52 protein-coding genes and 2 pseudogenes (1 of these 54 only partly in view) are annotated in these 57671 nt (G+C 37.4%); 10 read left to right on the plus strand and 44 right to left on the minus strand.

Going from position 1 to position 57671, the window contains the following annotated elements; translation table 11 throughout:
- Positions 1-46 precede the first annotated feature (46 nt).
- Complete coding sequence (locus tag LDX58_RS16275) at positions 47-889, minus strand: Cof-type HAD-IIB family hydrolase (protein ID WP_227937875.1); 843 nt, start codon at positions 887-889, stop codon at positions 47-49.
- A gap of 161 nt (positions 890-1050) precedes the next feature.
- Here LDX58_RS16275 and LDX58_RS16280 point away from each other — a divergent pair, with 161 nt between their 5' ends.
- A complete protein-coding gene (locus LDX58_RS16280) occupies positions 1051-1236 on the plus strand; it encodes a hypothetical protein (RefSeq protein ID WP_227937876.1) in 186 nt (61 codons plus the stop codon).
- 171 nt (positions 1237-1407) lie between these two features.
- Here LDX58_RS16280 and LDX58_RS16285 read toward each other — a convergent pair whose 3' ends face one another.
- The gene (locus LDX58_RS16285; protein WP_227937877.1) at positions 1408-1761 is read right to left on the minus strand and encodes a YlbF family regulator; all 354 of its coding nucleotides are present in this window, start codon (positions 1759-1761) and stop codon (positions 1408-1410) included.
- Between the two features lie 196 nt (positions 1762-1957).
- Entirely contained in the window at positions 1958-3100 is a 1143-nt protein-coding gene (locus LDX58_RS16290) for a DUF445 domain-containing protein (RefSeq protein ID WP_227937878.1), read from the minus strand.
- 162 nt (positions 3101-3262) lie between these two features.
- Between LDX58_RS16290 and LDX58_RS16295 the strand changes: the two genes are divergently transcribed.
- The 3 genes from LDX58_RS16295 to LDX58_RS16305 all read left to right on the plus strand — a co-directional run bounded on the left by LDX58_RS16295 (position 3263) and on the right by LDX58_RS16305 (position 4235).
- On the plus strand, positions 3263-3730 hold the full coding sequence (locus LDX58_RS16295; RefSeq protein WP_227937879.1) for a hypothetical protein: 468 nt from the start codon (positions 3263-3265) through the stop codon (positions 3728-3730).
- 63 nt (positions 3731-3793) lie between these two features.
- Positions 3794-4009, plus strand: a complete 216-nt coding sequence (locus tag LDX58_RS16300) for a YheE family protein (RefSeq protein WP_227937880.1) — start codon at positions 3794-3796, stop codon at positions 4007-4009.
- A 55-nt stretch (positions 4010-4064) separates the two neighbouring features.
- Positions 4065-4235: a hypothetical protein gene (locus LDX58_RS16305; RefSeq protein ID WP_227937881.1), complete on the plus strand. Its 171-nt coding sequence runs from the start codon at positions 4065-4067 to the stop codon at positions 4233-4235.
- Positions 4236-4407: 172 nt separating this feature from the next.
- On the opposite strand, the gene LDX58_RS16310 is transcribed toward LDX58_RS16305, so the two are convergent.
- The 10 genes and pseudogenes from LDX58_RS16310 to LDX58_RS16355 all read right to left on the minus strand — a co-directional run.
- Positions 4408-4653, minus strand: a complete 246-nt coding sequence (locus LDX58_RS16310; protein ID WP_227937882.1) for a hypothetical protein — start codon at positions 4651-4653, stop codon at positions 4408-4410.
- Between the two features lie 124 nt (positions 4654-4777).
- Positions 4778-4984 carry an alpha/beta-type small acid-soluble spore protein gene (locus LDX58_RS16315; RefSeq protein ID WP_227937883.1) on the minus strand — a complete coding sequence of 69 codons (207 nt, stop codon included), beginning with the start codon at positions 4982-4984 and terminating at the stop codon, positions 4778-4780.
- A 141-nt stretch (positions 4985-5125) separates the two neighbouring features.
- On the minus strand, positions 5126-7063 hold the full coding sequence (locus tag LDX58_RS16320) for an AMP-binding protein (protein WP_227937884.1): 1938 nt from the start codon (positions 7061-7063) through the stop codon (positions 5126-5128).
- A gap of 22 nt (positions 7064-7085) precedes the next feature.
- Complete coding sequence (locus tag LDX58_RS16325; protein WP_227937885.1) at positions 7086-8615, minus strand: acyl-CoA carboxylase subunit beta; 1530 nt, start codon at positions 8613-8615, stop codon at positions 7086-7088.
- Between the two features lie 13 nt (positions 8616-8628).
- Positions 8629-9408: an enoyl-CoA hydratase gene (locus LDX58_RS16330; protein WP_227937886.1), complete on the minus strand. Its 780-nt coding sequence runs from the start codon at positions 9406-9408 to the stop codon at positions 8629-8631.
- Positions 9389-9952, minus strand: a complete 564-nt coding sequence (locus tag LDX58_RS16335; protein WP_227937887.1) for a hydroxymethylglutaryl-CoA lyase-like TIM-barrel protein — start codon at positions 9950-9952, stop codon at positions 9389-9391. The genes LDX58_RS16330 and LDX58_RS16335 overlap by 20 nt, the downstream gene beginning before the upstream one ends.
- 16 nt (positions 9953-9968) lie before the next feature.
- Positions 9969-10184 (minus strand): acetyl-CoA carboxylase biotin carboxyl carrier protein subunit, encoded by a 216-nt coding sequence (locus LDX58_RS16340; RefSeq protein WP_227937888.1) that lies wholly within the window; start codon positions 10182-10184, stop codon positions 9969-9971.
- Positions 10185-10189: 5 nt separating this feature from the next.
- Positions 10190-11533 (minus strand): acetyl-CoA carboxylase biotin carboxylase subunit, encoded by a 1344-nt coding sequence (locus LDX58_RS16345; RefSeq protein WP_227937889.1) that lies wholly within the window; start codon positions 11531-11533, stop codon positions 10190-10192.
- 16 nt (positions 11534-11549) lie between these two features.
- Positions 11550-12692: an acyl-CoA dehydrogenase family protein gene (locus LDX58_RS16350; protein ID WP_227937890.1), complete on the minus strand. Its 1143-nt coding sequence runs from the start codon at positions 12690-12692 to the stop codon at positions 11550-11552.
- Between the two features lie 117 nt (positions 12693-12809).
- Positions 12810-13058, minus strand: a pseudogene (locus LDX58_RS16355) (beta-aspartyl-peptidase); the annotation flags it as partial.
- Positions 13059-13531: 473 nt separating this feature from the next.
- On the opposite strand from LDX58_RS16355, the gene LDX58_RS16360 reads away from it, so the two are divergent.
- Complete coding sequence (locus LDX58_RS16360; protein WP_372459219.1) at positions 13532-14884, plus strand: sodium-dependent transporter; 1353 nt, start codon at positions 13532-13534, stop codon at positions 14882-14884.
- Between the two features lie 232 nt (positions 14885-15116).
- On the opposite strand, the gene LDX58_RS16365 is transcribed toward LDX58_RS16360, so the two are convergent.
- From LDX58_RS16365 to LDX58_RS16480, 24 genes and pseudogenes are all read right to left on the minus strand, one after another.
- A complete protein-coding gene (locus LDX58_RS16365; RefSeq protein WP_227937891.1) occupies positions 15117-16325 on the minus strand; it encodes an aminotransferase-like domain-containing protein in 1209 nt (402 codons plus the stop codon).
- Between the two features lie 985 nt (positions 16326-17310).
- Positions 17311-18720 carry a SpoVR family protein gene (locus LDX58_RS16370; protein WP_227937892.1) on the minus strand — a complete coding sequence of 470 codons (1410 nt, stop codon included), beginning with the start codon at positions 18718-18720 and terminating at the stop codon, positions 17311-17313.
- Positions 18721-19070: 350 nt separating this feature from the next.
- Positions 19071-19296 (minus strand): annotated as a pseudogene (gene tnpA, locus LDX58_RS16375) (IS200/IS605 family transposase); the annotation flags it as partial.
- Between the two features lie 379 nt (positions 19297-19675).
- Complete coding sequence (locus LDX58_RS16380) at positions 19676-19927, minus strand: ferredoxin (protein ID WP_227937893.1); 252 nt, start codon at positions 19925-19927, stop codon at positions 19676-19678.
- Between the two features lie 668 nt (positions 19928-20595).
- Positions 20596-22095, minus strand: coding sequence for a tripartite tricarboxylate transporter permease (locus tag LDX58_RS16385; RefSeq protein ID WP_227937894.1), 1500 nt, complete (start codon positions 22093-22095; stop codon positions 20596-20598).
- Between the two features lie 17 nt (positions 22096-22112).
- Positions 22113-22565: a tripartite tricarboxylate transporter TctB family protein gene (locus LDX58_RS16390; protein WP_227937895.1), complete on the minus strand. Its 453-nt coding sequence runs from the start codon at positions 22563-22565 to the stop codon at positions 22113-22115.
- Between the two features lie 75 nt (positions 22566-22640).
- On the minus strand, positions 22641-23630 hold the full coding sequence (locus LDX58_RS16395; protein WP_227937896.1) for a Bug family tripartite tricarboxylate transporter substrate binding protein: 990 nt from the start codon (positions 23628-23630) through the stop codon (positions 22641-22643).
- Between the two features lie 99 nt (positions 23631-23729).
- Positions 23730-24734: a tripartite tricarboxylate transporter substrate binding protein gene (locus LDX58_RS16400; RefSeq protein WP_227937897.1), complete on the minus strand. Its 1005-nt coding sequence runs from the start codon at positions 24732-24734 to the stop codon at positions 23730-23732.
- Between the two features lie 175 nt (positions 24735-24909).
- Positions 24910-25566 carry an RraA family protein gene (locus LDX58_RS16405; protein WP_227937898.1) on the minus strand — a complete coding sequence of 219 codons (657 nt, stop codon included), beginning with the start codon at positions 25564-25566 and terminating at the stop codon, positions 24910-24912.
- A 101-nt stretch (positions 25567-25667) separates the two neighbouring features.
- Positions 25668-26051 (minus strand): RidA family protein, encoded by a 384-nt coding sequence (locus LDX58_RS16410; protein ID WP_227937899.1) that lies wholly within the window; start codon positions 26049-26051, stop codon positions 25668-25670.
- Positions 26052-26080: 29 nt separating this feature from the next.
- Positions 26081-27307, minus strand: coding sequence for a Rieske 2Fe-2S domain-containing protein (locus LDX58_RS16415; RefSeq protein ID WP_227937900.1), 1227 nt, complete (start codon positions 27305-27307; stop codon positions 26081-26083).
- 65 nt (positions 27308-27372) lie between these two features.
- Positions 27373-28335: a DODA-type extradiol aromatic ring-opening family dioxygenase gene (locus LDX58_RS16420; protein WP_227937901.1), complete on the minus strand. Its 963-nt coding sequence runs from the start codon at positions 28333-28335 to the stop codon at positions 27373-27375.
- A gap of 14 nt (positions 28336-28349) precedes the next feature.
- Positions 28350-29363 carry an amidohydrolase family protein gene (locus tag LDX58_RS16425; protein ID WP_227937902.1) on the minus strand — a complete coding sequence of 338 codons (1014 nt, stop codon included), beginning with the start codon at positions 29361-29363 and terminating at the stop codon, positions 28350-28352.
- A 60-nt stretch (positions 29364-29423) separates the two neighbouring features.
- Positions 29424-30209, minus strand: a complete 786-nt coding sequence (locus LDX58_RS16430; protein ID WP_227937903.1) for an enoyl-CoA hydratase-related protein — start codon at positions 30207-30209, stop codon at positions 29424-29426.
- A gap of 38 nt (positions 30210-30247) precedes the next feature.
- Positions 30248-31432 (minus strand): CaiB/BaiF CoA transferase family protein, encoded by a 1185-nt coding sequence (locus LDX58_RS16435; RefSeq protein ID WP_227937904.1) that lies wholly within the window; start codon positions 31430-31432, stop codon positions 30248-30250.
- A gap of 319 nt (positions 31433-31751) precedes the next feature.
- Complete coding sequence (locus tag LDX58_RS16440) at positions 31752-32402, minus strand: 4-carboxy-4-hydroxy-2-oxoadipate aldolase/oxaloacetate decarboxylase (protein ID WP_227937905.1); 651 nt, start codon at positions 32400-32402, stop codon at positions 31752-31754.
- Between the two features lie 18 nt (positions 32403-32420).
- Complete coding sequence (locus LDX58_RS16445) at positions 32421-33071, minus strand: RraA family protein (protein WP_227937906.1); 651 nt, start codon at positions 33069-33071, stop codon at positions 32421-32423.
- Between the two features lie 32 nt (positions 33072-33103).
- Positions 33104-34684, minus strand: coding sequence for a class I adenylate-forming enzyme family protein (locus LDX58_RS16450; protein WP_227937907.1), 1581 nt, complete (start codon positions 34682-34684; stop codon positions 33104-33106).
- Positions 34685-34735: 51 nt separating this feature from the next.
- Positions 34736-35137 carry a Zn-ribbon domain-containing OB-fold protein gene (locus LDX58_RS16455; protein WP_227937908.1) on the minus strand — a complete coding sequence of 134 codons (402 nt, stop codon included), beginning with the start codon at positions 35135-35137 and terminating at the stop codon, positions 34736-34738.
- 1 nt (position 35138) lies between these two features.
- Entirely contained in the window at positions 35139-36275 is a 1137-nt protein-coding gene (locus LDX58_RS16460; RefSeq protein ID WP_227937909.1) for an acetyl-CoA acetyltransferase, read from the minus strand.
- 236 nt (positions 36276-36511) lie between these two features.
- On the minus strand, positions 36512-36922 hold the full coding sequence (locus LDX58_RS16465) for a MaoC/PaaZ C-terminal domain-containing protein (RefSeq protein WP_227937910.1): 411 nt from the start codon (positions 36920-36922) through the stop codon (positions 36512-36514).
- Between the two features lie 17 nt (positions 36923-36939).
- Entirely contained in the window at positions 36940-37368 is a 429-nt protein-coding gene (locus LDX58_RS16470; RefSeq protein ID WP_227937911.1) for a MaoC family dehydratase N-terminal domain-containing protein, read from the minus strand.
- A 54-nt stretch (positions 37369-37422) separates the two neighbouring features.
- Positions 37423-38181, minus strand: a complete 759-nt coding sequence (locus LDX58_RS16475) for a beta-ketoacyl-ACP reductase (RefSeq protein ID WP_227937912.1) — start codon at positions 38179-38181, stop codon at positions 37423-37425.
- 148 nt (positions 38182-38329) lie between these two features.
- Entirely contained in the window at positions 38330-40123 is a 1794-nt protein-coding gene (locus tag LDX58_RS16480; protein WP_227937913.1) for an acyl-CoA dehydrogenase FadE, read from the minus strand.
- 420 nt (positions 40124-40543) lie between these two features.
- Between LDX58_RS16480 and LDX58_RS16485 the strand changes: the two genes are divergently transcribed.
- Complete coding sequence (locus LDX58_RS16485) at positions 40544-42424, plus strand: sigma 54-interacting transcriptional regulator (RefSeq protein ID WP_227937914.1); 1881 nt, start codon at positions 40544-40546, stop codon at positions 42422-42424.
- Positions 42425-42793: 369 nt separating this feature from the next.
- Here the strand turns inward: LDX58_RS16485 and LDX58_RS16490 are convergent, their stop codons facing one another.
- From LDX58_RS16490 to LDX58_RS16510, 5 genes are all read right to left on the minus strand, one after another.
- A complete protein-coding gene (locus LDX58_RS16490; protein WP_227937915.1) occupies positions 42794-44533 on the minus strand; it encodes a phospho-sugar mutase in 1740 nt (579 codons plus the stop codon).
- Between the two features lie 771 nt (positions 44534-45304).
- Positions 45305-45826 (minus strand): FixH family protein, encoded by a 522-nt coding sequence (locus LDX58_RS16495; protein WP_227937916.1) that lies wholly within the window; start codon positions 45824-45826, stop codon positions 45305-45307.
- 71 nt (positions 45827-45897) lie between these two features.
- Positions 45898-47439: a bifunctional GNAT family N-acetyltransferase/carbon-nitrogen hydrolase family protein gene (locus LDX58_RS16500; protein WP_227937917.1), complete on the minus strand. Its 1542-nt coding sequence runs from the start codon at positions 47437-47439 to the stop codon at positions 45898-45900.
- Between the two features lie 186 nt (positions 47440-47625).
- Positions 47626-48084, minus strand: a complete 459-nt coding sequence (locus tag LDX58_RS16505) for a chemotaxis protein CheX (RefSeq protein WP_227937918.1) — start codon at positions 48082-48084, stop codon at positions 47626-47628.
- A 98-nt stretch (positions 48085-48182) separates the two neighbouring features.
- Entirely contained in the window at positions 48183-48881 is a 699-nt protein-coding gene (locus tag LDX58_RS16510; RefSeq protein ID WP_227937919.1) for a DUF2225 domain-containing protein, read from the minus strand.
- Positions 48882-49176: 295 nt separating this feature from the next.
- On the opposite strand from LDX58_RS16510, the gene LDX58_RS16515 reads away from it, so the two are divergent.
- Genes LDX58_RS16515 through LDX58_RS16530 form a run of 4 tightly spaced genes read left to right on the plus strand, consistent with a single transcriptional unit; the run spans position 49177 to position 55368 of the window.
- Complete coding sequence (locus LDX58_RS16515) at positions 49177-50331, plus strand: glucose-1-phosphate adenylyltransferase (protein WP_227937920.1); 1155 nt, start codon at positions 49177-49179, stop codon at positions 50329-50331.
- Positions 50332-50360: 29 nt separating this feature from the next.
- Positions 50361-51467 carry a glucose-1-phosphate adenylyltransferase subunit GlgD gene (gene glgD / locus LDX58_RS16520; protein WP_227937921.1) on the plus strand — a complete coding sequence of 369 codons (1107 nt, stop codon included), beginning with the start codon at positions 50361-50363 and terminating at the stop codon, positions 51465-51467.
- A gap of 24 nt (positions 51468-51491) precedes the next feature.
- Positions 51492-52988 (plus strand): glycogen synthase GlgA, encoded by a 1497-nt coding sequence (gene glgA, locus LDX58_RS16525; RefSeq protein WP_227937922.1) that lies wholly within the window; start codon positions 51492-51494, stop codon positions 52986-52988.
- Positions 52924-55368 (plus strand): glycogen/starch/alpha-glucan phosphorylase, encoded by a 2445-nt coding sequence (locus tag LDX58_RS16530; RefSeq protein ID WP_227937923.1) that lies wholly within the window; start codon positions 52924-52926, stop codon positions 55366-55368. The genes glgA and LDX58_RS16530 overlap by 65 nt, the downstream gene beginning before the upstream one ends.
- Before the next feature lie 417 nt (positions 55369-55785).
- Here LDX58_RS16530 and LDX58_RS16535 read toward each other — a convergent pair whose 3' ends face one another.
- Together LDX58_RS16535 and LDX58_RS16540 are read right to left on the minus strand one after the other, a co-directional pair.
- Entirely contained in the window at positions 55786-56538 is a 753-nt protein-coding gene (locus LDX58_RS16535) for a glycerophosphodiester phosphodiesterase (protein ID WP_227937924.1), read from the minus strand.
- A gap of 625 nt (positions 56539-57163) precedes the next feature.
- A protein-coding gene (locus tag LDX58_RS16540) for a pyridoxal phosphate-dependent aminotransferase (protein WP_227937925.1) crosses the window boundary here: on the minus strand, positions 57164-57671 show its end. 665 nt of this gene lie beyond the right edge of the window; the window shows 508 of its 1173 coding nt (coding positions 666-1173); its start codon lies off the right edge, out of view; its stop codon occupies positions 57164-57166.

Raw genomic sequence — 57671 nt, forward strand, 5'->3', positions numbered from 1 at the left:
CCTCTAAATAAGGGTGATGCTTTTCTAGGCTACAGCTACAACAAGATTATATTTTTATACGTAATTGTTTTCTGAATACCTCTCGAATCATATAGGAAACCCCATTAAGTTCATTTGAGCGTGTTAACCAATCGGCAACTTCTTTTACCGAATCGGTTGCATTTCCCATCGCAACACCTAGGCCTACTTGATTAATCATCTCAACGTCTGTATCTTGAGACCCGATAGCAACCATCTCATCTGCTGAAATCGCCAAGTATTCTCCTAACGTTTGTAAGCCTCTCGCCTTAGAAACACCCGCGCTTACGATATCAATGCGTCCTGGTGCAGATTCGAATACCTTAACGCCCGCAACCACTGATTCTAACTGCTCAGTCGCTCTTCTTGCTTCTTCTTTATTGAAAAATTGAACCTGAATTTTTGGAGGAGCAATCGGTTCTTGCATAAGTTGATCACAAACAGAGTCTACAAAGGTAATCGGATAAAACAATGGATCTCCTACTCCAATTGTCATTTTCGCAATCAAATGATTTCTCTGTCTAACTTTATTTCCAATAGAATACGAATCATGCATGACACGAATATGACATTCGTATCTTTCAAGAATGTCAACAATTTGAAGTGCTTTTTCTTCTTTTATTCTCCTTACAAATATTGGTTCATCTGTAGATGAAGCGATAAAAGCACCGTCACTTGTAATCAAGCAATTATCTACTTTTAGGGCTTTAGCTAATTTTTTCGCAGCCGGAAACGGTCTTGATGTTGCAAGAGTTACGTACACCCCTTTATTCTTCACATATTCAATTGCATCCTTGGTTTGCTTGGTAATTCGCGCATTCGATTTAAGAATGGTTCCATCGATGTTTAGGGCTAGCAATCTGTAAGTCATTATCGTAAGTCCCCCTTCTCATGTTGTCCATACTTGAGTATTCATGATAAGCTTGCTCTTTATACATAAGACTATGAGAATGAAAGACTCATTAGAACCTAGACGAATGCACAAATCTTTTCTATACTATTTTAAATGATATTTTTGTTAAGGGGATCATTATGAAACGAGTCTTGTCCTATTATTATCTGCCAGTTGTTTTTTTCTTATTATTATCTTTTTCACAATTAACTGAACGAGATAGCCGAACTATTTTATTAACCATTGTTGCCTCAATTGCTATTGGTCTTTTTACTGGTTTTGTTTTACATTTAGTTACGTTAGTTATGAATAAGGTTTCAAAATAAAAAAAAACGGCATTAGCCGTTTTTTTTTGAATAGAATTTCATACTCATTAAATTCCAGCCTTAATTCACTCAATTTTTATGTTTTCCTATTTTTAAAAAAGATGACTCCAAAACCACCAACTTACACCATCTATTAAATGGTAAAGTAAATGGCTTAGGAGTCAACCGCTCTTATTCTTGTCCAGATTCTCCATAAATTTCTTCAAGAGGTTCTGTAATAATCTTGTTAACATCTCCAATAATTACGCTTAAACGTTGCTCAGCCTCCATTAATTTTGAGATTAATTCGTGTTGTTGAACAAGTTCAAACTGCTGTTGTGCTTGCTGTGCTTCTTCCTCTGTAATTTGAACCCCTTGCATTTGTTTTTGCTGAAGTTCTAGTTGTAACTGGCGAAAGTTATTGAGCATTCTTGAAGCAACTTCATCTGTAGCAATTTGTTCATGTAAAGATTTCAATCCAATAAATTCTTCACTTTCTGCAAGCGTGCGCTTTAATTCCTGAGCCTTATCGTAAACATTAGACATATGTACGTCCTCCTAAAAATTTAGTCTTACCGACTATAACATGTTCACAAAAACATTTCACCCGATAAGCTATGTTAGTGAACCCGAAAAACAAATTCATTGAATGAATATCTATAATTTGGCTCTTCAAAAAAAGCCAAGAAGCCTTTCCCCTCTGGTTGTTAAAACCAAGGACTTTGACCTAATTATCGTCAAATTAACCGATGATCATCACAATAAAGCTTTGAATTAATCCAATAATGCCGCCTAATAATGCACCAAGATACGTAATCATTTTAAATTCACGTTTCGATATCGATAATACAAGCTCTTCTAAACGTTCAACAGAAAAAGTTTGCACCTGCTCACTAACAATATCCTCTAAATGAAATCGTTTGAGTAATTCTTCTAAATGCTTCGAAAGCAAATCCAAAGTGATATCTACTCCTATTGGAATCCATTTGTCACTGATAACTTCATTGTACGTACCACTCCATTTCTTCATAGGTTGATCTAACCATTCGAAAATAGGTACACTCGATTCAATCGTTCGAACGATAAAAGAAACGAGTTCTTTTTCATTAAAATGCATTTCGAAATCTTTTAGCTTTTTTTGTTGCAACTTATTCCACTCTTGTTCTAACAATTCAACTAGCAGTTGATTCGTTCCTTCATCTCGTAGAAACTTTAAAAGTTCTGGCTGTACTTTATCAACTAAGCGATCATTACCTAGAAACATCGAAATCATATTACCAAGCGTTCCTTTTTGAGTTAAAAATCGATCAATCATTACACTAAGTTTTTCTTTCCCTTCACGACTTTCAAGAAAGGCTTGTCCTCGTACAATAATGTAATCTGCGGTATTCGGTAGTGTTTCATTAACTTTTTGTTGAAGCGTTGTCGGTAATAGCTGCTCTAATGTTTTATCGCGGTTGTTCCGAAGAAACTCAGAATATCCCGTTTTAACAAAACTCTCTGTTTTTGTTAAAAGGAACTGCTTCGGCGGCTCTTTCATACCAACATATTGTTTAATCAATTCAGTTGCGCTTTTTTCACTAGTTATTACTTTCTGTGCTTCTACCTTTAACCAACTAGTCATCCCTTCAGTGAAAACCGTACTTTTCAGCTTTTTTCCTAAACCTTCTGCCGTTATCAGATAAGCAACAACCATTTCTCCAAGTTGCTTAGCCAATTCATCATGTCGTTTAGGAATTAAACCCGGAGTGAAAGGAACTCTCCAAGACCCCAACCTAATTTCTTTATAAGGACGAAATAACATCTTTATTGCTAATGAGTTCGTTAATCCTCCTATGACCGCACCAATGACAACCATAAAGCCAATCAGATATATTGTTTGCATTTGTCTAACCACTCTTTCTGCCATTCACTATTTAGGCGTTTATCACATAGTATAATATACGCCGTTTTTCCTCGCTAGTTCTCGGGCCTATACACAAAAACACTGAAAGCCTTATTTAGAGATTGGATCTAGATATCTTACTCTTCAAAGGAGGTAAAAAGCATGAAGCTCATCTCGTTAAAGAGTCAACAATGGGAACAATACCGCAGACCAATTTTAAATTTTGTGAAGCGCTACGAATCTTGTGGTTTAAAATCCAATTATTCTTGGCTCTTTCAATTAAAGAAACACCATCTCAATCGACCTGGAACGAGTATTCAGTTAGCTTTCTGGGAAGGAAAAATCATTGGTGTTGCGGCTGTCTCAGATTACGGAACAACTCAATCAACTTTTATAATTGCACCGAAGTTCTTTAAAACTCAAGTTCCTGTTAACCTTCACACATCTTTAATTGATGAATTGGGTGTTTGTTATACAAAGGTTCCTTATGATGATCAGCAAAGAATAAAATTCGCCTTACAAGCTGGATTGGTATGCTTCGCTTATTTAAAAGCAGATCAAGACGAAATATACTTATGGTTTGGGGGAGGACATTGGCACACAACTGATATCACGGAAAAAGAAGCTTAACGGTGACCACGAACCTCATGGTATAATTAAGTAAGCGCTATTACTGCGAGGAGGAGATTCTTAATGTTGTCGCATTTTCAATGGAAGGAACTACGTAATAACCTTGTACGGCGGGAATGGTCCTTTTCTTTTTTTTTCGAAGGAACATATTTAACTGGTATCTACCATAAAGATGGATCAATTGATTGGGGAGATATTAATATATCGGATCAAAAAAAGAAACGGTTAGAATCACAAATTCATGACTTAATGCTTTATCATGTTTACGAACAACACTAATCCATGCATAAATTATTAGAACTAAAACCACTCTAATAAGAAAGGAGTGGTTAATATGTCAAATAAAGAAACCGGGTCTGATTACGAAGGTCGTGAGAAAAAGTTCGTAGACGTAGATCGCATGATTAATGAAGGACTTGGTGGTGGCACTGTACATGGTCATCAATCAGGTTTGATCGAAGAGTCTAGAGGAGATCTTGAAAAAGAGGATCCTCCAAGAACGTAAGAGTTAATCATTTTTAAGATGGTGGCTAAAACGGTGGCAAGTGTCCACCTAAGTCACCATCTTTTTTTATTAAACATATCAAACAGTTTCAATTCAAGGTGGTTTGGAGCGTATGATTAACCAATTATCCTTTTACAAATTCAGTCCTCAATAAAATCAGACAGCTTTAAGATTATTGCTCTTTTACTAGATAAACCGTTGTATTTCCACATTTGTTACAGATGATATAGTGTGGGCAAAGCTCGTCTTTTAAATCATTGAGAATTCCATTACTATACTTATTAAGATCAATTGGCATGTACGCTTCGTAATCGCCATAGTAGTCCATAACTTTTCCATAATCAATCAGTTCTTGTTGACAGGTGTCACAAGTGAGACCTAGTGAATTCATTCCATTGCAAATTGGACACATTCCCATATTTCTTACTCCTTGTTTTAGGATGATTGGATTTAAGTACATATCGACTTTAGACAGCACTCATTTAATTTTAAAAGAAAAATAAGGGGTGAGCGAACTCACCCCTTAAAGCTATAATATGAGATTATTGTTGTGTTCCGCCCATTTGTTGTTCAGCCATTTGAACTAGGCGTTTAGTAATTTCTCCACCTACAGATCCGTTAGCACGAGATGTAGTGTCTGCTCCAAGGTTAACACCGAATTCAGAAGCAATTTCATACTTCATTTGGTCAAGTGCTTGTTGTACACCAGGTACTAGCAATTGGTTTGAACTGCTGTTGTTACTTGCCATGTGTCTCACCTCCTTGTGTATTTATAGTGTGGGTTTTTTCTTGAATGTTATGTGGAATATTTGTTGATAATTTATGGAAATTATAAGACTGTCTTATTCAATTCAAAAAAAAGCTACAACCCTTAGCCGAATTGTAGCTTTTTACTTTCTTTCTCTCAATATGGCTATTTCATTAAGGCTGTTTTTATTTTCAATTGCAGACACATCCCCTAATGTATTATGCAAATAGGCATTTTTTAAAATTCGTCTCATTACCTTCCCATTCTTTGTCTTAGGCAGTTCGCTGATAAAGTGAACTCTTCGTGGTTTCAGAGCCTTCCCCATTTTAGAACTAACATAAGAAAGAAGTATTTCTTCACTCTGATTTGTTTTACTAAATTGATCGCTTAATACAACAAAACATATAATCGCATCCCCTTTATAAAAATCAGGTACACCTATAACTCCAGCCTCATGAACACTTTCATGACCAGCTAAAACTGTCTCTATTTCGCTTGGACCAATTCGCTTACCTGCAACATTTATTATGTCATCAGAACGGCCGGTTATCTTAAAATAACCTTGGTCATTTACTATGGCCCAATCTCCATGTACCCATGTAGCAGGCCATCTTGACCAATAAGTCCTAAGGTAACGTTTTGGTTGTTCCCAGAAACCATTGGTCATACCGACCCACGGTTTTGTTAATACAAGTTCTCCCACCTTGCTTTGCACAGGTTTTCCTAAGTCATCATATACATAAGCGGCCATACCAGGTAAAGCCGCATTAAATGTACTCGGTGTAATAGGACGTATTAGGATATTTCCCAATATCCCGCCCGCGATCTCTGTTCCACCAGAGTAATTAAAAATTGGGATCTGTTTTTTTCCTATTTTATTAAAAAGCCATAGCCAAGAATCATCATTCCAAGGCTCTCCTGTTGAAGCAATAACACGCAAGCTAGCAAGTTTAGATGGAATCCATTTTTCGCCGTGCTTCATAAGAGACCTTATTAAAGTTGGAGAAATACCTAAGTGAGTCATTTTATACCTAGCAACCATTGACCATATTCGATTAGGACTGGGAAAATCCGGACTTCCTTCATACAAAACAATGGTAGCACCATTTATTAGTCCTCCGTACACTAAAAAGGGACCCATCATCCACCCCATATCAGTATACCAAAACAAAATATCCTCATGTTTTACATCCATTCCAATACCTGCATCAAAAGCTGCTTTAATCGGAAACCCTGAATGTGTGTGCACGGTTCCTTTTGGTTTGCCAGTTGTACCTGAAGTATAGATTAACATCAGAGGATCATCACTGCTCATCTGCTCGGTTGAATTGGTCAAATCCTTTGAAAGAAGATCATTCCAATCATATTCTCTCTCATCCTTTTTCGTTGTGATTCCTAATCGTCTAACAACGACAACACGCTCTACATGAGGACAAGAAACTAATGCCTCATCTAAATCCGCTTTCATCAAAACCGTCTTCCCTTTTCTATTGAAGCCATCAGCTGTAATTACAAGCTTCGCCTCTGATGCTGCTATTCGCGTTGCAATGGCTTCAGATCCGTATCCAGAAAAAATAGGCGTAAAGATAGCACCGATTTTGGATACTGCCATCATCGCAATGACTGTTTCTGGTAACATTGGCATATAAATTGCGACGACATCACCACGTTTTATTATTAAACGTTTAAGTCCAGATGCTACCCTTTCTATTTCACCTGCAAGTTCCCTGAAGGAATAGCGCTTACATTCTCCGTCCTCTCCTTCCCAGATCAGGGCCTCTTTTTCCTTCATTAAAGGGTGTCTTGCCCATTTATCTATTGACATGTCAAAAGCATTTAACTTTCCATTAACAAACCACTTCGTCCATTCAATCCCTTTTGAAGCATCGATAACTTGATCGTAAGGCTGATACCATGGAATCGCTAGTTCCTTTTCTACCTCTTTCCAAAACCAAGCAGTATCATTAATCGATTTCTGATAAAAAGATTCATAATCATTAAAGCCTAGTGTTTGCATCCACTTAAATAATCTTGTTCTTTCAATAAAATTATTAGAAGGGATCCATTTTTTCTCAGTCATAACCTACACCCCTCTTTTAAAATCACACAGGATACACAGCATGTTTTCGTTCAGTAAATTGAATTTCCTTTGATGCATATACTTTAAAACGTTTCACTAGTTCTGACCGCAAAGCATTACCTTCAACGATTCCGTCAATCACCATCTTTGAAGCTAATTGATACACATCAATATTTTCTTTGTATTCCTTTCTTTTAGATTGAATAAAAGCCATTCGTTCCTCTTCTGGAAGTTCAGCAATTTTATTGGCGTAAACAGCATTGACTGCGGCTTCTGGTCCCATCACTGCAATTTGCGCTTGAGGTAAGGCTAAGCAACAATCTGGTTCAAACGCTGGTCCTGCCATTGCATACAAGCCAGCTCCATAAGCTTTTCTCACAATAACTGAAATCTTCGGAACTGTAGCTTCAGACATCGCTGCAATCATTTTTGCTCCATGACGAATGATGCCAGCGCGCTCCACTTTAGTACCGATCATAAAACCAGGAATATCCGCTAAAAATAAAAGAGGAATGTGATAAGCATCGCAGAGTGTAATAAATTTGGCGGCTTTATCAGCTGAATCGGGAAATAAAACTCCTCCTTTAGCTTTCGGTTGATTCGCAATAATCCCAACTACTTGACCACCTAAACGGGCAAACCCTGTAATTAGTTCTGGAGCAAATAATTTCTTTATCTCAAAAAACGAATGAGCATCAATTAATCGTTCAATCAGGTCATGCATGTTAAATGAAGCGTTTTGATTTGATGGAATTAAATCTTCAATCGTTTGTTCAAAGGATTGTATTGCCTTGGCTTCAGTAGATTTTGGCTTTTCTTTATAACTAGCTGGAAAATAGTCAAGGTAATTTCGAGCTAGTGATATAGCCTCTTCTTCAGAAGCTGCAAGAATATCTCCACAACCAGAAACGGAACAATGCATCCTCGCACCTCCCATTTCTTCAAGAGAAACTTTTTCTCCAATAACCATCTCTGCCATTCTCGGAGAACCTAAATACATAGAAGCATTCCCATCAACCATAATAACGGCATCACAAAAGGCTGGAATGTAAGCCCCACCTGCTGCAGAAGGCCCAAATAACAGACATACTTGTGGAATCCTCCCCGATAACTTAACTTGATTATGAAAGATTCGACCTGCTCCTCTTCTCCCTGGGAACATGTCTACTTGATCCGTGATTCTTGCACCTGCAGAGTCGACTAAGTAAAGCATAGGAACATGAAGCTTTTGGGCAGTCTCTTGAATTCGAATTATTTTCTCAACTGTTCTAGCCCCCCAAGAACCAGCTTTAACCGTTGAATCGTTTGCCATTACACAAACGGTTTGACCATTAATGGTACCGATACCTGTGACAACACCATCGGCTGGCAAACCTTCTGCCATTGCATTCGCAAAGAAACCATCTTCTATTTCAGTCCCTTCGTCAAATAAAAGCTTAAGGCGGTCGCGTACAAATAATTTTCCTTTTTCTTCATTTAATTTATGATATTTAGTCGATCCCCCTTTATTGATTTGTTCAATGTATTCTTTGTATGACCTTTTTGAATTCATTCCTAATCCCCTCCTACTGACCTTTGTAATGAGGTTTTCGTTTTTCTTCAAAAGCTAGTAATCCCTCTAGACGATCTTCTGTGACAATTGTTTTTTCATACGCATTGGTTTCAATCGTCAAGGATGTATTTAGATCAACATCTATCCCTAAATTAATCGCTTTTTTTGCTTGGCGAACTGCGATGGGCCCATTGCCAGCTATTAGGTTAGCTAATTTCAGCGCCTTTACAATAACTTCCTCTTGTTTTTCTACGTGCTCCACTAAACCAACCTCTTTAGCTTCTGCACCAGTTATTTTAGAAGATGTAAAAATTAATTCTTTGGCTTTACCTACTCCAATCAAGCGAGATAATCTCTGTGTTCCTCCTGCCCCTGGAATGATCGCAAGCGACGTCTCTGTTAACCCATAATGACCAAGCAAACTGCCAATTCTAATGTCACATGCCAAAGCTAGTTCTAATCCCCCACCAAGTGCAGTACCATTCATCGCTGCAAGCGTAGGTTGCTTTAATGCAGCAATTCGGTTGATAATCATTTTATTTTTTTGAAGTGCAAAACGCACTTCTTGTTCATTCATTTTTTTTCGTTCTTTTAAATCTGCTCCTGCGCAAAACACATGATCATTTGCTCCCGTAAAAATAACCACTCTAACGGACTGATCTTCCTCAATACTTGATAAAAAATCGTTTAATTCACGTAGTAGCTGAAGAGAAAGAGCATTTGCTCTCTCAGGGCGATTAAGCGTTGCAACGACAATGCCATTTCGTTTCTTGTCAGTAAGTAGTGTTTTCATCGTCAAAACCCTCCTTATGATCTTGGGCCATTGCCAATTGCAAATGATGACTAGGAAGATCTCTCCCTAATTTTCTTTGAATCCATTTCGCACATTCTAATAATTTATTAAGCTCAACCCCTGTCTTAGCACCTAATCCTTCGAGAAGGTAAATGAGATCTTCAGTAGCCACATTTCCTGATGCTCCCGGAGCATATGGGCACCCACCAAGTCCAGCGGCTGATCCATCAAAAGCTCGAATCCCTAACCGGTATGCAGCAAAAACATTCGCTAATGCTGTACCTCTTGTATCATGCGGATTTGGGACAAGGGCCCCAAAGATCACATTTATATTTTTTTTTACGCCCTTTACTACTTCACTTGCATCAGACAAAGCAGGAATCCATTTCGGATGAACAAACGAAGTCAATTCAATATAAGAAAGTCCAGTTTCACTTAATTGGTTAATCCAGTTAATCTTGTCTTTCGTTTCAACCCATTTTTTTTCATTTTGTAACCCATCTCTAGGTCCTACTTCTCGAAGTCTCACAGAATGATTCGTCAATTCCTTCCTCCTCACTTTAACTCTCAAGTTCAATCAACACTTCATCTTCGTCGATAAAGTCTCCCTCTGCCCTTTTAATCACTTTGACGGTACCACTTTGTAGTGATTCAACAGGTATTTCCATTTTCATTGATTCTAATATTGCTACTTCTTGCCCTGCTGTGATTCGATCCCCCACTGAAACAAGAATTCTCCAAACATTCCCTGCCATCATTGTTTTAATTACATTCATTTCCATCATCCTTTTTTATAGTGTTTTGTGACAAATTCTGTAGTCACATCACCCGCTTGAAAAATCGAATTCCCGATTATTTCTTGAAGCATTGGAATATTGGTTTTTATCCCTTCTATTTGATAGTTGTTCAAAGCCTCTTGCATTCTTTCAATTGCCTCTATTCTAGTTGTACCTTTAACAATCAGTTTAGCAATCATAGGATCATAGAAAGGGGTAACGACAGTTCCTTCTTCGACCCCCATTTCATGATGGATATGGCTTGCACATGGTCTACTTAATTTTGTAATCGTTCCTGGTGAAGGATAAAATGTCTTTGAGTCTTCGGCATAAATTCTCGCTTCAATTGCATGACCATCCTGTTTAATCTCTTCTTGATCCAACGTGAGCTTTTCACCAGTTGCAATTCTAATTTGCCACTCGACCAAGTCTAGTCCTGTCACTTCTTCCGTAACCCGATGTTCTACTTGAAGACGGGTGTTCATTTCAAGGAAATAGATATTCTTCTCTTGATCAACTAAACATTCAATTGTTCCTGCATTTGTATAACCAAGGGATTTAGCAGCAGTGACGGCCATCATCCCCAGTTCCTTTCTGAGTTCTTCATCAAGAAATGGAGACGGAGATTCTTCAATCACTTTTTGATTCCTTCGTTGGACGGAACAATCCCGCTCCCATAAATGAAGAACCTGACCATGATGATCAGCAAGTAGTTGAATTTCAATGTGTCTCGCTTCTTTAATTGACTTTTCAAGAAACATTTCATCATTTCCAAAAAACATCTGTGCTCGTTTTCGATTAGAAGAGAACACTTTCGTTAATTGCTCAGCATTTTCCACTAACTGCATTCCAATTCCACCACCTCCAGCAGACGCTTTTAACATTACTGGATAACCAATTGTTGTAGCTGCTTGAATCGCCTCTTCTTCATTTTTAATAGGAGATTCTGTTCCTGAAATGATTGGAAATCCTGCTTCTTGCATCGCCTTACGTGCAGCGATTTTCTTTCCCATAAGGTCAATCATCTTAATGCTAGGACCAATAAATACAAGGTCTTCTTCTGCACATCGCGTTGCAAATTCGGGATTCTCAGACAATAATCCATAACCAGGATGAATCGCTTCTGCCTGACTCTCTTTCGCAACTTCAATGATTCTATTTACATTTAAATAACTTTCATTTACTTTAGGTGGACCAATTAAAAAAGCATAATCCGCGTTCTTAACATGAAGAGCCCCTTGATCAGCTTCCGAGTATACGGCAACCGTTTCAATCCCTAGCCTTTTACAGGTTCGCATAATTCTTACCGCTATTTCTCCACGATTCGCTATTAATATTCGTTTGAACATCTGATCACCACCCTTTTCAACAACCCAACTGTCTAGCAATCACGAGACGTTGTATTTCTGATGTCCCTTCACCTATCTCAAGTAATTTAGCATCTCTTAGCATTCGTTCGATTCCATATTCCTTCATGTATCCGTATCCCCCATGGATTTGAAGAGCATGGTTGCAAACTCTTGTTGCCGTTTCCGATGCAAATAATTTCGCAAATGCCGCTTCCTTAGAAAAGGGTTTCTTCCAATCTTTTAACCAAGCCGCTTTCAAGACCATCGTTCTCGCCAGTTCAATTTCCATTGCCATATCTGCAAGCTTAAACTGTATCGCTTGAAAATTTGAAATGGGTTTCCCAAATTGTTTTCTTTCTTTGGCGTAAGCAAGAGCTTTATCAAAAGCAGCTTGAGCAATCCCCACTCCTAAAGCACCAATTGAGATTCTCCCTCCATCTAACGTGTAAAGAAATTGTTTAAAGCCCTTGGTTAGATCTCCTAAAACATTTTCTTTTGGTACTTTGACATTCTCTAACACTAACTCACATGTATTAGATGCACGAACACCCATTTTTTCGTAATTACAACGAATCTGAAAACCCTCAATACCTGTTGGTACAATAAAAGCTGAAATGATACTTTTCCCTCTATCGTCAACACCTGTCTTAGCTGTAACAATTACGCATTTCGCATACCCAGCGTTGGTAATCCAACATTTCTCTCCATTAATGACGTAGTAATCACCATCTAGCACAGCAGTTGTTCTTGTACCACCCGCATCTGAACCAGCGTTGGATTCAGTCAGTCCAAATGAACCTAAAGATTCACCTCGTGCAAGTGGGACAAGAAAATCTTGTTTTTGCTGCTCTGTACCAAAATAGTAGATTGGACTTGCTCCTAGCGATACAGCGGCAGCGTAACTAAGCCCAGTGCCTCCACAAGCACGACCGATTTCCTCTACTGCAATCGCATAAGTGACAGTGTCTCCACCGGCCCCCCCGTATTCCTCAGGGAATGGCAACCCCAATAAGCCTAGTTCTCCCAATTTTTTAAATACTTCTTCCGGAAATACCGAATTTTCATCCCATGTCTTAGCATTTGGCTCAATTTCCCGTTTGGCAAACTCTCTGACCATTTCTTTTACGATCTTTTGTTCTTTTGTCAAATCAAAGTCCATATAGCTTCCCCCTCGATAAGTGGTGAGCGATCGTTCAGTTCAAACAACTACTTATCTCCAATATACGTTAGCTCTATGTTTATCATGACATTATTGTAAGCGTTATCATAATTACAAAAGCATAAGTTCCGGAGTACGTGTCTTATAACTACCTTCTCCTCCACCACCAATGATATGGACATGGCTATCAATGAATCCTGGTACAACCAATTGATTTTCTGCGGTTATTTCGTTTACTTCTATGTTCAACGAAGTCACATCAATCTGATCGTCAATCGCTATTATCTTTTCTCCTGCAATCAGGACATCTTTCTTTCCTATGTAATCTGGTGTATATACTTCACCTTTTCTAATAATGGTAACCATCTTATCACTCCAGTCTTATTTTAGATTGTCCCATATTTACATTTTTTGTTTACACCCTTACGAAAAAATTTTAACATCTAATTTAAAAGGATAGGATAAATAGACGTAAAAAAATATCGTATAACCTGAGATCATATAATTGAGTGCATCCAAACCCTTATCGTAATATAGATGAAAGTCGCTTCTTACAATATAATTACTTTTTCAGTTACTATTACTTACCTAGTAAAAGAAGAATTAACAGGTTAATTGTTAATTTATAGATAATAATAATAAAAGGTTATGAGCATTTAAAGCCCACCAACTATTTATGATAAAATTGGAATGGAATATAACACAAATATCGACTAATTTAGTGGGTATTCATTCAATTTGGACAGGCATGTTAAGTTTGAAAAGGGGTCAAAAAACTCACTTTTTAAACTTTGTATATCCACAAAAAAATATTAGCTATTTTAAAGGAGGAATACATCGTGTCAAATGAGCCTGGACGTGAACAGTGGGCATCAAGGCTTGGATTTATCTTAGCTGCGATGGGATCAGCTGTAGGTTTAGGGAATGTCTGGCGTTTCTCGTATGTAACAGGAGAAAATGGAGGAGCAGCATTTTTACTAATTTATATGGCTTTTATCATAATAATCGGTATCCCAATTATTATGGCAGAATTCACCATTGGTCGAAAAGCCCAAAGTGATGCAGTAGGTTCTTTTGAAAAGTTAGCACCAGGAAAGCCTTGGAAAGTTGCTGGTTTACTGGGTGTAGCAGCAGCATTTTTAATATTATCTTTTTACGGTGTTATTGCAGGCTGGATCACATATTACTTTACAAATTATCTAACTGGTACATTATGGTCTGCACCAGCTGAAGGTTACGAATCATTCTTTATTTCCTTTATTACAAACCCAACAAAACCATTTTTCTGGCAATTTCTATTTATGGCTTTAACAGTTGCAATTGTATTTGTTGGAGTTAAAAAGGGAATTGAACGTTCTAACAAAATCTTAATGCCATTATTAGGTGTTCTTCTTATCGTTTTATCCATTTACAGCTTAACTCTTGGTGGTGCACAGAAAGGACTTGCCTTTTTATTCACACCAGATTGGACTGCATTAACAGATCCTAATATCTATTTAGCTGCATTAGGCCAAGCATTTTTCTCTTTAAGTTTAGGAATGGGTGCTCTTATTACTTATGGTAGTTACCTTTCAAATCAAGAACGTCTTCCTGGTGCTGCAGTAAGTGTAGCCGTATTAGATACGTCATTTGCAATTGTTGCCGGTTTAATGATATTCCCTGCCGTCTTTGCTTTAGGAATGGATCCAGCGAGTGGACCTGGTCTTGTGTTTATGGTCATGCCAGATGTATTTGACAGCATTGGATTTGGTGGTATTTTCGGGCTTTTATTCTTCTTCTTACTAGCTGCAGCGGCATTATCGTCATCTGTATCCTTATTAGAAGTAGCTGTTGCTTATTTCATTCGTAAATTCTCATGGTCTAGACAGAAAGCATCACTGATCATCGGATCAATTATTTTTGTTATTGGTATCCCTTCTTCTCTTGGTCAAGGTGTCCTATCTGATATTCAAATTATTGGTGGTCGTGATATTCTCGATTCTATTGACTTTATTGCTTCAAATATATTCCTTCCACTAGGCGGGTTAATTATTGCTTTATTTATGGGTTGGGGCTTTAAGAAAGCTGATGCACTTCGCGATTCAGACTTTGGAGAAACAACACTTGGACACATTTGGTTGTTCCTAATAAAATTTGTAGCACCAATTTTTATTTTCCTAGTTTTCTTAAGCTCAATTGGACTTTTTAACTGAGAAAAATGGTACGAGCCGTCTTTTCTTAGAAGCAAAAAGCAGAACCGCTGCTTTTTTAAGTTGAACGATACATGGATTCCAATCACTCGAATAAAGAGAAAAAGCAGACGAATTATAGATTCGTTCTGCTTTTCTTATTAGTGCTCGTTAAGTTGATGAGATGATCCATCAATAAAAGACAAGAGTCACAATGTATCTACTATGACGCTTGTCTTATTGTTATCTATTATCATTATTCACCAATTTCAACTACGTGTTTATTCATTTCAATAGAAAGAACATGAGTAAGCAAGTCCAATCCTTTTTTTATCTTATCTGGTGTAGCATGTGTGAAATTCAATCTCATTGTGTTTTTCATTGGAGTGCCTGCAAAAAACGGTTCTCCTGGAACATAAGCAACTCCATGCTCGACTGCTGTATCCAGTAATGCAGTTAGATCCAACCTCTCATCAACCTTAACCCAGAGGAACATTCCTCCTTTTGGCTTAACAAAATGGACATTGGGAAGATTCGCTTCTTCAAGACAATTAACCATAACTTCCATACGACCTTTGTATACTTCAATTAAGTGTTGAATGTGAGCATCAAGGTCATAATGAGTACACAGTTCATATAAGGCTTGCTGAGCTAATGAATTGGAATGCAAATCATTTGCTTGTTTGGCTTGTGCCATCATTCGAATAACTTGATACGGTCCTGTAATCCAACCTGTTCTAAGTGCAGGAACGGCTGTTTTTGAAAACGTACTCGTGTACATAACACGAGTGCCATCATCTAGTGCCGCAAGTGGAGTATATACTTCATTTTCTGTGAATTGAAGTTCTCCATAAGGATCATCTTCAAATACAACTACTTTATATTTGTGTACTAAATCGATTAATTGTTTACGTCTCTCTAATGACCATACTCGCCCTGCTGGATTTGAAAAAGTAGGTACAACATAAACGCATTTTGGGTGATACTGTTTTAACTTTTCTTCTAAATCATCAGGAAGCATTCCATCATCGTCGGATGCAACAGCTACTACTTCAGCTTCATAAGATTTAAATACTTGAAGTGCTGCTAAATACGTTGGGTCTTCTGTTAATACAACATCACCAGGAGATAACATGATTCTAGAAAACAGATCTATGGCCTGCTGTGAACCAGTTGTAACAAGAACTTCCTCTGGTGTAAATCCTGAAATTCCTTTCCTTTGCATACGTTGTAAAATAACTTCTCTTAAAGGACGGTATCCTTCTGTCTCCATATATTGTAGTGATTTTTTACCAGTTTTAAAAACACGCGAAAACGCATCTTCTAATCCTTCAAGTGGGAATAAATCATCATCTGGTAAACCTCCAGCAAATGAAATGACATTTCCCTGACCAACAACTTTTAAAATATCTCTTACTGCAGATGATTGCAAATGACGAACGCGATTTGCAAAGGCATACTTCATGATGGGCACCTCTATTTATTATAAAATTAAGAATATTATATATATACTACCCGATTTGTTTCAAATGTCAAGAGAAACGACTTATTCTAAAGAGCAAACCAGCCTACTATGCCGTCGTCTGCTCTTCAGTAAAAAATATAGAGTCTATACTATATCCCACTACGTATCTTTCCAGGACTAAACATGGATTATTCGTTCATTCTTTTAAAGTTGAAACTGTCAAATAACCTCTTGTCACTCTTAGCCATATGCTTTAATGACTCTGCAGAAGATGTGTTCTCTTCCATCGAGGCCTTTATTTACTAAGAGAGTAACACTCACACTAGTTGAATAGTCTGCCATAATTTTAGCTATCCAAGCATATTGACAACTATTACACTCTTCATTTCCCTTGTTTAATCGTTTCATTTCGGCTCGACTCCTTTTTAGATAACCTATTATGCTTAAATTTCCATACTTTACTTGTGTAAGAATGATCCTGCACCAAACAAAAATGCAATTCCGTACATTTACGTCTGTATTCATATCATTTTTTATAGAAACAAAAAACGGAGGCTATACCCCAAAAGGGTTAGCACTCCGCTTGTTGGCTCATAATCAAGCTTTTTTGTTTAGGCTCATCTCATTATATCTTCCCACTTCACTAAAAGAACCTCTTCGTAGAATACCCATTCGACATCAACATCATAGCCATTTCTCAAAATCTAATTCAATTCTAAAAATGTGTCGCCTCTTTTTTTGACCATTCATAGTCAACCTTTTTTCCGACTTCGGCAGGTCTATTAGCAAGCTCATTGCTTAGAGTTTTTATGAAAAGGTAAAGTTCGACCTTTTCTCAGTCAATCATTCGGTCGTTGCAATGGCTTCTCTCGCTGCGCGCCTTTCCTGAGAAGTTCACTCAGAAAAGGCTTAAAACCTTGCAGCGGTTCCGCTCATTGCTTAGAGTTTTTATGAAAAGGTAAAGTTCGACCTTTTCATAAAAACTCTATAAATATTTACGGTGGACTTTCTTGCCATCGTAGACAAAGGCAATTTCTTTTTCGTTAATAATGGATTCAATGTGTACGGGGCGGCCCCATAGTTGGTGTAGATAAGGAAGTACCTTTTCTAAGTACCCGATATCCAGTTCGGTTCCTTCAAAGTTGTGCTTAATATATAATTCACCATTTTTAAGGTAGTCTCCGTCTGTTATGACCAGATAAGGAAATCCTCCATTTACTCGAGAAAGGGCAAGTTGGTCACGTACATTCTCCCACTCTTTATCTATCACTTTATAATCGGCTCCTTGTTTTTGGAAAAGATACATATCTTCACGCATTACAAGATCCTTGGTTAAATAATTTCGAATGAATGAAATATCCGATTCGATCTCCCTGACCTCAAACATTTTTTCCCGACCACTCCCTGGCTTAACTCCTTGACGCTCGATCATGTCTTGCGTTGGGTTATTATGCCGTTCCTCAATATCTTCAAAGATTTTCAACCCTAAATAATATGGGTTGATTGTTGTTTTTGATGGTTGAACAACACCGGCATTCAATTTCGCAAATTCAATCGTTTCTTCACTAGTTAAGTCCATTTCCCTTAGTATTCTTTGATGCCAGTAAGATGCCCATCCTTCATTCATAATTTTCGTTTCTAATTGAGGCCAAAAATAAAGCATTTCCTCTCTCATCATCGTTAAAATATCTCGTTGCCATGGCTCGAGTTCTCGACTGTACTCTTCTATAAATAAAAGAATATCTTTTTCAGGATTCGGAGGAAAATTTCTTTTCTTCACTTTCATTTTTGGACGTGGTTGCTTTTCGTCGATTTGCCATAAATCATCGTAATCTGATTTTTTTACGCTTTTCTCTTCCTCCTCATCGCCTAAACTCCAATCTAACTTTGGCCTTATCAGACTCGGGTCTATATGCTCTTGTATTGCAAGAACCGCATCTAAGAAGGTCTCGACTTCTTCTTTGCCATATAGTTGTTCGTAATTAGCGATTCGTTCAGCCGTTGCGCTCATGCTCTCCACCATATCTCGACGTGTATTTGAAAAACGTACATTATTTTTAAAGAAATCACAATGCGCGAGTACATGGGCAACAATCAATTTATTTTGAATAAGTGAATTGCTATCTAGCAAAAAGGCATAACATGGATCTGAATTAATGACTAATTCATAGATTTTACTTAATCCAAAGTCATATTGTAACTTCATTTTATGGAACTGTTTCCCAAATGACCAGTGACTATATCTCGTTGGCATTCCATATGCACCAAATGTATAAATTATTTCAGCTGGACATATTTCATATCTCATTTCATAATAATCTAAGCCAAACCCATTAGCTATTTCCGTAATCTCAGCAATTGAATGTTCAAGCTGCTTCCACTTTTCTGGTGACATTCGAACCCCTCCTTGAACCTGCTTTCTTTCAATTTATGATAGGAAACTGAAAATCATGAGTACAACAATTAGACATTCTCTCTTTCTAACAAAAAAAGCCACCATTGGATGATGACTTTTTTGAGTAATTCAGGCTCTATGACATCCCTTAATTTTGTTTCTCCTCAAGAACCGAGCAACTATAAATCAGATAAGATAACAGTTATGAACCCTTATATAGATTGTCGTAAAAAATTAGTACGATTAGAAAATAAAAATAACATCACTAATCATCGCTTAACCAGAATGTTTTTATTTCTAATATAAAATTTCAACGGAACTTGCTTGTCAACCTGGTTCAGTATGTTATAGGACACACTGATCTTTGGTGGGATACTTACTAACATATGTACGTGATCCTTACAGGCAGTTGCTTCTACGATTTCTACTCCTTTTCCTTCACATAATTTTCTTAGTATTTCTCCTATGCCTTTTTTTATTTTCCATATATTACTTACCCTCTATACTTCGGCGCAAAGACAATGTGATACTTACAATTCCACTTTGTAAGTGTTAACTGTTAGTGTCTTTGGACATAAAAACTCCTCCGTATGCTTTTATTGGTTGGCGAACCAAATTATTTTAGCATCTCGGTGGAGTTTTTTTAATACCACACTAGAAGCTTTTTGGAACCCTAGGCCTAGCCTAGGGTTCCAAAAAGACTCGAACCGATTTTAATATCACAAGATAAGTAACGAAGAAAAACTCCAAAACCCTCAGTAGTACTCTTTCAACTTAGAAAATGAAAATCTCCCTCCACATAAGGCTGACACTATCATAAAACTATTTTATTTTGCGGGAATAAATTAGTACCTATAACAATCGCACTGGAATAATAAGGTGTTTTACGTTTAAATTTCTCATAATATGTTTGTATTTTCGAGTGGAATTTTTGATAGGAAGGTAAAATTAAAAATTATTTAATCATATTTGTTTGCATCGCTCCAAATGGTTTTTCTGCAACTTTAATAGAATCTGTAGGACAACCCTTAAACGCATCTTCCACATCATCAAGTAGTTCATTTGGAATCTCTACAATTCCCTTATTATCATCCAAAGTTACAAAGGCAATTCCTTCATCATCATAGTCATAAATATCAGGAGCAGAAGATCCACAAGCCCCACAAGCAATACAGGTTTCTTGGTCAACAATTGTATATTTATACATTTTATCCTCCCACAAAATAAATTGATGTTGACTAATTATCATAAAGTTTAAAAAACTGTCGGGTTGATAGTTTACCTGCGCCATAATATCAACAAATGCCTAACATTTCTGATTTTGACCATGTCGTTATTAGAGGACTATTTCACTGTTCTAGAACAAATAATACAAACCCTGTTATTACCTATGAGCAAGCAACTCTTGAACTATCTTTTTCAAAGCCAGGGGCTAAATAGAAATAATACAACTTATACATTGCCTTTTCTCTACAAAAAGCACATTTACTATTATTTCTTTTGGCCAACTTTTGAATATGAGGAGCATAAGTAATTTTCAATCCTTCGATCACATGAGCTTCACAAATGAATATCATCCTTTTCATCCCCTTACTCGTCAAATTTAAGTTAAATTAAATAATGAACCTTTCCTTCTAAAAAGGACTTCCTCCCACCTGTTAGCATTTAGAATCTTAAACACAGCAATCAACAGGTGAACAATCAATAATTATAAACTTTTTTGGGTTCATTGAACCGACTGTGAAAATAGTAAAGACCATTCGGGTTCACTTACGTTGAAACACAGCCGAGTCACAAACTTTGTTCAATTGAATCCGCAAATGGTCTCATTTGAGTTGCCAAAGACAAACGTAGTTATCGCTCCACGAAATTCTTCTAAAAATTAACATCCTTATCTTCATTCAGCTTTTTCTTTTTTTTCATATTAGAAATTAAAGTCATAACAATCAATGCAACGATAACTACTAAAATAGCTACAGAGTATGGTCTAGTAACAAAAATGGAGTAACTTCCATCTGAAAGGATGAGTGAACGACGTAAACTTGTTTCAATTAGCGGGCAAAGTATAAATGCCAGAATAAAAGTAGGGACTGAAAAATCCAACTTTATTAAAAAGAACGCCAAAATACCAAGGACTAACGTAATCCACACATCAAAATGCAAACTTTTCGATGCGTAGACCCCTATTATGCATAATACCAATATAATAGGAACAAGTAACGAAGTAGGTACAGTTAATATGCGAGCAAATCTAGGCGTTAAAGCTCGCCCAACAAAATACATAGCTATTGTTGTCAAAATAAAACCTATAAAAATACTATAAACTAGGGCTGGTTCTTGTGAAAATACTAGTGGTCCTGGTTGAATTCCATGAATGATAAATGCTCCCATAATGATCGCAATCGGGGCCGAACTAGGAATACCTAATGCTAGTAAAGGAAGTAACGCTCCACCTACTGAGGCATTATTCGATGATTCTGCTGCTACTATTCCTTCTGGATTCCCTTGCCCAAACGTTTCTTTGCTTTTTGATACTTTCTTTGCAGTTGAATATGAAAAAAAAGATGCAACACCTGGTCCTAATCCTGGGATAATCCCTATTATCGTGCCAAGAGTAGACCCGATCATCGTAGGTTTGGCTACCTCTCTATATTCTTTAAAGCTAATCTTTACTTTTAAATTATTCCTCTCAATTTCATGTCTTTTATTTAAGTTTCCATGAAGCATTGAAAGAATTTCACTAATAGCAAATACTGCCGTTACCACCGCAATAATGCTGAGGCCGTCCAGTAAATTGATTGATCCCCCAGTAAATCTTGCTGCTCCTGTAAAAGTATCCATACCCACTGTACCCGCCATTAACCCTAAAACTGCGGAAATCGAACTCTTAATTTTATCTTTTGAGCTAAGAGCAGCAACTCCTAGCAACCCCAAAATGCCAACTAGAAAAAATTCAGGTTCAGATAATTTGAGAGCAAACGAAGCCATGGGTGCAGATAAGAAAATTAAAACAAGTCCTCCGAAAAACCCTCCTATCGTTGAGGCGAGTAGCGAGTACCCTAAAGCTTTTCCCGGAGAATATTTTTTCGCATATGGGTAACCATCCAATACAGTTGCTGCCGCAGCTGGGGTGCCAGGGATCCCTAACGTTATAGAAGAAATCGATCCTCCATATTCAGCAGCTTGATATGTCGCAACTAACAAAAGAATTGAATCTAAGGCAGACATATTGTAAGTAAGAGGAAGGAGTAAAATCAGTGCAATCATTGCACCTAAACCTGGTAAGGCACCTATTAACATACCAATAAATGTTCCTAATAAAATGAAAAATGCGGCAGATAATATGATAGATATATCTATACCAAGCAATTCCATAATAAACCTCCTCGTATCTAAAATCTTATATTCATTGCCACATCAAAGATTACGTAAATAACTAATGGCATTACTATAGCAATTCCAATATTGGTAGCAATAATTTTCTTTTTCATTCTTAACGACCAACGATAATACGTTAATAGTGCTAGAATAAACAAGAAAGTCAGAAGATAAAAATAATTAGACATATTCCAACTTGCGATATATAATACCGTCAAAAGAACCGTTACTAAAATGATCTTCAAGTTTGGCATAGCTATTTTTGTATCACTCTTTCTAATTAATGTCTTTACAAAGCTAATTAAACATAAAATAATCAGTGTCACTGCTAAAAGGTTCGGAAAATAATTATGGCTAATCGTATCACTATTGGTAGAAACAGGTATGTTATTAGTGGCGTTCCAATACATGATTCCAATGAACAAGAGTAATATTAAGGCTGCATACGTTCCTTTATTTGCGCTCAAATTCAAATTCCCTCCTTAGATAGATTAAGAGATAAACAGTTATGATGTGATGATGAATTCACCTCATCTGACTTGTTACTCAATCAGACCGATAATTTGTAGCGTTTCCCCATCGACTTTTGCACTTTCTGTAATAGATTGTTGATACTCTTCTGGACTCCCGTAATATGGTTCTACATCGACCTTCTTTAATTCTTCGATTACCTCTGGATCCTCAAGTGCTTGTTTGAAAGCCGAGTGAAGTGTTGTTAGAACCTCCTTTGGTATTCCTTTAGGAGCAATAACACCGTTGATTCGATCCTCTACTATATCAAATCCTTTATCTTGCAACGTAACTACACCTTCTAAGACGTCTTGTTGCCCAGAAGAGCTAAAGATTGGACGAATATCTCCTGCTTCAAGTTGACCTTTTACAATTGCTGGAAGTGAAAATACTCCTTCTAAATGTCCCCCCAATAACGCAGTCATTGCTTCTGCAAATCCATCATAAGGAACGATCACAAGTTCAATTCCTGCATCAATATTCACTCTCTCTATCAAATTTCTAACTCCAGCGACAACGCCTACTCGAAACTTTCTAGGGTTTTCCTCTACATATTCAAACCACTCATCATATGTTTCCCAAGGTGAATCGCTTCTTACAAATAAAAAGCCATCTTGTTTTGAGACTCTCATTATTGTTTGAAAGCTATCATGTTTATAAGGGGTATTCCCAAAATGCGGTTCTACGGTAAGCGGCGTTGAAGGAACAAACCCCAGTGTATATCCATCTGGTTGGGCTTTATAGACATCAGAAACACCTAACGTATTGTTTCCACCTGATTGGTTCACCACCACAATACTCTTTTCATTTGGAAGGTATTTAGGAACAATTTTTGCCAAGATACGAGCAATAATGTCAGCGCTTCCACCTGGAGGAGTCGGGACAATTAATTCAATAGATTCGCTCGGAAAATTACTACCTACTTGAGCTTCTGGATTAGATTGAGATTGCTCAGTTGTCTGCTGGCATCCAACAACTAGAACTGATAAGATTATAAGAAAAACCATTGTTATTTTTTTCATTTCCACTTCTCCCTAGGTGATTTTTAGAGTTTATCGTTAAAATCTTGTTTTTTATATTCCGGGAAATAGGAATGATGTACCTCCTATTTCCCAGTAATATTATTCTATCTGACCAACAATTCTTAACGTTTCTCCATCAACTTTAAAGCCTTCAGTAAGCGCTTTTTGAAATTCTTCCGGGCTACCATAGTAAGGTTCTAAGTTTATTTTCTTTAACTCTTCAATAACTGCTGGATCTTCAAGTACCTTTTTGAAAGCATCATGGAGAATCATCAACTCTTCCTCAGGCAATCCTTTCGGAGCAATTATTCCAGTCATTCTGTTTTCTTCAATTTCAAAGCCTTTATCTTTCAGCAACGCTGTATCTCCAATTTGTCTACCTGAAGAGCTAAAGATTGGTCTAAACTCTCCTGAATCAAGTTGAGCTTTCACTGCAGCCGGGATTGCAAACACTCCCTCTACATGTTCACCTAATAAAGCAGTCGTTGCTTCTGCAAATCCATCATAAGGCACGACTGTAATGTCAATGTCTGCATCATGATTGATTCTTTGAAGAAGATTTCTAACTCCCGCAACTGTACCAATTCTAAATTTACCCGGATTTTGTTCTACAAAGTCAAACCATTCTTCATATGTTTCCCAAGGTGAATCAGTTCTCACATATAGAAAACCATCTTGCTGAGCAACTCTCATTACCGTTTGAAAACTGTCATGTGTATAAGGTGTATTTCCAAAATGTGGTTCGTTTGTAATAGGTGATGATGGAACAAAGCCAATCGTATATCCATCTGGTTTTGCCTTGAAAACATCTGAAATCCCAATCGTATTATTTCCACCTGATTGATTAATGACAACGACATTTTGCTTGTTCGGAAGGTGCTCAGAAACTGCCTTTGTTAGAATTCGCGCTATGATGTCGGTACTTCCACCTGCAGGAGCCGGAACAATCATTTCAATGGGCTTAACTGGAAAATCACTCGTGGGTTGTTGTTGTTCACCTTCTGTATCACTAGGCTGGTTTCCTGAAGATTGCTCTGCATTTTGCGAACAACCAACAAGGAATAGAATTAAAATTAACAGGAATAACAGGATATTTTTTTTCATTTAAAATCCCCCAGATATCATTTTTGTAAGCGTTATCAAAAAGATAAAAAAATCTTTTGATCATTACTCCTTTACCCCTACCCAATCTAGTTGTTTCTATATAGGTGAACCGTGAACCCAATAGTCATTACCAATTTTTCTATAGCCAATTACTGCCTGTATTAAATTTATACGATCAATCTCGCTTTAGCATTGTCTCATAATCCTTCCCCATCACTTCACTCACAGGCTTCCCTTCCCTAATTGCCTTTGCCATCGCAGCTTCTTTTTCGACTATTCTTTCAGCAGTGGAAATTACAACTTCTGCTTGAGAACTTTGAATAAAGGCAATACCACTCCCATCAGCTATCACCAAATCACTAGGATCCACCTCTACATCTGCTATAACAATTCTCTCATTGAAAGATTGCTCAACAATTCTTCCCCTTGCAGTGGTCGGGACTTGAGATCGAGCATATACAGGAAATTCTAAGTCACACATCTCATCTACATCGCGGCAGGCTCCATCGATAATCACTCCACTTATATTACGTTGAACCGCAGCAACACAAAGATTACCTCCCCAACCAGCAACATCATCCCGACCATGTTCAACAACAATTACATCACCATTTGAAGCAGTCTCCACAGCAGCTGTTCCAAGATGTCGCTTCGATGATCCTTGTTCAGCAGAAACCAATTTCACCGTAACAATTCTACCAACAATTTTCTTTCTTACTGAAACCGACTTTAAACTTGTAACGACCCCTTTTAACTCTAAAGAATCAAGAGCATCGGAAACAGCACAAGTATCCAATTTAGATAATCTATCTACCAATTTGTCTTGCGTCAAATTGATTCCCCCCATATTTACTGGTCCGAACGTGGTTTTTATAAAACCACGTCCTTAATGCCAGGTTGTTTTTTTGACAGCAACATTACTATCTTAGCTTCTTATAAAACGGCTATTAATTCTACTTGTACGTACATTCCCCTACTGAGGTCTTTTAACGTAATGTGCCTAGCTGGACGATCAGCATTGTCTGGAAACATTTTCAACCACTCTTCATTAAAATCCTCCCGGACACTATTCTCCTTCAGAAATACATTCATTCGAATAATATTATCTGTCGATCCACCAGCTGACTCCATAAATAACTTAATATTCCGAAAAATAAATTTCATTTGAGATTGTGGTTCCTCTGGAAGTTGATCTGTCCTAGAATCCTTTCCCATAATGGCAGATGAATAGACCATCGATCCAATTTTGGCTCCCATTGGAATAGGTGCCGTTCCATGGCTTACGCCAGGAATTTCAATGACTTCTCTTTTTGCCACTTTAAAACCTCCATAAGCTTAAATTTATATTAGTACTTTGGTACTGTGCGCCAATCTGAATCTGCCGGAATATTTCCATTTGTGGACCGAATATTACGATAATCGATCTCTTGATCAAGTCCTAATGGAGCTTTCCCTTCATCCATATCTTTTAATGCACGAAGTAGGAAAAAGCGAATTTTCGCGATAAGTTTATCACTCGAACCAAGATACTCCTGTGTCCGATCAGAAATTTCACCCATACTTTCCGCAATAATATAATCTTCTACTAATACACCATACATACCAGTGAAATGGTCTTCTAGTTTTGTACGATCTTGTTCCCATCTTCCTTCCAAGCTTCCTTCATAAAAATTATCAGGCGATAGGTTAGGGTCTATTCCGAACTGTCTTTCTGTTATAGCAATATCTTCAAAGGTGAGTGCTCTCTCATGGTTGTAGAATACAAACCATTGTACACAGCGATTGTCATCTACAGGAATTACAAATGATCCAATATGATTTTCTTCAGGAGCCTTTGGAATAAAAGAATACCAAGGTTGAACAAACTCAGAAATACGAACGTATTGTGATCCATCGGGCATGTTTCTTAATGCTCCTGCCCGATATCCGTAAGGCTGACTATCGACCTCATATCTTGGAGCAAGGTCATGCTTTGTTTTAGATACCGTGGCACCAACTTTCTCGACCCATGATTGATGCAGCATCGATACATGCGCCGAATCAAGCGTCCCTTCCAATACTTGTAACCAATTACAATTAATTTCAGCAATGCGTATCAATAAGTTCGATTCAGGTAAATTATTAAATTCAAATTCTGGAAATTGTGTCGGTAACCCTTCACCAAGCCAGGACCAGACGATCCCACCAGCTTCCTTAACAGGGTAATACTTTAAAGGGACTTTCTTGCAAAAGGACTCGACCTTATCTGGTGGCTCAGTCGGTGCATCGACACAATTTCCGTCAACATCGAATTTCCAACCATGATACAAGCAAGTTAATGCATTGTCTTCATTACGAGCTAATGTAAGCGAAACACGTCGATGTGGACAAGCTTCGTCTAGAATAGCTGCTTTTCCATCAGCACCTCTGAAAGCAACATAATTATGACCAAATAAACGTACACGTATTGGTTGACCATTGGGTTTTATTCTTTCAGCACGAATAGCTGGTACCCAAAATTGTTTCATATATCTTGCCATTGGTGCGTCTCCAGTAACCTGTGTAAGTAAATCATTTTTTTCTTTCGATAACATCGCGATTCCCCCTCGGTCATTTTATATTATAATTATTAGAAAGTAGAGTTGATTTATTGTTTGTGCTATTCCCAATAAACAAAGCCCATTCCGCAACCGGTCATAGCTGTTGAACGATAAGTAGGTATATAGTTTACTAGTTTCATATCTAGATGTTCTAGTGCTCCAGCTGCTGAAATCCATGCCAATAATTCTGATGTTCCTGATACAAATTTTTCGCGTGGAATCGAACAAAGTGCATCTTTATCTTTGCTTTCAAGACTCTTCAAGAAATTTCTATCAAACTCTTCATCTATAACAAAATGTGTCATCCCACCAGAGGCAATAATAGCTACAGTTTGATCACTATCCCATGATTCAATGGCCTCTTTCAGTACTTTCCCAAAATCATAGCAGCGTTTAGGACTCGGCACATTGGGTGGAAAGAATGTATTAACCGTTATCGGCACCATTTTAATCATTGGTTTGTTTTGTAAAAGCCGGCGGCGAATGAAAGTATGAGCGTGACCGATGGAACGTCCTTCTGGCTGTTCAGTAAAAGATGATACATCAAATTCATTATCGATCAGCTTTTCGATAATATGGCGTCCTAAGTCCGCATCTGTTTCGTAAGCTTCTGGTACAACACCATGTCTAGCCCAGTATGCAGGTCTTATTGATGGTGGCATCTTTTCCTTATCTTGTGGAAGGTCATAAATTTCATTTCCCCAAAATACAGAGAAAGCCGGCATGTTATCATACAAAAATAGTTCTTTCTGATCGTCCCCGATAACAACTAAAATGTCTGGGGAAACTCTATCAATAATTTTAGACAACTCTTGTATACTTTGTTCACAAGCTTCGTACTTTTCCTCCCAAACTTCTTTGCTTAAATGATCATGAATCCAATCAGGTGCCTTTTTAGTCAAACCCTCAAAATCAAGAGCAGGATTCGTTCTATCCCTTTCTGCATGCATTGCCCATGTTTCAGCTGGTGTGCTTAATTGCGGACTATGAGAAGCGGCCAACCCAAGTGTGATTTTTGCCATTTATATAACCTCCATTATTTTAATTGTGTGATTTTTTTATCCGCAGTGATATTCAGTTTATATAACTTTTTAGCGTTGCCTTCATAGACTTTATAAAGATCTTCCTCTGTCAAGAAGTCAATGCTATCAATCACTGGTTTTAAGTCATCAAACATCTTACCCGTGTTCGGGTTAACAACAGAACCTGTTCCTGGATTTTCGGTACCAAATAACAAATTGTCCGAACCAATGACTTTAAAGGTTAATTCTAAAGCTTCTTTTGAGTAATTAACGGTATCAAAATAAAGCTTTTTCAAAGCTACATCAAAGTCTTCTCCACCGGAACGATGACGCCATGCACGGAAACGACCCATTTGGAACGGAATCGCACCACCGGTATGAGATACAACCACTTTCAAGTTAGGAAAATCATTAAAAACATTTGAGTCAAGTAAAGACATAATCGCAATACTTTCTTCATTGATAAAATGAAGGGTATAAGACTCCCTAGGTGAGCAGCAGCCTGCTGAATGAATAAGTACTGGCACATCTAATTCTTGAAGAACTTCATATAATGGATACCAGTACTCATCACCTAGTCCTGGTGGTGTTGGATGGCCTCCTTCCATTGGATCCGGATTCAATTGAACTCCTACAAACCCTAATTCTTCAATACAGCGTCTTAATTCAGGTAAACATTCGCGAATGTCCACTCCAGGTGACTGTGGTAAACCTGCCACTCCTCGAAAATAGTCGGGCTGAAGTTGAACTTGACGAGCAATAATGTTATTTACGAACTCTGTCCATTTATGGACCATACTACTTGGTTGCAAGGAATGCATGGCAAGATATGGCCTTGGTGAGATCAGTTGCATATCCGTTCCTACTTTATTAAGGACATCGATATGTTTGGATAATTGCTTATTAATGGCTTCATCGCTGACCTTTGGAAAACCATCAAAAGGATTCCCTCTGCTTCCTACCAATCTAGATTGAAATTGATAAACCTCAGGTGGTGCAAGTGTATGTCCGTGTATATCGATAATCATTACATTTATCCCCTCTCAATAGATATATTGCCGATTAGCATTAGAACTTGGAATGTATTTTTAAACTTCTTTAAAATTAGGTACTCTCTTTTCTATAAACGCTTTTACACCTTCTTGATAGTCAGAAGATGCATAGGAGCTAACTGTAAGCTCATAAATCTCTTCCGTTTCTTGCATCTTCCCATCATTAATCTCACTTATAATCTTTTTAGCACCTTTAATGGATTTTTGCGCTAGTCTTGCGATTGAGTCAGCATATTCATAGGTTTTAGCTGCAATTTCTTCATCTGGGAAAATTCTTTCAACTAACCTGTAGCTATAAGCTTCATAACTATTAAGCTTTCTAGCAGAAAACAATAGATCTTTTGCCCTCGCTACTCCAACTAAATCAATTAAATTTTTCGTTCCTTGATAAGAATAAATAATCCCTATTTTCGCTGGTGTTATCGCAAAGATACCGCTTTCAGAACTAAACCTAAGATCACATGCAAGGGCAATTATACATCCGCCGCCAATGCAATATTTTTGAATCATTGCGATTGTTGGCTTGGAGAAATTCATTAAAGCTTTTTCTACCTTTGATACCGCTTGATTATATAATTTCTCCCCTACAGCAGTTGACCTTATTGTTGTGAATTCACTAATATCTGCTCCAGCTACAAATGCAGTATCGTCAATCCCTCGAATAACCAAGACTTTGACTTCAATGTCTAGCTCTAATTCTTCCAATATGTCGATTAGATTAGTCCACATATCATAGTTAAATGCGTTCTTTTTTTCAGGACGATTAATATAGATTGTGGCAATGCCATCCTTCTTCTTAACTAGCAAATAATCTTTTGACATAACTAGCTCCTCCCCAATAGACTCACATCCTTTCTTTATTAAATAATAGAATTTTGCTTAAATTGTTGAATTTCTTCTTCACTATATTGAAGTTCTCTCATAACCGCTTCTGTATGTTCCCCCAATCTCGGTGCTCGAGATTGAAATTGTGCAGGTGTCTTTGACATTTTCCCTGGAAAACCAAGTGTTTTCATTGGACCTGCTACAGGATCTTCATATTCAATAATCATGTCACGACCTATAATTTGTTCATGTTTCATGACTTCATCATAATTATAAATTGGACCACAAGGTATACCTGAACTTTCTAACTTCTTCAACCAGAAATCAGATGACTCTTTTGTTAAAACACTCTCGATTGCTTCTTCTAGCTCATCGACATGCTCGATTCTATCATTGACCGTGGCAAATCGCGGATCCTCTTTCCACTCTTCTTTCTCTACCACCTGTATACAGAATTTATCCCACAGCCTTTGACTAACAACTCCAATTAGAATATATCCTGTTTTCGTTCGGTAGCTTTGATATGGAGCCATCCTCCTGTGCCGTGTTCCACTTGGAGCAGGTACCTCTCCACTTCCAAAGTAAGCAGCTGCTTCCCATACAGTCCAAGCTAAACCAGACTCAACGAGTGAAACATCTATATATTGCCCTTCTCCTGTTCGCATTTTGTGTATTTGAGCAAAGAGAATATGATACAATGCTGTCAAACCAGCTCCAATATCGTGAATCGGGATCCCCACTTTAACAGGTCTGCCGTTTGATTCACCAGTCATACTCATAATTCCTGACATTCCTTGAGCCATGATGTCTAAACCGCCTTTATTTTTATAAGGACCGGTCTGACCATAACCTGAAATGGAGCAATATATTAAATCTGGATTTAACTTTTTTAATGTTTCATAGTCAATTCCAAGTTTTTTTACGACATCAGGTCGAAAATTCTCCACGAAAACATCGGCAGTTTTTACGAGACGATATAGGATTTCGCGACCTTCTTCAGTCGTTAAGTTAACCTTTAGACCTTTTTTGTTACGGTTGATCATCGAAAAACTATAACTAATACCATTATTAAAAGGACCAGTAGCTCGCATCATATCTCCGTCAGGGTATTGCTCTACTTTAATCACATCGGCCCCCATATCCCCCATTACCATTGTGCAATAAGGTCCGGCCAATACATGAGAAATATCAATCACTCTAACCCCTGATAACGGCTGCATATTTCCCCCTCCTTTACCATTTAATCAATTACTTATTAAGATACATGCAATAAGTATGCCAAGTTGTAAACACTTAGTCTAACGCTCTTTTTTTCTCATCTAAATCGGAATGTTTCATTATGAAACGTCTATTTGTTTCATTTGTTTCATTCGTTTCATTTGTTTCATCTATTGAACCTAATCGCGAGGAGTGTTAACGTTTTCACAACTAGAAACTAAGACTTAAAAAACTCTCTTACGCGTTATTACATTTAAATAAACAACGTTCGTTTCATTAAAAACCATTATATCTAACTAAAGGACATTACACACTAGTTCATTACACACTAGTTGACTCCCATCCATATATCTCCATCGTTGTTTCTCCTTTGCCTAATTGTTCAGTAATTCTTTTTTCATCATCATCTCGCTTTTGCGCTTCCATCAATATATCAGCTACATTCCCCTTCGGAAGAACAACAATTCCGTCTCTGTCTCCGACAATAAGGTCTCCTGCTGAAACCGTTACATTCCCAATATTTATCGGTTGATTAATCGTTCCACCACCGGCTTTTCCTGTTCCTTGTATACATAATCCCCTCGAAAAAACGGGAAAGTTCATGTCGATGATATCTTGACTGTCTCTGACACAACCATCAATGATAAGCCCTTGGATCCCTCGCACTTGAGCTGCTTTTGTCATAATGTCTCCCCAGTAACCAGCCTCGTATATCCCAGAAACTTCAACAACGAGAACATCTCCCGGTTTCGCTGCTAAAATCCCTTCATGTAACATGATGTTATCGATCGGAGGAGAATGGACAGTAATAGCTGGTCCACAAACTTTCATATTTGCGGCTAACGGTTTAATTCCTGATGGTAACGCTCCTTTTTTACCCGCAGCTTCATGTAAGGTGGCTGATGAAAAGCTCTTGGCTCGCAAAATATCTTCTTCATTTGGACGATCAATGCCATCTAGGAATTTAGTCATTTTTATCGCCTCCTTATTCTAGTTTTCCCTAGATTGCAGCTGATGGTATCCATATTTTTCACGGGCTTCCTTTAAAGGAGTCCCTCTCATAACTTCTTGTCTGATACCTTCTTCTTTTTCCTCAATTAACTGGGCAAGTGCAAGTACTTCAGTTTCTCGTTCCTTATGAATCACTAAAGCCCCGTCGTCTGACCCGAAAATAATATCACCCGGGCGCACTTGAACATCCCCAATTGAAACTGGAACCATATATGCCACTGCATCCACCCGATCCTTACCAGTACGCATATATTTCCCTCTACTAAAAATTGGATACTTCAAATCCAAACTACAAGAAACATCACGGCAAACTCCATCAATTAAAGTTCCAGCAATACCTTTCATATGAGCAACCGAAGTTAGAATATCTCCCCATACCGTGCAATCCAAGCGCCCTGCATTGTCTAAAACGACTACACTTCCAGTAGATACCTCATCAATATAATCTCCAACTGACCCTTTATCTTGAGCGACAGGTAAATATTTCACCGTAAAAGCACGCCCTACCATTTGATATCCATAGTTCGTAGGCGAAATTCCTAAACATGTACCGTGGATTCCTAAGCGGTCTAAAGCATCAGAAACTGCTGCAATTGATATCTTCTTATAACTCTCTACTATTTCGTCCATTTCGACAACTCCCCTTCTTTTTTCGACTAAATTCATCGCAGTGACACAGTTTTTTCATTTAAGAGCGAATCCCTTAAGACAAATTTCATCACTTTACCTGACGGAGTTCTTGGTAATTCATCAACTATGACTAGATGATCAGGAACTTTATAATCAGCCACTTGGTTTCTAATAAAATGTTCAAGTTCTTCAACGGTTGTAGCTGTATTCGGTTTTAATGTTACCGCAGCACAAGATACTTCTCCTAGCACTGTATCTGGCATACCAATAATAGCTACTTCCATAACATTTGGATGTGTATAGAAAACTTCCTCGATTTCCCCTGGATAAATATTGTAGCCGCCACGAATTACCAAGTCTTTTTTTCTTCCAACTATTCGTACATATCCTTCTACATCAATCGTTCCTAAATCACCCGTATAAAACCATCGATTTTCATCAATCACTTCGCTTGTTTTTTCCGGGAGATTATAATAGCCTTTCATCAAACCTTCTGTATAACAAGCAATCTCACCTATTTCTCCCGTAGGCACTTCTTGCCTAGCCTCATCCATAATCTTTAGTTGAACACCAGCTATCGCTTTTCCAACGGATTCAGCTTGAACCAAATCATCATCTTCAAATTTCGTCATTGTTAAAATCGGTGATGTTTCCGTCATTCCAAAACTGACTAAAACAGGACATCCCATTTCTGTTTTGATCCTACGTATAACTTCAACCGGACAAGGAGCACCTGCCATAATCGCCACACGAAGAGACGATAAATCATAAGATGAAAACGAAGGATGATTCAATTCAAGAATAAAGATGGTTGGTACACCCGAATGAATCGTAACTTTTTCTTTTTCTATTAACTGAAGTGCTTTTTCAACATGATATTTTTCTTGAATTACAGCTTTTGTTTCACTACCAATCAGCCTCAAAATCCCAGCTAAACCCATGATATGAAAGTATGGACTTGCATGTAAAAATACATCCTGCTCATTCATTTCAATCGCCTGACAACTGTTCACCATACTATAAACTAAGTTATGATGGGTTAACATCACTCCTTTTGGTTTACCAGTTGTGCCTGATGTATAAATAATAGAAAAAACATCCTCCGTCACTTCAATGCTAACATTAGGTAATGTTTGCCCCTTACCATCTTCTCTTAAATCGTTATAGCCTTGTAAACCTTCATGTTCGAATCGAACTGGTACTAAATATTGCAAACTTTTAAGTCTTGCTCGAATCGCTTTGAATTGCTCAAGATGGTTAACTTTATCATATTCTTTTGTGAAGAATACTAGTTTCGCACCGGAATCTCTTAAGATATGCTCGGCTTCATCTTCACGATACCTTGTATTGAATGGCACCATGATTGCACCTATTTGGGCAATAGCAAACACGGCAACGATAAATTCATACCAAGCAGGAAGACAAACCCCAACGCGGTCTCCTTTTTGAATTCCAAGTCGATGAAGTCCGCCGGCTAGTTCCGCTACTTCCTTTTCCAAATCCTTATAAGAAAGACGACGACTTCCATCGTAAATCACTTCTTTATCTGGGCAGGATTTATTTGCTTTCTCGAGTAATTGGGCTACCGACATCCCATAACAGGAAGTAATCATAGATTATGCATCCTCTCTGTTCATTTTTTACCTATGTTACGAAATTCAGGTTCAAACTTCCGATAATTTGAAGTATGGCAGAGTAAGTTCATCATCAATTTTTTTATAAACAACAGAAACAGGTTTCTCGATCGATATTTTGTCTCGATCACCGATAATACGACTCAACATTCTTACACCTTCTTCAAGGTCAATAATGCCAATGACATAAGGCACTTCATCTCGAAATTCTGGCGGTGCTTTATGAACTACTGTATAACTTTGAATTTTCCCTTTCCCACTCGTTTCTTTCCATGTCAAATTGTCCGAAAAACAATGAGGACATATCATACGTGGATAAAAAATATATTCATGACAATCATCACAATTTTGCAACATAAGCTTATGGTTTTGAACACCTTCCCAAAATGTTCTTGAATCAGTATCTATCAGCGGTTTTGGTATACCTGCCATCTTAATCCCTCCCTAAAATAACGGTTGAAGTTGAGGAGAGTGTTCCCCCAGTTCCATTCACGAGTGAAATCTTTGCATCATTTACTTGTCGTTCTCCACATTCTCCTCGAAGCTGACGAACAGCTTCTATTAGCAAGAAAATACCAAACATCCCCGGGTGGCAATAAGAAAGACCGCCACCACTTGTATTTAATGGAAATGCTCCTCCAGGTGCCGTCCTTTGGCCACTAACAAAGTCTCCACCTTCTCCAGGTTTGCAAAAGCCCAATGACTCTAAAGTCAAAAGCACTGTAATGGTAAATGAATCATATACTTGGGTCACATCAATTTCATCATGTGTAACACCCGCCATTTCCATTGCCCTTTTCCCTGTGTCCTTTGCGCCAGTTACCGTTAAATCAGGCATATATGTAACCGAGTTATGCGTTTGCTTTTCGGCATGGCCTAAAATCCAAACAGGTTTTTTCTTCGCTCTTGCAGCTGCCTTAGCTGAAGCAACTATAATTGCTCCGCCTCCGTCAGTAATTAAACAACAATCCAGTAGATGCAATGGTTCACTAACCATTGGTGATGCTAACACATCTTCAATGCTAATCGGCTCACGCTTAAACGCCTTTTCATTTAATCCGGCCCACTTTCTTGTAGCCACAGCTATTTCTGCTAGCTGTTCCGAAGTCGTACCGTATTGATGCATATGTCTCATCGCCGCCATCGCATAGTGACCAGCAGGCGATGGAACCCCAAACGGCTCTTCGTAACTTAACGTCAATCCAGCAGCAGAAGGTCTTTTTCCACTCGTTCTATTAGTACTCCCATAAGTGATAAGAGCTACTTCGAATAAACCTGCTTGAATGCCTACAAGAGCATGCGCTACATGTGATTCAAAAGAAGAACCGCCAATATTTGTTCCTCCCGTGTATTTCGGTTGAATGCCCAGATACTCACCAAGCATCAATTGAGGAAAATGACCCCAACTCGCAGTAGTAAATAATGCATCGATATCATCTTTCGTAAAACCGGCATCATCTATCGCCCGTTTTGCTGCTTGGGCTTGAAGTTGAAGTACATTCATACCTGGCAAGTGACCAAGATCCGATTCCGCTACTCCAACAATGGCTGCTACTCGTTCAGACTTCATTCCAATTCACACCTTTCCACTAAATAAAAGTCATACAATTCTATATTTCTTACTAGAAAATCCTACAAAGAACAAAACATCCGAGAATTAATCCTATTTAGAACCACCTCGTTAGTTCGAGGTTTCACACACCTTCGATTTGGCAACTTTGCATAGTACGTGAAATTTTAATATAAGTCCTGTATAACCGAATAAAGAAGTGAGGTTCAATAACTCTTTCTCGGATGCAACTTCAACTAAAAATATTTAATACTCGCTTCTCCTAGAGTGGCAAATTTACCGGGCTCCATTTCAGTAGATATCTTTAAGTCAACTTGACGCCTCTCCTCGTCTTTTCTTATCACTCTAGCTTTACATGTCAATGATTGTCCAAGTGGGACCATACCAACAAATTTAACTTGCAAACGGCTGACAAATCCTTGGTTTCCGACAATTTCATTCACAAAGTTACCTAGCACCCCCATACTGATCATTCCGTGCGCAATAATTCCAGGTAATCCGACTTTTTTAGCCGTTTCTTCGTCAGTATGGATCATATTGAAATCCCCAGAAGCACCTGCATATTTAACCAACTGTAGTTTTCCGATCGGGTCTTTATCAATTTTTAATTCTTGATCCAATTCAAGTTCATTCCAATCCTTTATCATCCGTACCCCTCCTTTGCTTAACGGTAAATAATCGTTGCTTTTGAACGAAAAACTAAATTTCCTTTCAGATCTTCGCCTCTTGTTTCAAGGATATAAAAAGTCATTGTTCCGCTTTTTCCATCTTTTTCAAAAATATCTACTAGTTGATTCGTACATCTTAATACGTCCCCTGCCACAATTGGACGCTCATAAAGAAATTCTTGTGCTCCGTGTAGAGTACGGCTTAATTCCACATTAATTCCTGGCTTCGGCAACCGAAATGTAGATGGAAAAGTTGGCGGAGCCACTAAACTAGCATACCCTTGTTGTTTTGCATACTCTTCATTAAGATAGATTGGATTTTCTGAGCCAAGCGCCTGGGCAAAAGCGCGAATCGCCCCTTTTTCCACTTCGAATTCAATCGTTTCACTTTTACTTCCGATTAGAGTCTTATCTGTAGTCGTCATATTAGATCCCCTATCTTTAAAATAATAAGTTTATGCTAACGCCTTCTTAATAGCTTACTTAGCTCCTCCACCTACGTAGAGAATCTCACCAGTAACATAACTTGCATCTTCGCTAACTAAAAAAGCTATGACATTCGCAACATCCTCAGGCTCGCCAACTCTTCTCATCGGAATCGATTTACTGGCACCCTTTTTAATTTCCTCGAAATCCAACCCTTGACGCTCCGCTGTTGACTTTGTCATATCAGTAGCGATAAAACCTGGGCCTACGCAGTTCACATTTACATTAAATGGTCCAAGTTCAATAGCAAGTGTTTTCGTAAATCCTTGTAAGCCAGCCTTCGCTGTTGCATAATTGGCTTGGCCTCGTTTCCCTGAAGCACCTACGCTTGTTGTGTTAACGATCTTCCCGTAACGTTGCTCAACCATATACTTTTGAACAGATTTACTAAATAGAAAACTACCTTTTAAATGCACATTCATAACAAGATCCCAATCATCCTCAGACATTTTAAATAGAAGATTATCACGGGTAACTCCTGCATTGTTCACCAAAATGTCGACTCGGCCAAAATGAGAGACGACTTCACTGACAGCGCTTTCAACCTCATCTGCAACAGACACATTACAACCAACTGCAATTGCCTCTCCACCCGCTTCCTGAATAGCTTTGACTGTTTCAGCCCCCATTTCTTCATTTAGATCAACAATTGCCACTTTAGCACCATCATTAGCTAAACGTATGGCTGTTGCTGCTCCAATTCCTTTCCCTGCACCTGTAACTATTGCCACTCTTCCTTCTAAACGTCTCATATTCTTTTCCTCCTTTAATTTTTCAAACCTTAAAATTATCGCTCACACCTATACTTAAACCTCATTTATTTAGGTTTAAAAGCCTACTGTGCTGCGCTTCATTGCTGTCTAAGATTGTTCAAGTACAAACGGATTTTTTTCAAATCTCTTAGACACTATAACTTTCTACTTCAATTACCTTTTTTGCCACTTTACGTTTTAAAACCACTGGATTAATAGGCGCTTTCCGCGAACTCTCTTGAAGCAAGTTCAATTGCCAATCTAATGTATCGCCACTACTTGTTGTATATAGTGTATTTTTTGCAAAACCAATAATTTGATCAAACGCTTCATGAATAAATGCAACTGTCATATCAATAGCATTTGCAGATTTTTCTTCCCCATTTAATTCTACTAATTTCTTTGCACGTAACAGGGCACTTTCCATAGCATATGTCTGAATAACAATATCCCCTAAATCACTGAGTACTTCCTGTTCATCCTCAAGACCTTTATCATAAGTTTTAAGCGCTTGCGCTAAAGCCATATGATAGATTTTCTTTGTAACGGAAAGTAAGTAGGTTTCTTGATCTAGAGTTTGATTGAACGCTATCGTCGTTAGGGAATTTTGTAAGGATTCTTCACTATCCTCTAGCGCTACTTGTAATTCAGGTAATTGCCCTTTTGACAATTTTTTTACTAGTGTTTTCGTAATGAACATCCTATTCATTTCATTTGTGCCTTCAAATATGCGCTTAATTCGAGAGTCTCGATAAATACTTTCTATCTCATATTCTTGTATATATCCATAACCACCATGTATTTGTACTCCTTCATCAGCGGCATAGTCCAATGTCTCAGAACCAAAGACTTTGTTAATCGCACATTCGATCATATATTCACCGATGGCTTTTCTTGAGTTTTCTTCTAAATTAGGATCACTAAAATTGATTTCTTTAAGTTTCTCATCAAAGATTCCCGCCGTGCGGTAAACCATACTTTCCAAAACATACGTTTTTATGTTAATATTTGCTAGTTTTTGACTGATTAAAGGAAAGGAAGAAATTTTCTTTCCAAACTGAACTCGCTGGTTTGCATATTTTACTGAAACCTCAAGGGCGTGCTTACTATTGCCAAGACATCCTGCTCCAACGGAAAGTCTACCGAAATTCAGAGTATTAAAGGCAAATCGATGGCCTTCACCAGGTTTTCCTAGAAGATTTTCAACCGGCACTTTAACATCTTCAAATGTCATTGAACAAGTCGATGAAGCTTTAAGACCCATTTTCTTCTCTTCAGGTCCAATACTTAATCCTTCTGTCTCTCTTTCAACAATAAATGCACTAAAACCAGTCCCATTTATTTTTGCAAAAACAACAAAGATATCTGCAAAACCTGCATTTGTAATAAAAACTTTGTTGCCATTTAAAATATAATGTTTTCCATCTTCTGTTAAAGTCGCTGATGTCTTAATACTTGAAGCGTCCGTCCCAGATTGAGATTCTGTTAAAGCAAAAGAAGTTGTAATTGTGCCTTCCTGTAATGCTGGCAAATATTTCTCTCGCTGTGCAGCTGTTCCGAAAAAGATGATTGGGAGCATTCCAATTCCCATCTGGCCGCCAATGGTAGCAGTCATAGAAGACGGTCCTAGATTTAAAGATTCTTTAATCATTGCAAATCGAATACCATCAAGTCCTAAGCCCCCATATTCTTCAGGCAAACATACACCTAGTAGACCTACATCGCCTGCTTTTTTTACAAGATCCTTTGATAACTGATAGTTTAACTGCTGTGCCTTTTCACCGAGAACAGTGACTTCTTTTTCAACAAATTCCTTTGTTGTTTTCATAATCATTTTCTGCTCTTCAGTAAACTCTTCCGGAATCAAAACATTTTCTAAGTTCGTATTCTCTATAGTAAAACTTCCACCTTTTCCTCCGTATGAATTGATTACTTTACCCAAGGTAATTCCCCCTTTAGCTCATTTTATTAATTTAGTAGCAGTTATCTTTATAGGATACCGAATGGTACAAAAAGCAACTGAACCATTCAATACAATAAGTTGTGACTCACCTTTCTAATATGCAACTTCTGTGCCAACTTTTAAATTACTAAACTATCAGTATTTTTTGTCAACTTATCAGTTATAACGTTTCAAATCGAAACGAATTTTGTTTCAAATGTTTCAAACGTTTCAATCAAGTGAACAGATGTGAATAAAATAGTGAAAATCACTGCTAATTAATCGCAAAAAAGGGACCTATCATAAAAAGGGACCCCAATCGCAATTGACAATCTACTTTTCGAGTTTCATAATGAAACAATAAGTTTCAAACGTTTCAAAATATTAATTATAATCAAATAATTAATGGAGGTGGGCTTTTTGCAACATAAAATTGCCATAGTCGGTTATCCTCCCTTTGCTAAATTAGCACGAGAGGTACTAGTCGATATCCCTTTATGGGTCAATTATGAAATTACAGAAATACCGTTAAAATTTCTAAGCTCCCATGACTCTACTTTCGATTTACAGGCATTTTTTGATCCAACGACGATAGTAGTAAGTGGTGATCGAAGCGCCCAATCTCTTCAAAGTATACTGAAAAATTTAGTGATTCCTGTTAAAATAACAGGTTTTGATTTATTGGAATCGATCAAAGATATAGATGCCGAAGAAATAGTGATCATGAATTTTAAAGAAGATATCAAAGAATTATCTGGAATTTCTTCCCTTCTGAATGTTCGTATCAAACAAATTCAATTTAATGAAATACAAGAAGCTTATAATATCATGGAGCACTTGAGAAATAATGGGATTATGAATATTGTTGGCGGAAGCTGGGTATGCGAGGCAGCTAAGAAATTGGGAATGAATGGAATATTTTACTATTCTCATGGTGCTATAGCAAACGCTATTGAAGATGCCGTAAATATCTTAAAGGTCTATCGTAACGGTATGGAAAAAACAATATTGTTGCAAACAATGATTTCTATGAATCGGAGCGGTATTATTTCCATTGATCTCGATTCCAAAGTTAAAATTATCAATAATGTAACCGAACGGCTACTTGGAGTCACAAGTATGGAAGTTACTGATAGAAATCTTGAAGACATCATTCCAAATATTACGAACAAAACGCCCTTATCTCAATGGAGTGAACCTCAATATAACCTAATTTTTGAACATAAAAAGAAAAAGTTAATGGCAGATGTTGTTCCTGTTGTTGTTCAAGGTGAAAATATGGGACATTTAATTTGCTTGGATGATGTAGTAAGTTTACAGCAGAAAGAACAAAAAATCCGTAAGAATATTACACAAAAACCGATGATTTCAACATACAATTTCAATGATATTATTGGATCGTCTCATGTTATACAAGAGACGATTCATCATGCTAAAAAATATAGTTTGGCCAATTCTTCTATCCTCATTAATGGTGAGTCAGGAACCGGGAAAGAATTATTTGCTCAAAGCATACATCAAACAAGTTCTCGTCATCATCAACCCTTTGTTGCCGTAAACTGTGCAGCTCTTCCGGAGAATCTCATAGACAGTGAACTGTTTGGGTATGAGGAAGGGGCATTTACAGGGGCTAAAAAAGGAGGAAAACCAGGTCTTTTTGAACTAGCACATCAGGGAACCATTTTCTTAGACGAGATTAGTGAATTGCCTATCCATCTACAATCCAGGCTTCTCCGCGTTTTACAAGAAAAGGAAATAGTTCGCATCGGCGGAGATCAAATCATGCCCATCGATGTCAGAATTATAGCAGCTTCCAACAAAAGCTTACTCGACTGTATTAAGGAAGGCACTTTTAGAGAAGATTTGTATTTTAGAATTAGTGTATTGCAACTCTTAATCCCTCCTCTTCGAGATCGTCATGGAGATATAACTAAGTTGTTTCAACATTTCATTAAAAAACATGCTCATTTAAGCGCAATTCTTGACAGTCGTGATTTAGAATTGTTAACTTCCCATCATTGGCCAGGAAATGTCCGGGAACTAGAGAATGTAGCAGAAAGGTTCTTAGTTCTTTGTCAAAATGAAGCTTTGACGAAAAAAGGAGTTCAAGAGATATTGCATAAAGCCTTACATATAAACGATTTAGTCTCTTTAGAAGTAGAAAAACCTCAAAATACGTTAGTCTCAGAAAAAAACCGCATTGAACAGACACTAATTCAAACAAAAGGTAACAAGGAAAAAGCTGCCGAGCTACTAGGTATAAGCCGAACAACCCTTTGGAGAAAATTGAAAAACTCATAAACATGGCTAACTTAGCTGTTAATCGATAAGTTCGTAACATTCTCTCACATTCATGTGAAATTTTGGGGAGAATGTATCTCCCCAAAACATAAATTTAGTTTTTTAACATGCATAGATAAAGATGTACTTGGTTCTTTAATTAGAAGGCATACTCATGGCATATTATAAAACATTCTCTAAAACTATCACATGTCATAGTCTTAATAATTAATCATCACTTGATGAATAACACCAACTTCATTCGCTGCAGTACTTCCTTGAATTGCTTACAAGGGTAAATTCGATTTCCATGATTAAGTTCTCTCGACTTGAGTAAAACGTTGCCCTAATCTCCAATCGTCAAATCAACTTTTTTCTATCTACTCCAACTTATCTTTGAGTTTTATTTACCAGTGTCATGACAGCTTGCTTTAACTGTTCTAGTGAATTCTTACTTTCTTCAAGGGACTCTTTGTTTACTCCAAAATAGAATTTGATCTTCGGCTCTGTTCCTGATGGACGAATACAGAACCATGAACCGTCTTCTAGCTTGTATTTTAATACATTTGATTTAGGTAGTTGAATAGCTACTTGTTCTCCTGTCAATGCATTTGTCAATAGACTTGACTGATAATCTTCAATGAATGCAACTTTGCTATTCCCAAGATTGGTTGGTGGTGTTTCACGGAATGATGCTAGTATTTGATTAATCTGTTCAATACCTGCTTTTCCTTTTAACGTTAACGATTCCAACCCTTCTTGGTAATACCCATACTTCTCAAATAACTCAATCAATCCATCATATACATTCATTTGACGAGACTTATAATAAGTAGCTATTTCAGCAGCTAACAAACAAGCTTGAACAGCATCTTTGTCTCTAACAAAGTCACCGATTAAATACCCGTAGCTTTCCTCATAACCAAACAAGAAGCGATACTCGCCTGTTTGCTCATACTCTTTGATTTTTTCACCGATAAATTTAAATCCAGTTAACGTATCGATAGTATGTAAGTCATACTTTTCCGCAATCGCTCTGCCAATTTCAGACGTTACAATCGTCTTAAGAACAACTCCATTTGTTGGAAGGCTGTTCAACTCTTTCTTTTGCGAGAGAATGTAATCAAGCATTAAAGCACCTGTTTGATTTCCAGTTAAAACAATATATTCTCCGGAAGGATTCTTGACTGCCACTCCAACTCGATCTCCATCTGGATCAGTTGCTAAGAGAACATCTGCATCTATATTCTTTCCATGCTGAATCGCTAATTCAAATGCAGCGTGTTCCTCAGGATTAGGGGATTTCACCGTTGAAAAGTTAGGGTCCGGTAATTCTTGTTCTGGTACTACTGTTAGTTGAGAGAAGCCACTTGTCTCTAGAACACGGCGAACAGGAAGATTTGCCGCGCCATGAAGTGGAGTGAAAACAATCTTTACTTCTTTCCCAAATTCATTTATTAACTCTTTTTGAATAAGAATCGTTTTCAGTTGGTTGTTGTACTCCTCATCAATCTCCTCTGATACCACTTGAAGAGTCCGATCGCCTTTCAGCTCCATTTCATTTGCAACTTTGATTAATAACTCATCCTCAATCTCGTTTACAAACTGAACTAGATCATCAGCAGGTCCTGGTGGCAGTTGTCCACCATCTTCACCATACACCTTAAAGCCATTGTATTCTGGTGGGTTATGACTCGCAGTTATCACAATTCCAGCAAATGCATTTAGATGTCTAACAGCAAAAGAAAGTTCAGGTGTAGGACGAAGGTCGTGAAATAAATAAGAGCGAATCCCATGGTTTCCTAATGTAAGGGCACATTCTAATGCGAATTGCCTTGATTTATGACGCGAATCAAATGCAATTGCGACACCACGCTCCTTTGCCTCATTCCCATCTTTACTAATAAAACGTGCTAATCCTTCAGCAGCGCGACGGACCGTATATGTATTCATTCTGTTCGGACCTGGACCTATTTCCCCTCTCATACCTCCAGTTCCAAACTCTAAGTTTTTATAAAAACAATCTTCTAATTCAACTTCATTCCCTTTTCTTTGCTCTAAGGCTTCTTTCCATTCAGCTTCTAATGCAGAAAAAGTAGACCATTTTCTATATTGTTCTTTCCAACTCATTTTATCTCCTCCTATGGGTAGTGATCTTTTCTATCATATACAAATAAATTCTAGACTACAGCTCTAATTCCCTTTTTTAACCCAAAACAAAAAAGAGAGTATAAACACCTAACGGGATCGGTTCAAGAGTAGAAACTATTAATCCGCATACCAAGGAGCAGCACTATTGAAGGTTGATTAACTCAAAAAAAGCACTGGAATTAGCCAATGCGTTTTTATAACCTTCATAAAACTTTATTAAACTCAAGCACCCTATACTTCAATATGTGATGACACACGGATCCTCATTCCGCTATTTCTCACTAAACCCTTGTTTGAAACATGTTTTCAGATCCTGGTTCCGTTATTTGTCTATTTCAACCTTTTATTTGGCTAATTTTGTACGGTTAACGGAACCAGGATCCGTTTCAGCCCTTTTAGAACAGCTTTTCAGCATTTTAGCGGAACCAGGATCCGATTCGCTGATCTACTGATCCTTGTTCCACTATCCTCCCCCGTTTAAAAAGAAAAAAGCAATGTTAGCATCGCAAATGTTTCTTAAATAGCCAGACCGTTTAACACTTTAAATAACAGTAATCTGCTAGACAGCAGATAGTTGCGATTTGGTCTGCGTTTTGGGTTGCTATTTCATGTGTCAAAATCTTAAATACCCTTATCAATCAACATATAAAAGGAGTCCAATTAATGTGCTAAATGAACTCCTTTTTCTATTACTTTTTTAGTTTTTCTACCTCTAAACCGAACCCGTTAATACACTCTCTTCGTTTTACATTATCTGTTAAAAACAGGTATGCTGTTCAATTCACGTTCTAGATCGTTAGGCAAGGGTTGTTTCAGATGAAAAAGGTCATTAAGGTCCCGGTTACTTTGTGCAGCAATAGTACCTCCTACATCAAATAAGATCTGATTATAATAAGTTCGACCTTTTTGATTCACCTCAACCATAGCAATCCATGTACCAGGTACTGAGAAAATCACTTCTGTTTCGTAGAGGCCGCCTTCTATGCGACTAAAAGTCTTTTCAATTTGGTGAACGGTACCAGGACGATCAAATACAGCTTTCATATTTGCATTTTCAATCGGAGCTCCAAGTTCGTCCTCAAGAAACAATTGAAAGTCAACCGCCTGACCTGTTTGAAACAATTCATCAGCACCCGTAAAAGACAATGTCCATCTCGTTTCTAACTCGCTTTTAGGTAATGTCATAAACAAGAACAAAGAACTAATTAAAATAAAAATGATGCTTATCGTGATAAAAACTCGATTTAAAATCCTTTCTTGTTCTAAACGCATTATGCTTTACCTCCTCTTGGATGTGATAACAATCATTTTTTCCAAACTAGCGAGGAGGTAAACGTTATAATTTATTGCTTATAGTTAATTTGATAAATGTCATGTCGTCGGTCTCTTAATTGATTTACGCTTCCAGCACGACGGTTTCGTCTAAGAATTTCTAAATCTACATCTCCAACCACGACGGTTTCAATATTTGCTTGGCATTCGCCAACAACTCCATCACGAGCAAATGTAAAGTCTGATGGACTAAATATACCCGACTGTGCATATTGAATATCCATATTTTCAACATCTGTCAGATTTCCAACAGTTCCTGATAATACGGTATATACTTGATTCTCAATCGCTCGAGCTTGAGAACAATAACGAACTCTCAAATAGCCTTGGCGGTCGTCCGTACAAAATGGAGTGAAAATAATATTTGCACCTTTATCTACTGCGATACGAGCTAACTCTGGGAACTCGATGTCATAGCAGATTTGAATGGCAATCTTTCCACAATCGGTATCAAACACATTGACATGTTCTCCCCCTGAAATCCCCCAAAATTTACGTTCGTTAGGAGTAATATGAAGCTTATATTGTTTCTCAATCGTACCATCTCTTCTGAATAAATAAGCAATGTTATAAATTTTACCTTCTTCTTCTACAAAGTGTGATCCACCAATAATATTGACATTGTATTTCACAGCAAGACCCGTAAATAATTCAATGTAATCTTCGGTAAATTCAGTCAACCGTCTGATTGCAAGGCTCGGGCTTTTCTCTGGTAGGAACGATAATAATTGTAAGGTGAAAATTTCCGGAAAAACAGCAAAGTCGGAATCATAACTTGCTGCTACGTCCGTATAATATTCACATTGGACAGCAAAATCCTCAAAAGACGAAATCTTCTTCATCGCATACTGAATCGTTGTAATTCGAACAGGGAAGGACGTCTTAAACTGTCGCTTCGGAACAGTGGGACGATAATCAATATTGTTCCATTCCATTAACGTTGCGTAGCGCAAGGACGCTCGATCATCATCTAAGTAATTCGAATTAATTCGCTTTAACGAAAAACCATTCATTACTTGAAAAGTTAGAACAGGATCGTAAATATTATGCATCGTGACTTCTTCCACATAACGACGTGGAGTCATCTCTTTCGCATGCTTGAAATAATACGGAATGCGGCCGCCTATTATCATACTTTTTAAATTTAACTCACGAGTTAAATCTTTTCTAGCTTCATATAAACGATGACCGATTTTCATTCTACGGTAATCAGGGTGGACCATCACCTCAATGCCATACAAATTATAACCTTCATAATCGTGATTGGTGATATATCCATTATCAGTTATTTCATCCCAAGTATGCTGGTCATCATATTCATCGAAATTAATAATCAAACTTGAACAGGAGCCAATAATTTCACCATCAAATTCTACACAAAATTGGCCTTCGGGAAAGATATTAATATGACTTTGTAGATGTGCTCGTTCCCATGTCTCCATATTAGGAAAACAAAGTTTCTGCATCTCTATAATAGCATCGAAATCCTTGGCTTCAATGTTCCGAATAATCATCTTTTTCTCGAACTTAGAAATATCTATTTTTTTTGACATGTATTCATCTCCTTTACCTTACATTCATGAAGTTTACCCTTTTTTGTTTAGATTGAACACTTTTTTGCTTTTATACTAGTTCCGTTTTGAATGCCCCATTTAATCCCAAATTTGCACTTACAATCATTCATGTATCCACCTAAAAAAAAGAAAACCCCCTTACAAGCTGGTGGTTGATCAAAAGGTCTACTCTTCTTTTACAGCTATATGCACATAAATTCCACCAATTGGTGTGTCTAGAGGGACGCTAACAAAAGGACTGCTTGAATGAAACCTTGAGTCTCCCTCATTCACAATCGGTGTTGTTACATCAATAATACATGATTCTTTTGATAATTCCGTTGCCGTTGTTCCTGCCACCCAATTTCCAAACTCCTGAACAGCACTCCAACCCATCTCATCAAGCTGACCAATTTGCATTCCACCCATCATCACACCTACTAGCTCTTTTACTGTTTCAGAAGAGAATGAACAAATAATTTGACCTTTTAATTGACCTTTCACTCCTAAAATAACAGCTATTTCATTAGAAGGAATCGTACCTGTTCCTGCGCTAGGGGCAAAAGGTGTAACGGCAAGTCCAAAATGATTCGTCAGTATTTCCTTTGTAGCACGGCAAATTGCATTAATATGGTTTACATTCACTTTGTATTCCTCCAGGAACTTAATTATAAATTTTGTCGAATCGTGTGAAATTATATTTAGTTTATCATACGTTTTTACCGTTATGTGTGGTTCTTTCCTTACTTTGTAGGATTAACCTGTTCTTGATTACGCATGATATACCACTGTTCTCTTGCCATCTCGACGATCTTTGTTTCTGTCGCTCTTTTTTTATGTTGAATCACTCTCGTGAAGTAAAGACCTGCTTTTTCTCTCTTTTCTATTCTCCTTGCAAGTTCACCTAATAAGTATAAAAGTCTCAACTCGGTCATTTTCGTTCCTATATAGTCTCCTCTTTCGTAAGAGACTTCATAATCTAAATAAGCTGCTAGCAAAAATCGTCTTTCTTGGTTGTAATCCTCTATTGATCGATAAATCCATGCTAATCGAAGACAAAGTCCTCCTATAACGATTCGATTTTCTCTTTTTAAATTTGCTGAGAGTATAGCTAACTTCATAGCTTTGATGGCATCAGAAACGGTTCGTTCCTTACCAAATTCCTGAGTTTTCCAATTCTCGAACTGTTTAGCAATTTCATCCTTTGCTCCGTTTGGAAACTCGAGACTGAATGCTTCTGTTGAAGCAAAACCGCAATCTGGGCAAACATCAGTCTCATAAAATAAAGGATTAATCATTTCTTCTTTATAAACTTTACAAAAATCACTATCTATTGTTTTGATACGGATAAAACTTGAACGCACTCTCTTTGAATGAAAAGTATTTTTACAGTATAAACAAAGGACTTTTTTATCATATAAAGGTGAAAGTTGGTTTGTCATAGCGCTCATCCTAGTTTGAAAGTTATACATTTATTTTAGTCTAAAAGCACTGTATTTTACTAGTCTTTTTATCTTTTTTCATTCTAACTCTTCGGAAAATTTAAAAAGAATTTGCGGCAATTCAATTCAATGAACCCTTTTTAAAAATTCATTGGAATGATAAGACCTCTCTCATGCATATGCTTATATAGTTGCAGTGGTAACCACTTAAGGGAGGGATGATCCTTTCATCAGACGATTCAGTCCATCAAGGTGTCCCTTAAACTTCAAAACCAAATAGACAGGGGCTGGAAATATGAATAGAAGAAAAGAATGCGTAGCAATGCTACTTGCAGGGGGGGAAGGTAAACGACTTGGTGACCTTACAAGAAAGTTAGCCAAGCCCGCTGTTTATTTTGGCGGAAAATATAGAATTATAGACTTCCCTTTAAGTAATTGTATTAATTCTGGCATTGACACGGTGGGAGTATTAACACAATACGAGCCTCTTGCTTTAAATTCTCACCTAGGAATTGGTACACCCTGGGATCTAGATCGTCGTAACGGGGGGTTAACTTGCCTTCCACCTTTTGTTGAGAAAAGGGGTGGTTCCTGGTATTTAGGAACCTCTGATGCCATCTATCAAAACCGCCATTTTATTGAACAGTATGATCCTGAATATGTGCTTATTTTATCAGGTGACCATATTTATAAAATGGATTATAGTTTAATGCTTGATTATCATAAAGAGCGAGGTGCAGAAGCTACCATTTCTGTCCTTGAAGTACCATGGGAAGAAGCAAGTCGTTTCGGAATTATGAATGCTACGAAAACAGGTCACATCACTGATTTTACAGAAAAACCAGCTGATCCAGAAAGTAATCTTGCTTCCATGGGTATTTATATTTTCAATTGGTCTGTTTTAAAAGCCTATTTGAATGAAGATGCGCTTTTGTCAGAATCTAATCACGACTTTGGAAAAGATATTATTCCAGCCATGCTGAATGACAACCGAAAGTTATTTGCTTACCCGTTTTCTGGTTACTGGAAAGATGTTGGTACTATACAGAGTTTTTGGGAGGCTAATATGGATTTACTCGCTAAACAGCCTTCTTTAAAACTTCATGAGTATAATTGGCGAATTTATTCCGTTAATACTTGTCAATCGCCTCAATACATTTCACCACATGCAACGATAACGAATTCTCTTATTAATGAGGGTTGTCTTATTTATGGGAATGTTTCAGAATCGATACTATTTCATCAGGTTGGAATTGGTTGTCATAGTGAAATAGAGCAGTCTGTCATTATGCCTAATGTAAAAATTGGGCAACATGTAAAATTAAAAAAGGTCATTATTGCTGAAGGAGTAACCATTCCAGATTATACAGAGATCCTCTCACCGGAAGATGAAATTTTAGTTATTGATAAAGACACTCCCATTAAAAACCCCGCCACTATTTTAGGATAAGTTAAATTTAAAGTGAGAGGAAGAAATGAATGGAAAAACTGATGGGCGTTATTCATTTAGATAGTGAACAAAATTTACTGAAGGAATTGACTTATTTCCGCTGCGGTGCTGCAGTACCTTATGGCAGTCGTTATCGTCTTATCGACTTTGTCCTTTCCAATATGGTAAATTCACAAATTCAAGATATTGCTGTTTTTACTAGAAGGAAATATCGTTCACTTATGGATCATTTAGGAAATGGAAAGCCATGGGATCTAGACCGTAAACGTGGCGGTTTATTTATCCTACCTCCCGACTGGAACGACCCAACCGACTTATCAAAGGGAGATTTACAACATTTTCATAATAACCGCGACTTCTTTGATCGTGGTTTAGCAGAATACGTACTGATCACAGGTACTCACCATATATGCAACATCAATTATGAGAAAGTGTTTCAAGAACACCTAAAGTCAGGAGCTGACGTAACAGCCATTTATCAACCAATTCAAATACTTGACTATGAACATGCACTTGAAAAAAAATTAGAAATCAACGAAAAGGGCGAGGTCACCAATATTACAACAGATACAAGCAACCAAAATCTATTTATGGATATGTTTATTATCAAAAAGTCTTTATTGCTAGAACTCGTTGACTATTGCATTGCTAGAAAAAAAGAGAATTTATTACTTGATGGGATTATTGAAAATCTTAATAGTCTTACAGTACATTCATACGAATACAGAGGATATCTAGCTGTTATTAATTCCATTGAAAGCTACTATAAACATAGTATGTCCTTGCTTGATATAGATGTGTACACCCAGCTTTTTCTAAATCGAAAACCGATTTATACAAAACCAAAAGATGAACCCCCTACAAAATATACGAAATCAGCACGAACATCGAATTCATTACTAGCCAATGGATGTGTGATTGACGGTACAGTTGAAAATAGCATTCTCTTTAGAGGAGTGCATGTCCACAAAGATGCTATTGTTCGAAACTCTATTATTATGCAACGTTGTGAAATCCAAGAAGGAACTTTGTTAGAAAACGTAATTTTAGATAAAGATATTGTGATCTCACCACGCCGTACATTTATTGGCGCACCTGAAAACCCATATGTATTTGCTAAAAGAAAAGTGATGTAACCTATAAAAGAAGGAGTTTTGTCTATGAATATTGTGATGGTTGCTTCCGAATGTGCACCATTTTTTAAAACAGGAGGATTAGCTGATGTTGTAGCCTCTCTTCCAAAAGCACTTGCCAAGAAAAACCATAAGCTCACCATTTTTCTACCAAAACATCGAGGTCTTCCACATGACATTGCCTCTAAACTCCAATTTATTGGTTCATTTGACGTACACGTTAAATGGCGGAAACAATATTGCGGTCTTTTATCTTATGAAACTGATCAAGTAATCTACTATTTCATTGATAATGAATATTACTTTAACCGGGCTCATTTATATGATGAAGTCGATGATGCTGAGCGCTATGTTTTTTTCACTCATGCCTTTTTCAAAGCACTCGAACATCTTGATTCAACTCCTGATTTAATTCACTGTCATGATTGGCAAACAGCTCTTATTCCTCTCTACATCAAGGCTGGTGCTTATCAAAGAAATGTGAAAACGGTTTTTACGATTCATAATTTAAAGTATCAAGGTGTTTTTCCTCTCTCCGTTTTTAATGAACTGTTGCACCTAGACCATATTCATTTAGGTGGCTTAGAGTATAAAGGAGCCGTTAACTTTATGAAGGCAGCTCTTATTCATGCTGATTGGGTAACGACAGTAAGTCCTTCTTATGCAAATGAGATATTAGATCCATATTACGGAGAAGGGCTTGAATCCTTTTTACACGAACGAGGTACGAGTCTATCAGGAATTGTCAATGGCATTGATGAAGATGTTTACAATCCTGCAAACGATCTTTATGTTTCTATCCCATACAAGAAACATTATTCAAGAAAAAAAGAGAACAAACGCATCATGCAACAAGAATTAGATCTAACCATTTCAAAAGATATCCCTATGTTTGCAGTGATCAGTCGATTAGTTGAAGAAAAAGGTCTTCCCCTTCTTGTTCATATTCTAGATGAGTTATTGACAACCGAATCTGTTCAGGTTGTCATTATGGGGACCGGAGAATCAAAATTTGAAGAACACTTCCAATCGATTTCGAACCGTTATCCTAATTCATGCCGATTTATGAATGTGTTTCAAGAAGGACTAGCGCGTAGATTATACGCTTCTTCAGACTTTTTTCTTATGCCATCTCGATTTGAGCCATGTGGATTAAGTCAATTAATCGCTCTTCGCTATGAAACTGTTCCTATTGTTAGGGAAACGGGAGGGTTAAAAGATACAATCCAACCATATAATGAATTTACTGGAGCAGGAAATGGCTTTTCTTTCACGAATTATAATGCAAATGACTTTTTGAACACTATTCGATATGGCATCCATTTGTATCATCAACCAAAACACTGGAACCAAATTTTGAAAAACATCTACAAATGTAAATTGAACTGGGAACATTCTGCTCTTCAATATGAAGGAATTTACAAGCAGTTGCTGAACCCCACTAATGAGGAGGATCCCTATGTCCAAGACAGTATACAATCTGAGCCAGGTACTAAAAGAGAAGCTCACCTCGTCATACGGTAAAAGCCTTGAAGACGCTACGACGAAAGAAATGTTTCAGTCAATTTGTTTGACCATGAAAGAATCAATTCATGCGAATTGGCAGATGACACAACAAACGTATATTGAAAAAGAAAGCAAACAAGTTTATTATTTTTCAATGGAATTCTTACTTGGACGTCTAGTAGAGTCCAATTTATTGAACATGGGCATGTTAAACCTTTATAAAGAAACATTAACGGCCTTAGGCTTTGACCCGGAAGAGGTGTTTCGTGAAGAACATGATGCTGGGTTAGGGAATGGAGGGCTTGGAAGACTTGCAGCTTGCTTCCTTGACTCTCTTGCTTCTCTTCAATTACCTGGCCATGGAATGGGAATACGATATAAATACGGTCTTTTTCAACAAAAGGTCGTTAATGGCTATCAAGTAGAACTTCCTGACAACTGGCTAAAGGATGAATACATGTGGGAAACAAAACGAGGAGATAAGGCGATTGAAGTCAGGTTCGGGGGTACCGTTGAAACAACAGTTGAAAATGGACATCTCCAATTCCATCATCACGATTATGAACGAGTGTTAGCTGTTCCATATGATGTTCCCATTGTAGGGTTTAACAATAATACGGTTAATACTCTTCGTTTATGGAGTGCAGAGTCAACGACAAACCATTTTCACTTTCACTCTAGTCGTGGACATGATTATTATCACTATCTCGATTACAAGAGATCAATAGAAAAGATCTCTGAATTTCTTTACCCAGATGATTCTTATTATGAAGGGAAAATTTTACGCTTAAAACAGCAATACTTCTTAGTCTCAGCCGGTCTTCAAAGCATCCTTCATCGTTATAAAAAAAGAAATAACCCTTTAGAGCAGTTATCTAATCATGTTGTGATTCAAATCAATGATACTCACCCAAGTCTTGTTGTTCCAGAACTAATGCGGCTTTTAATGGACGAAGAAAAATTAGGTTGGGATGAAGCATGGTCGATCACGCAAAAAACAGTCGCCTATACAAATCATACAACATTGAGCGAAGCCCTAGAAAAATGGCCTGAAGAAATGATAAAAACCTTGTTTCCACGTTTGTATTTAATCATTCATGAAATCAATGAACGATTTTGCAAAATGCTTTGGTATGATTACCCTGAGCTAAGAGAGAAGATTCCGGAAATGGCCATCTTATCTTATGAACAAGTTCATATGTCACATCTTTCAATGGTTGGAAGTTTTAGTATTAATGGGGTTGCGAAATTACATACAAACATTCTAAAAGATCGAGTAATGAAACCTTTTTATACTGTATTTCCAGAACGTTTTAATAACAAAACAAACGGGATCACACACAGACGCTGGTTGTTAAATGTAAATCCTGAGTTAACAAATGTGATCTCTCAGGCAATTGGAACAGATTGGATTCATACTCCCGGTCAGCTGACGAGATTAATTCCATTTGCTAATGATGCTGCGTTCCAAGAATCCATTGCCAAGGTGAAGCATGAAAATAAAGTAAAGTTAGCGAACTTCATTAAGAAACAATATAATGTTACGGTCGATGATCAGTCCATTGTTGATGTTCATATTAAACGTCTCCATGGTTATAAGCGGCAGCTTTTAAATCTATTTCATATTATTCATTTATATAATAGATGCCTTGAAGACCCATCAGTCGAGTTAATTCCACGAACATTTATTTTCGGTGCTAAAGCGGCTCCTGGTTACTCGTTTGCCAAACAAGTCATTAAATTGATTAATGCGGTTGCTGCAAAAGTTAATACTCACCCTGAAATTAGCTCAAAGATTAAAATTGTCTTTCTTGAAAATTATTCTGTAAGCCTTGCTGAGCGAATCATACCAGCAGCAGATTTAAGTGAACAAATCTCAACGGCTAGTAAAGAAGCATCTGGTACCGGCAATATGAAATTAATGATGAATGGCGCGCTAACAATCGGTACACTCGATGGTGCAAATGTAGAAATTGGTGAATTGGTTGGGGAGGATAATATCTTTACGTTCGGTTTAACCTCCGAGGAAGTATTCAATTACCAACGCGAGGGCGAATATCGTGCCCGCGATTATTACAACAATGATAGACGATTACGTAATGTGATGGACCTCCTTGTCAACCAACATTTTTCAGGGGGTGACGTTGAGTTCAAAGACATCTTCTATTCACTTCTTTACAACAACGATGAATATTTCGTCTTAAAGGATTTTGATAGCTACATTCATGCTCAAAATCGTGTACAGGAAACGTATCAAAATCAAACAGACTGGTTAAGTAAAAGCATTGTTAACATTGCTCAATCTGGTATGTTTTCTAGTGATCGTACCATTCAAGAATACGCTAAAGATATTTGGAAGATTAAACCTTCAACGATCGGGAACTTAATCATCAAATAAGTATTCAAATAAGGGTGCTCCTTATAAGTAACGGTTTAGGAACAGAGGGAGAAACCTAAAAAAAACATACCATTAAGAGACGGGGATCGTACCGATATTCGTCTCTTCTTTTTTACTAATATACCAAGCGTTTTATAATTTTAATAAGTAAAATAACAGCCATATTAACACCTGTTTTAGCAAAGACCATGAATTTAAGTGTACTGACTAAAACGGGCGTTAAATTGTATGTTAATTATTAAGACCATTTTATTACAAGGTTTTTAAAAGGCTGGGTAGGATTTATAAGAGGAATGAAGCAGACAGTTTCTCCGGTATGTGTCACAGAAACGGTGATTTTTAGTAATAGCGAACTCAGTACCGGATTTATTTTTCATGGACAAAACATTATAACCCAAGTTAAGTCACTGGTTAATTTTAAAAATCACCTGTTCTTTCAAACCATTCCTTCCTGACCACTAATGCCTTTTCTACCTCATCCGTGAAAATGGCATCACAGCCAATTTCAATAAACTTCCTGATCGATCTAATCTCGTTTACCGTATAGGGTCTCAAACGAAACCCCTTTTTTATTAGTGCCTTTACTTCTTCCTCTAATAAACTAACATGAGAAAAATGATAACCTAACACATTTGCATGTCTTAAATATTCTTCTGGTTGAAAGAGTGCTGTCGCTACAATAACACCTGTTTCTAAAAATGGATCCTGCTTTTGAATCAAATGTACGAATTTGTGATCAAAGGAAGATAAAATGATTCGATCTTCAAGATCGTATTTTTTTAATAACGGTGAAACAGCAGCTATAATCAAATCTCTCTCAAACACATTGCCTTTCACCTCTATATTAAGAATTAACGAATGATTTGCTGCCCAAATAAGTATCTCTTCCAACGTAGGAATTCTTTCTTCTTTAAATTCGTTACTAAACCAAGAACCTGCACTGAATCCTTTTAACTCACTTACGGTAAAATGACGTACTAACCCTTTTCCTGTTGTTGTTCGCTCAAGAGAGAGGTCGTGGATCACAACTGGCACAAGATCTTTTGAAAGCTGAACATCAAATTCTATTCCGTCTGCTCCAATATCTACTGAGGCTTGAAAGGCCACCATCGTATTTTCAGGGTACCGGCTTGAGAAACCACGGTGTGCGAAAATCTTTGTTCCAGTCAAAGTTATCTCCTCTTTTCTATACCTAACTTCCAAATAGTTCTCAATGAAGATCATTTACAACTATGCTACTGAAAACTGCCCCTTTTTCTTCTCCACCCATAACAACAGGCACTGATCTCCGTGTACCCGTGAAAATGACATCTCCTTCGCTTAAACCAAAACATGGAACACTTATCGATAATTGCTTGGAAATTAAACATCATATCTTTATTATTCCCCTGTTGAACCATTTAGCCGTTTTTTACAAAGAATCTTTAAAACCCTTTGCTCTTAACCATAGATGACCCTTTACTTTTTTTATAGATAATAGAGATCGGTTATACGTTTGTTCGTTTCTTTTTCATTGTACTAAAAAGCAAATGTCATTTGAAAGAGCAACGCAAAAAAGATAAAGCTTTGTCGCTTCACCTATTTTGTACATGTTCGTTTTGTTAATGGTTTGGTTGATCTCGGGTTTATATATTGGCTGAGTTCTTTGGTTTGACTGGTTTGATTAGTCAGTTAGTAATTTAATCTGGCTGTATAATCACAAGCTTCCCCTCCAATAAGAAACAAAAGTAGATTCATTATATTCATATGAGAGGGTGCGATTGTCCTATTCCTACATGTTTATTTCTTCTTATCATTAAAAAACTTGAAGTTCTCCAATTCTCTTCATAGCTTCTTCCAACACTTCTTCTTCACTTAACAGACCGATGCGAACGTATCCTTCACCATATTTACCAAAACCAATGCCAGGAGCGACGACGACTCTTGCTTTCTCTATAAGGAGGTCGGCAAAGGATTCTGATGTATAGCCTTCTGGAACAGGAAACCATGCGAAGAAAGATCCTTTTGGAGCCTGAACTTTCCAACCAATGTTTTCCGCTGCAGTAACAAGGGCTTTTCTTCGTTTTTCATACATATCTACTAGTTGAACAACACTTGATTGATCCGAATTGAGAGCGTAAGCAGCGGCTTCTTGAATCCCCCCAAAAATACTACAATAATAATGCTCTTGAATAAGTTCAATTGCTTTTACAACACTTGGATTCCCAACGACGAAACCGACTCTCCAGCCAGCCATATTATAGGTTTTTGAAAGGGTCAACATCTCCACTCCAACTTCTTTAGAACCTGGAATTTGAAGAAAA

The organism is Alkalihalobacillus deserti (assembly GCF_020734105.1).
GTDB classification, from domain to species: domain Bacteria; phylum Bacillota; class Bacilli; order Bacillales; family Bacillaceae_D; genus Halalkalibacter; species Halalkalibacter deserti.

Bases quoted from the DNA above. Each gene is read 5' to 3' on its own strand.
- LDX58_RS16285 (WP_227937877.1), bottom strand. From the start codon at position 1,761: ATGTCTAATGTTTACGATAAGGCTCAGGAATTAAAGCGCACGCTTGCA.
- LDX58_RS16510 (WP_227937919.1), bottom strand. From the start codon at position 48,881: ATGACAAACCAACTTTCACCTTTATATGATAAAAAAGTCCTTTGTTTA.
- LDX58_RS16495 (WP_227937916.1), bottom strand. From the start codon at position 45,826: ATGCGTTTAGAACAAGAAAGGATTTTAAATCGAGTTTTTATCACGATA.
- LDX58_RS16430 (WP_227937903.1), bottom strand. From the start codon at position 30,209: ATGTCAAAAGATTATTTGCTAGTTAAGAAGAAGGATGGCATTGCCACA.
- LDX58_RS16420 (WP_227937901.1), bottom strand. From the start codon at position 28,335: ATGGCAAAAATCACACTTGGGTTGGCCGCTTCTCATAGTCCGCAATTA.
- LDX58_RS16340 (WP_227937888.1), bottom strand. From the start codon at position 10,184: ATGAATGTAATTAAAACAATGATGGCAGGGAATGTTTGGAGAATTCTT.
- LDX58_RS16275 (WP_227937875.1), bottom strand. From the start codon at position 889: ATGACTTACAGATTGCTAGCCCTAAACATCGATGGAACCATTCTTAAA.
- LDX58_RS16455 (WP_227937908.1), bottom strand. From the start codon at position 35,137: ATGGCAGGTATACCAAAACCGCTGATAGATACTGATTCAAGAACATTT.
- LDX58_RS16330 (WP_227937886.1), bottom strand. From the start codon at position 9,408: ATGAAAACACTACTTACTGACAAGAAACGAAATGGCATTGTCGTTGCA.
- LDX58_RS16395 (WP_227937896.1), bottom strand. From the start codon at position 23,630: ATGAAAAAAATAACAATGGTTTTTCTTATAATCTTATCAGTTCTAGTT.
- LDX58_RS16475 (WP_227937912.1), bottom strand. From the start codon at position 38,181: ATGAGACGTTTAGAAGGAAGAGTGGCAATAGTTACAGGTGCAGGGAAA.
- glgA (WP_227937922.1), top strand. From the start codon at position 51,492: ATGAATATTGTGATGGTTGCTTCCGAATGTGCACCATTTTTTAAAACA.
- LDX58_RS16425 (WP_227937902.1), bottom strand. From the start codon at position 29,363: ATGATTATCGATATACACGGACATACACTTGCACCACCTGAGGTTTAT.
- LDX58_RS16530 (WP_227937923.1), top strand. From the start codon at position 52,924: ATGTCCAAGACAGTATACAATCTGAGCCAGGTACTAAAAGAGAAGCTC.
- LDX58_RS16290 (WP_227937878.1), bottom strand. From the start codon at position 3,100: ATGCAAACAATATATCTGATTGGCTTTATGGTTGTCATTGGTGCGGTC.
- LDX58_RS16450 (WP_227937907.1), bottom strand. From the start codon at position 34,684: ATGATTACTTCCTGTTATGGGATGTCGGTAGCCCAATTACTCGAGAAA.
- LDX58_RS16280 (WP_227937876.1), top strand. From the start codon at position 1,051: ATGAAACGAGTCTTGTCCTATTATTATCTGCCAGTTGTTTTTTTCTTA.
- LDX58_RS16370 (WP_227937892.1), bottom strand. From the start codon at position 18,720: ATGTCACCAGAAAAGTGGAAGCAGCTTGAACATTCAATTGCTGAGATT.
- LDX58_RS16320 (WP_227937884.1), bottom strand. From the start codon at position 7,063: ATGACTGAGAAAAAATGGATCCCTTCTAATAATTTTATTGAAAGAACA.
- LDX58_RS16465 (WP_227937910.1), bottom strand. From the start codon at position 36,922: ATGATAAAGGATTGGAATGAACTTGAATTGGATCAAGAATTAAAAATT.
- LDX58_RS16435 (WP_227937904.1), bottom strand. From the start codon at position 31,432: ATGCAGCCGTTATCAGGGGTTAGAGTGATTGATATTTCTCATGTATTG.
- LDX58_RS16460 (WP_227937909.1), bottom strand. From the start codon at position 36,275: ATGAAGTCTGAACGAGTAGCAGCCATTGTTGGAGTAGCGGAATCGGAT.
- LDX58_RS16300 (WP_227937880.1), top strand. From the start codon at position 3,794: ATGTTGTCGCATTTTCAATGGAAGGAACTACGTAATAACCTTGTACGG.
- LDX58_RS16515 (WP_227937920.1), top strand. From the start codon at position 49,177: ATGAATAGAAGAAAAGAATGCGTAGCAATGCTACTTGCAGGGGGGGAA.
- LDX58_RS16500 (WP_227937917.1), bottom strand. From the start codon at position 47,439: ATGTCAAAAAAAATAGATATTTCTAAGTTCGAGAAAAAGATGATTATT.
- LDX58_RS16365 (WP_227937891.1), bottom strand. From the start codon at position 16,325: ATGAAGTATGCCTTTGCAAATCGCGTTCGTCATTTGCAATCATCTGCA.
- LDX58_RS16470 (WP_227937911.1), bottom strand. From the start codon at position 37,368: ATGACGACTACAGATAAGACTCTAATCGGAAGTAAAAGTGAAACGATT.
- LDX58_RS16400 (WP_227937897.1), bottom strand. From the start codon at position 24,734: ATGAAAAAAAATATCCTGTTATTCCTGTTAATTTTAATTCTATTCCTT.
- LDX58_RS16415 (WP_227937900.1), bottom strand. From the start codon at position 27,307: ATGTTATCGAAAGAAAAAAATGATTTACTTACACAGGTTACTGGAGAC.
- LDX58_RS16315 (WP_227937883.1), bottom strand. From the start codon at position 4,984: ATGGCAAGTAACAACAGCAGTTCAAACCAATTGCTAGTACCTGGTGTA.
- LDX58_RS16445 (WP_227937906.1), bottom strand. From the start codon at position 33,071: ATGGACGAAATAGTAGAGAGTTATAAGAAGATATCAATTGCAGCAGTT.
- LDX58_RS16305 (WP_227937881.1), top strand. From the start codon at position 4,065: ATGTCAAATAAAGAAACCGGGTCTGATTACGAAGGTCGTGAGAAAAAG.
- LDX58_RS16380 (WP_227937893.1), bottom strand. From the start codon at position 19,927: ATGTATAAATATACAATTGTTGACCAAGAAACCTGTATTGCTTGTGGG.
- LDX58_RS16310 (WP_227937882.1), bottom strand. From the start codon at position 4,653: ATGGGAATGTGTCCAATTTGCAATGGAATGAATTCACTAGGTCTCACT.
- LDX58_RS16295 (WP_227937879.1), top strand. From the start codon at position 3,263: ATGAAGCTCATCTCGTTAAAGAGTCAACAATGGGAACAATACCGCAGA.
- LDX58_RS16350 (WP_227937890.1), bottom strand. From the start codon at position 12,692: ATGGACTTTGATTTGACAAAAGAACAAAAGATCGTAAAAGAAATGGTC.
- glgD (WP_227937921.1), top strand. From the start codon at position 50,361: ATGGAAAAACTGATGGGCGTTATTCATTTAGATAGTGAACAAAATTTA.
- LDX58_RS16385 (WP_227937894.1), bottom strand. From the start codon at position 22,095: ATGGAATTGCTTGGTATAGATATATCTATCATATTATCTGCCGCATTT.
- LDX58_RS16325 (WP_227937885.1), bottom strand. From the start codon at position 8,615: ATGAATTCAAAAAGGTCATACAAAGAATACATTGAACAAATCAATAAA.
- LDX58_RS16345 (WP_227937889.1), bottom strand. From the start codon at position 11,533: ATGTTCAAACGAATATTAATAGCGAATCGTGGAGAAATAGCGGTAAGA.
- LDX58_RS16490 (WP_227937915.1), bottom strand. From the start codon at position 44,533: ATGAGTTGGAAAGAACAATATAGAAAATGGTCTACTTTTTCTGCATTA.
- LDX58_RS16440 (WP_227937905.1), bottom strand. From the start codon at position 32,402: ATGACTAAATTCCTAGATGGCATTGATCGTCCAAATGAAGAAGATATT.